The organism is Corynebacterium sp. HMSC14H10, assembly GCF_001807105.1.
GTDB lineage: Bacteria > Actinomycetota > Actinomycetes > Mycobacteriales > Mycobacteriaceae > Corynebacterium > Corynebacterium jeikeium_D.
On sequence record NZ_KV787414.1, the window covers coordinates 99,732 to 151,952 of the forward strand.

Below are 52,221 nucleotides of genomic sequence, written 5' to 3' on the forward strand. Positions count from 1 at the left end.
GGGGGGGGCAGCCGATAGTGAGGGCTACTGGAAGTCCTGAATGATTTCGTCGATAAGCGGTTGTGCGGCCTCGGCGCCAATATTCGCGAAAACGAACTCTTGGTAGATGCGGTTATCCTCGTCGATAACCATTACGAAAGGGGACCCCTTGTTGATGCCGCTAAATGCGTGCTTGCCGGGTAGCTCGTATGGTGCGTAGTTTTCGACGGACTCAGCCTTTTCGTTAATGCGCTCGACAGTGGCCGGGTCCTCGGCCGTACTGAGCATTGCGGTGCCACCGTCGCCAACTGCCATTACGCAGGTGAAGCCATGTACGCTCTCGCTGCCAAAAATGACGGGTTTAGAGTCATCCGACTCGACGCAGCTGCCAATCGCCTCCTTAATTGCATCAGGTGTGAAGTTTTGGATCGACTCAGGCAGTGCAGAGGCGCCCATGAAACCCGAGGTGCTTCCAGGGGCCTCCGGCGATTCCGTGGCAGGGGAAGTGGAGGGGACAGTCGGCGCTGGCGACGGTTCGGGGTTGCTTGAGCATGCGCCAATCAGGAAAAGCGAGCTGGCAGCAATAACAACGCCCGCAGTCTGCGCGGACTTCAACAGTGAATGCATGCCAGTTATCGTAGGGCAGCTCATCTTTGGGTGTAAATTTCTCGGAAGTGGCAGCGATCCGAGCGGCGCCCTCGTAGGTGGCGGGGTACAGCTAGCCGGTGGTTCCCTTCTGGGGCAGAGTAGACTCAACCAGCGTGATGAGTTTTCGACGCCGCCGCAAAGTAGTTCCTGCCCGCACCGAGGGAGAATTGGATGCGATGCAAGCGGCCGGCGAGATCGTCGGTCGTGCATTGCTAGCCTGCCGAGACGCCGCTAAGCCAGGGGTCACCACGGCAGATCTCAATGAGATTGCGCACCAGGTCATTATCGATGCTGGCGCAACGCCGTCCTTCCTTGGCTACGAAGGCTTCCCGGCATCTGTCTGCGCATCAGTGAACGAAGTGATTGTCCACGGCATTCCGTCTTCGTCTACGGTTCTCGCCGATGGTGATTTAGTCTCAATTGACTGTGGCGCAATCCTGGATGGCTGGCACGGCGATTCGGCACTTACTTTCGGCGTCGGAAAGCTGAGTGACGATGTCGAAAAGCTGAACATTGCGACATCAGAGGTCCTCGCCGAAGGTATTAAGGCCATGGTGCCGGGCGCTCGCCTCACCGATATTTCGTATGCGCTTGAAATGGCCACCCGTGAGGCTGAACTGCGCCACGATATTGAACTCGGCATCGTCGATGGATACGGCGGGCACGGCATTGGGCGCGAGATGCACATGGATCCCTTCCTTCCCAACGAAGGCAAAGCAGGAAAGGGGCCCCGCATCGTCGAAGGCTCCGTATTGGCCATTGAACCGATGCTCATTCTCGGCGGCGAGTGGGGTAGTGATGAGCTTGACGACGGCTGGACGGTCGTCAGCGCCGATAGAATGCCGGCCTCCCATTGGGAGCACACAGTTGCCGCCACGGCGGACGGCCCCCGTATTTTGACTCCTCGATATTAATAACTAGTGCGTGAGGGCCACGCGAAAGGTCAGAATGTTGCCATAAAGGCTGCGATGAATTCTGAGCGCGTGGAGCGAATCCGCCTGCCGTCGCTTGCAACCGGTCCCATAGTGGTCGTATTTGGTAAAAACGCAGGTCGCGTGTAAAGTTGGGCGATGGTGTGGGCGCAGTGTCGCTGCAGTGATGATTATCCCTGCACGGAACTGCTAAAACACCAGGCAGAGTAGAGATTTCCCAACTGGTGCCGGGATTGTCCCGGGTATCCGCCAGAGAGACGTGGAGGACATGGCTAAAAAGGAAGGCGCAATTGAGGTTGAGGGTCGCGTCGTCGAGCCCTTGCCGAACGCGATGTTCCGAGTGGAGCTGGACAACGGGCACAAGGTGCTCGCCCATATCAGTGGCAAGATGCGCCAGCACTACATCCGTATTCTCCCGGAAGACCGAGTCGTAGTGGAGCTTTCTCCGTACGATCTCGAGCGTGGGCGAATCGTCTACCGCTACAAGTAAATCGACCTGACCACTGTTGGTAGTGGTTATGGGCTTATTTACTAACTAGACAGAAACTCCACCGTCCTAGCTGCTTCTGGTGACGGCCGCGTGATGTTGAGACCGGGTGTCTCAGCAGATTAGCGCGGCGGTTCTTTATGAAAGCTTTTCCACAGAAGTAAGCGAGAATACCTCCGGCAACGGTGGCTGGAGCCTTTCTATAACACTTGCGCGACTCGGCGTCCGACCGAGTAAGCCGGGTCTGGGAAGGATGGCAGTGGAGTAAACCACCGCATCAACCGGAAGGAAATTGCCGTATGGCACGCCTTGCTGGAGTTGACCTGCCACGCAACAAGCGTATGGAGGTCGCTCTTACCTACATCTATGGCATCGGCCCCGCCCGTGCCAATGAGCTGCTGGAGAAGACCGGCATCTCTCCGGATCTGCGCACCGACGCTCTCACCGATGAGCAGGTTGCTGCGCTGCGTGACGTGATTGAAGCTACCTGGAAGGTCGAGGGTGACCTCCGCCGCCAGGTTCAGGCTGATATCCGCCGCAAGATTGAGATTGGTTCCTACCAGGGTCTGCGCCACCGTCGTGGCCTGCCAGTCCGTGGTCAGCGCACCAAGACCAACGCTCGTACGCGTAAGGGTCCGAAGAAGACGATCGCCGGAAAGAAGAAGTAAAACATGGCAGCTCCGAAGTCCGCACGCGGCCGTCGTACCGGCCGTCGCGTTGTAAAGAAGAACGTGGCTCAGGGCCACGCATACATCAAGTCCACCTTCAACAACACCATCGTGTCCATCACGGACCCGAAGGGCGCTGTTATCTCGTGGGCCTCCTCTGGTCACGTCGGTTTCAAGGGCTCTCGTAAGTCCACTCCGTTCGCTGCTCAGATGGCCGCCGAGAACGCTGCTCGTAAGGCCATGGAGCACGGTATGAAGAAGGTTGACGTTTTCGTTAAGGGTCCGGGTTCGGGCCGCGAAACCGCCATCCGTTCCCTCCAGGCCGCTGGCCTTGAGGTGTCCTCGATCTCGGATGTGACCCCTCAGCCGCACAACGGCTGCCGTCCGCCGAAGCGTCGTCGCGTCTAGGAATAGGGTAAGGAGAGAACAGAAATGGCCCGTTATACCGGTCCCGCAACCCGTAAGTCCCGTCGTCTCCGCGTCGACCTCGTCGGTGGCGACATGAACTTTGAGCGTCGTCCCTACCCTCCGGGGCAGGCTGGCCGCGCTCGTATCAAGGAGTCGGAGTACCTGCTCCAGCTCCAGGAGAAGCAGAAGGCACGTTTCACCTACGGCGTGATGGAGAAGCAGTTCCGTCGCTACTACGCCGAGGCTCACCGTCGTCCGGGCAAGACTGGCGATAACCTCGTCGTCCTGCTGGAGTCGCGTCTCGACAACGTTGTCTACCGCGCTGGTCTGGCTCGTACCCGTCGCCAGGCTCGTCAGCTGGTTTCCCACGGCCACTTCACCGTTAACGGTAAAAAGATCAACGTGCCGTCCTTCCAGGTAAGCCAGTACGACATCATCGACGTGCGCCCGAAGTCGCAGAAGATGATTTGGTTCGAAGAGGCACAGGAGAACCTGGTCGACGCTGTCGTCCCGGCATGGCTTCAGGTTGTTCCTGAGTCCCTGCGCATCCTCGTGCACCAGACCCCGGAACGCGCACAGATCGACATTCCGCTTCAGGAACAGCTGATCGTCGAGTTCTACTCGAAGTAATAACCAACTTCGCTTGCATCCATTCATTCCCTATGGCGTCATATAGCGGTCGCCACCTGGAGGATTTTCGAAAATGCTCATTTCCCAGCGCCCAACGCTGACCGAGGACTACATTGATTCCTCTCGCTCCCGGTTCGTTATCGAGCCGCTGGAGCCGGGTTTCGGTTACACCCTCGGTAACTCTCTTCGTCGTACGTTGCTGTCGTCCATTCCGGGCGCTGCAGTCACCAGCATCCGCATTGACGGTGTGCTGCACGAGTTCACCACTATCCCGGGCGTGAAGGAAGATGTCTCCGACATCATCCTGAACATCAAGGGTCTGGTGCTCTCGAGCGAGTTCGATGAGCCGGCTACCGTTTACCTGCGTCGCGAAGGTGCAGGCGCGGTGACCGCTGCAGACATTGAGTGCCCAGCAGGTGTGGAGATTCATAACCCGGATCACCACATTGCTACTCTCAATGATTCCGGTCGCTTGGATATTGAGATGATCGTTGAGCGTGGTCGTGGCTACGTGCCGGCGACCCCGAACTCCGGTGGCGAAATCGGCCGCATTCCGATGGACCAGATTTACTCGCCAGTTCTGAAGGTCAGCTACAAGGTGGAGGCTACTCGTGTTGAGCAGCGCACCGACTTTGACAAGCTGATCATCGATGTCGAGACCAAGAACTCGATCACCGCCCGCGACGCAATGGCGTCGGCAGGCAAGACTCTGGTTGAGCTGTTCGGTCTGGCACGTGAGCTGAACGAGGCTGCTGAGGGCATCGAGATTGGCCCGAGCCCGCGCGAGGCTGAGGATGTCGCTGCGTACCAGACTCCGATTGAGGATCTGGACTTCTCTATGCGCTCCTACAACTGCCTCAAGCGTGAGGAGATCCACACTGTCGGTGAGCTCGCTGCTCGTACCGAGTCGGATCTGCTGGATATCCGCAACTTCGGTGACAAGTCCATCAATGAGGTCAAGGAGAAGCTCGCTGAGCTTGGCCTCGCTCTGAAGGATTCCCCGAACAACTTCGACCCGGCTGCTGTCGCTGATTTGGACGCTGCCTCGGGCGATGACGCTGACTGGACTGATGGCGCAAGCGCTGGCTACGACGAGTAGTTCACCGACGCGACTTCATTAAAACGAGGAGATACCTATGCCTACCCCTAAGCAGGGTTCCCGTCTCGGCGGCTCCGCTTCGCACCAGAAGAAGATTCTGGCCAACCTCGCGAAGCAGCTCATCGAGCACGGCAAGATTAAGACCACCGACACCAAGGCCAAGCTGCTGCGTCCGTACGTTGAGAAGCTGATCACCAAGGCAAAGCGCGGCACTCTCGCAGATCGCCGCAACGTTGCAAAGCTGCTTAACGACAACTACGCAGTTAAGAAGCTGTTCGACGAGATCGGTCCGCAGTTCGCTGATCGCGACGGCGGCTACACCCGCATCATCAAGCTGGGTAACCGCAAGGGCGACAATGCCCCGATCTCTCTGATCGCTCTGGTTGAGGAAGAGACCGCAACTGCTGAGGCAACTCGCGCAACTCGCGCTGCTGCTTCCAAGCAGGCTGAAGAGGCAAAGGCCGAAGAGGCTGAGGCTACTGAGGCTGAGGCTGCAGAGGAGGAGTAATTCCCCTCGCCGACGGCTTCTGGCCTTCACAGCTTTGAACCCCCGTTGAGCAGTTCATATCTGAACGCTCTCCCGGGGGTTCTTTGTGCTTAACGACGGTGCATAGCGCCCGTCCCCAGTTCTGCCTCCGGTTACACCGACGGATTACGCACCAACATTGAGAGCTATACGGAGACCCTGCGGTGGAAACTGCTGATTCTCTAATCCGGGGTCCCGGCTACAATCTGTTAACCGTGACATCACTTACTCCAACGACTCCGGATACCCCGTGCGATTCTCCCGATCGTGCCGCTATGGGGAGCACCGACTCCGACCTGGTTCGGTTGCGTTTTGACATTGCCTATGACGGGACAGGTTTCCACGGTTGGGCTGCTCAGCGCGATAAGCCAACGGGAGAACCGGTGCGGACTGTGCAGGCGACGTTGGAATCCACTCTGGAGAAGGTGTTGCGCACTCCAGTGCAACTGACTGTGGCCGGTCGTACAGATGCTGGTGTCCATGCCTCCGGGCAGGTGGCTCACGCAGATGTTCCTGTCGCCTGTTTAGACACACGTTCTATCGCAGGGGATCCGGGTAATTTGGTTCGTCGTGTAGCGCGACTATTGCCCGCGGACGTGACGCTTAGAGGCACCTCGTTTGCGCCCCCGGGTTTCGATGCCCGTTTTTCCGCGTTACGTCGGCACTATGTCTACCGTGTCACTAGTTGCGTCAGTGGCCCGCTTCCTACCCGTGCTCGCGATACGGCCCACTGGCGGCGGTCAGTGGACATCAACCGCATGCAGGTGGCGGCTGATGCCCTACTGGGGCTCAATGACTTTGCCGCTTTTTGCCGACACAAGCCGCATGCGACGACCACTAGAGATTTACAGCAGTTCCAGTGGTTCGACGTATCTACGCGGGAAGAACCAGAGCTGTACGAGGCCCATGTGACTGCCGACGCGTTCTGCTGGTCTATGGTGCGCTCACTGGTTGGGGCCTGCCTTAGTGTCGGTGAGGGGCGACGTGCGGTTGGATTCACTGAACAGTTGTTGAGTGAAGAGAAGCGTTCCCCGTTGGTCCCGGTGGCAGAGGCGCGTGGGCTCAGCCTGGTAGGTGTTGATTACCCAGACGATGCTGATTTGGCGGCCAGGGCGGAGCAGACCCGCGAGCGTCGTGATGCCCGGACAGATGTGAACGAGGCTTAAATGTACAAGCTCTCGGTAATATTCCCTGAAGAAAGTGACCGTAGGAGGAGTGTTCGGTAGTGGTGTGGGCAATTGTTAGCTTGGTTGCGCTGCTCGTAATCCCCGGCGCTGTTGTAGTGCGAGCCAGCGGCGTTCGTACTCCGTGGGCGCTGGCCCTCGGTCCTGCGGTGACGTTTGGTATTGCAGGTACCGCAGGGTGGGCGCTCGGCGCTATCGATGTGCGCTTCACCTTGGTAAGTGCGTCTATCTGCTGGGCCGTGACACTACTTCTCGCGCTTTGCTGGAGTGGCGGCAGCGCTTTGATTCGGCGGCGGCGCGGTAGTGTCGATCGCTCAGTGTCGGCCGAGACGCAGCCGCCCGCCGCAAGTCGATGGCGCGAGTTGGGCTATGGGCTAATCGCAAGTATCGGAGTCATCATCGCAGCGGCGGTTCTCACGTGGACCGCTATCGGCCGCATCGCTTCAATGTCCGAGGGGATGGCGACCATCCAGCAAGGCTGGGACACACTCTGGCATGCAAGTGTGCTCCGTTCGATTACGGAAGACGGCATGGCCTCGGCCACTAGAATGGGCGAGATTCAGAATGTGGAAACTCAGGCGGTGTCCTACTATCCCGCCGCATGGCATGCGTTCGGTGCGCTTTGGATACTGATTGTCCGTCTACCAATCACCGAGGCAGTCAATTACCTCGGCATTATCATTCCGGCCGTGACCATACCCACGGCAGCTGCGGCGCTGACCTGGAGAATTATTGATCGCCGAAAGCTGTCCACCGCCGTTGCCGCGGGGGTTGCAGCGCTTGTTTCCGCAGCGCTTCCGGTATTGATGCCCGTCGGGGTCTTCGTGGGGGCCTGGCCGTACCAGGTCTCGATTGCACTAGCGATTACCGTTTTTGCCTTTGTTACGTCGCTCCCGCACGCACCTCAGCGCATCTTGAGCGCCGCGCTTTCGATAATCGGTATCGGAGAGCTCCATCCGGCATCGGTGCCTACAGTCGTTATGCTCGGTGCAATCTGGTGGTTGTGCTACCGCCTGCCGCGTCCCGCGCATCCTGAACTGGGTGCGGTTCGCGCCAGGCTTTACGACGTCGCGGTGATTGCAGCCGCCTTTGTGCCAGCAGTGGCAGTTCTCCTGCCGCAGTGGCTTACGGGAACTTCTCAGACCGAGGATGTGCGCGCGGTTAGCGCTGAAGTAGACGACCTCGATCGTTTCGATGCGTGGTATCGAGGTGCCACGATGTTGACTCGCCACACTGAGGAATTCCGGCCGTTCTGGCCAATCATCATCCTCGGTTTCATCGGGATGGCGTTTTTGGTTTTCGCAGGTACTTCGCGCCGACGGGTGTGGGTAGTACCGGCCTGGTTTGTTTCGGTGTTGATGACGACCCACGCGCTCAATCATTTTGGTGGCGTGCCGGGCGATATTCTCGCGCTGTATACGGATCTTCACTATTCGACGCCTCACCGGTTGGTGATGGTCACCGCGTATCTGTATTCCGCGTTTGCGGGTATCGCGGTGGCGTGGGGCTGCGCGTGGGCGGCTCGAATTAGTGAGTCAAAGGTGCCATCGACGGGGCGGGTTCTGGGGTTGAGCTTAGCGACGGTGAGCTCTGCTGTACTTGTGGTCTATGGAGTGGCGTCTAATGCTAGCGCTGCGGATTTCGCCTACAAGAGCCCTAGGGAATGGCAAATCATTTCCAAGGCTGACTTAAAGGCATTTGATTGGTTGGCCGAGCAGCCGGAGGCACATAAGTACCGCACGTTGACGAATCCGCCGGAGGGGTCCAGCTGGATGTACGCTCGCAATGACTTGCCGGTAGTGTTCCCGCACTATGATTGGCCAGTGGCGAATAAGTGGACTGCTACCTCAATGCTGTATTGGCACGCTGATTACCTCGGTTTTCCAGACCCCGATCGGCCGGATGGGGTGAACGATGTCGATCGCTCAGCCCGAAAGCTGAACGTGGGATTCATCTATTTGTCACCCCCGGGTATTTGGGATTCCAAGGAGGATTTAGAGTTTCCTGGTGAAGGGCTCTGGGTAGCTCCAGGGGTAACCCCTGTTTATCGAGATAGGGAAGTAACTATCTTCGCCTTCAATGATGTGATTACGCCAGAACGCATCGACGAGATGCGAGCTAGTTCTCCGGAAGTAATTCCTCCCTCGGCTACTAGGGGATGGAGCGATGGTCGGGTAGGTTAGGACACCATGCGGATGAATAAATTTATGGCAACGATCGCAGCCGGTGTGATGATGACTTTCGCGCTGGCCGGATGTGGAGACGACGAGCCGGCTAAGCCGGAAGTCTCGAATCGCTCCGTCAGTTCTTCCGCAAAGACTAAATCCTCGACTCCGCCGAAGCCGACTGAGGAGTCGACGACACCGACAGAATCAGAGACGCCGACGGAAACTCCTGCAATCACCCAGGTCAATGATGCGGATTACACCCCGGCGGACGGCCCAAATACTCGACTCTTTCAGTTGGAGGATGGCACGACACGTTGCTTCCTCAACGATTTGAGCGGTGACGCCTACTTGGCCTGCCAGGTGAATCTTGCCAATCCTCCGATGGTCGATGACGGCACGGGAAACAAGGTTCCCGCCAATGCTGTGTCCTGGAACCCGGGGGGAGTTACTTACGAGGTCCTGACGTTCCCGCCGGCGGGTGAGATGAAGACGCTGCCAGCGAATTCTCAGTTGAGCGCATTCGGTTACAACTGTGCCGCCTATGGCCCGTCGACTCTGGAGTGCTCGGGACCAGCGGGCGCTGCCACTATCGACAATGGCAATGTCACTGGTGCACAGATGCCGAAGGAGGATGTGCCTCCTGCAGCAGGCGGTCAGCCGGGTGACCAAGAAAATGGCGCTCCGAATGACCCAGCGGGGCAAGGTGAGCCTGACGGCTCCCAGGCGCCGGGCGGTCTGCCAGATTTGGGTGCGTTGATTCCGGGACTAAACCGCTAGTTGCCCGCATAGCTAGTGGCTGCAATTCATCGGTAGTGCGGGCGGTAGATAGCGTCCAGGTGAATTCGCCCATCGCCAGTCGAGGGCACGAAGCTGGCATTTCCGCTGCTGCTGCCGTGGGCGAACCTGTACGACTGACCTCGATGATTCTCGCGATTCCAGTACACAGGTCGGGCTCATACTCTTCGACAACAACCACATCGACGGTGTCGTCTCCAGCTCGAGCGAGAAGTACTGCGCCCAGATCAAGAGCCACAGTATAGAAATGTGGACGGGACGTGCGAATTCCGACTCGATAGCCGAGCGAGAGCATTCCGATGAGCAGCTCACAAATGTCCTGATTGCCGCAGTCGACCTCCAATCGGGGGACGTTCGCGGGACACATTGTGATGGTTTGTCCACTGCTCCCGGCTCCTATGACCTGCGCCGGACCATTAGTGATAGCGATGTCACGTTGTCGGCTTAACCACAGGTGCGGTTTGCGTCCCAACGCCGCCACATGATGAGAGCGTCCAGTGCGGCGCAGCTGCACGACCTCCGCAGAGCTCTCAGTCAGAGCACATTCCGGTGCCGTCAATCGCCGTGCGCGAATACCAAGGGTTCCCAGCCGGTGGATGAGGAAGCGTAGGGCTTTGTCAGCGGAGGTTTCCACCGGAAGAGTTGCCACCAGATGTGTCCAGGGCTCAGGGCTCGTGCCGGAGCGCTCGGCTGCTCGGAAGTAGCGGTGTGCATGCTCTCCGCGGACTTCCGGCGCAATGTGATAAAAGCACAGCGCATCCAAGGTCACTGGGCTGTCGTCGGCAAGCGAGACGATATCCGCAGCGCTTAGCTGGTTGCGCAGGCCTGGCGTGAGACGTAGCCCGATGAGTTGTCCTGGTTCGGTGCGTCGCAGGCGGTCGCGAAGGCTGCGGCCGCGCACAGGGACATGCGCGCCTGCAGTGATGGTTATTGCTGTAATGAGCAGCCACAATGACAATGGCATGTGAAAATCCCCCCAATATGTTCCCCACTAAAATTCCCCTGGTCGCACAGTAGCGCGGCCTGGCTTACTCTGCAGGGTAGAGATTATTTGGGGGAATAGTTTTGGGGGAAACTCATGCCACGTACGCCGACTACGCCTAGCCAGGTCAGCGGTCATCGATTCTTGATTCGTCGGATTGAGCATGCGCTTGTGCGTGCGGATTCGCGAATGCTGCACGACCCTTTGCGCACGCGAACGCGAGCACTGTTTATCGGCTGTGCGCTGGTGGTTTTACTGGCCGCCGGCACTGCGGTGCTGTCGTTGGTGCGGCCGCAGGGCGGTTCAAGCTCCAATGAGCAGTTGATAGTCGTGTCGGGGTCGGAGGGCCTGCATGTACGTGTCAATGGTCGATTGCATCCAGTCGCGAACCTCGCGTCGGCGCGGTTAATTTTGGGCAATCCTGTTGAGCCGAAACGGGTGCGCAGTAGTGAGTTGGACAAAGAGGACATCAGTTTTGCTGTTGGGATTGAGGGCGCACCAGCAGTTCCGGCCGCGCCGGCAGGCTCTGGTGCCTCGGGAGCTGCCAAGAAGGGCAGCGCAGGTGCGCCGGAGTTGGCACTGTCTCTGTGCGAGCGGACGGTCCAAGACCTCGGGCAGCCGTGGATTGTTGCAGAGTCACTTGCGCGTCTTGAAGAAGTCCGTGGGGAACCGCAGCAGCTTACCCGGACCCACTCGGACAGTGCCGTCGTTGCCGATGGCCAAAACCTCTGGCTGATTACGCAGGGCTACCGCTCACGGTTGGATGTCAACCACCCGGAGCACGCCGCTGTTTCTCGAGCGCTGGGGTTGGAACGCGCCGCAGTCCGGCCTGTCAGCCCTGCGTTGCTCAGAACGATTCCGGAGGTTCCGATTCTGGCCGCGCCAGCAATCCCGAACCGCGGCGCACCTACACACTTCGCCGCCCCATTCGACACAGTCGGCAATGTGGTTGAGGTCGGGCAGCGGCGCGTTATCGTGCTTGACGACGGTGCCGCGATTCTCTCCCCGGTGCTAGGAGAGCTATTAGCTGCGCATAGCCCAGTTCTGCAGGCCAGTGAGGGGCAGCTGGCTGCAGTTCCCGTTGCGAATGCACCAGCAGTCCCGGGGCTACCTGAAAAGCCGTTGACGTTTGCCGATGCTGATGGCTGGTTGTGTGCCGGCCGGATAGCAGGACGGCCGCAAGCTCTCGTGCAGTGGTCGCAGCATGCTCCGGAGGGACGGCACGTGGATTACCCGCATGCCGACGGTTCGGGTGCGGCCGTCGACGGTTTCGTGGATGGTCGCAGCCGTGAGCGCAGCTCGATTGCAGTAAGCGTAAATGGGGCCGTACACGTCATTTCGCCAGAGGGGATGCGCTTTGCTGTGCACGATCGCACGACGTTGGCTGCCCTCGGGTTTAATGCATCAACCAATGCCGATAGCGGTGGCACGCGACCAGTGGACTGGGAAGTGCTGGCCGCGTTGCGCGGAGGCCCTGAGCTGAGTAAGCAGGCGGCGCTAGGGCCGCTGTCTGGGGCGCGAGAGCAGCCAGGCACCTAGGCCCAGTGCGCATATCAGGAGCAGTCCAGTCGCCCGGAGCGGTGCATTGCGCTCCTGCGAAGAAAGCAGATCCGGTGGAGCCGGTGCGGCCGCGGGATTGGCGTCGTGCTGCGCGGCAGTGTCCACCGTGGTCCAAATCAGAGCGTCATAAGGTGCAATGATGCCGCGACCAAGGCCGAGCCCGGAACTAATTGGGCTCGCGGAATTAAGGATGATGTCGCGAACCTGTGCTGGGGAAAGCTCTGGGTTTCGTGCCAGCAGTAGGGCAGCTGTGCCCGACACGGCTGGTGTGGCAAAGCTGGTGCCGGCAATCTGTTGAGCTCGGGTGTTATCCCCGGACCCGAACACGTGGCGGTCTATGAGACCGGTAGGGGTGCGCGGATCGGGACCGAGTACGGGGCCGCCGGGAGCGGAGACATTGACCCATTGTCCCGTGATTGCATACTCCGCGGGTTGTGCTTGGCCGGCATCGTCGAACTGTACTGCTGATACTGCGATTACCTCCGGCAGAACTGCGGGCCACGCTACGGATCCGTCCTGACAACTATCGCCCTTATTGCCTGCCGCTGCGACCACTACTGCGCCCGAGATTTCCGCGCGAGCGACGCTTTCGGCAACATCCGTTGCACCTTGGGGCATTACACCTGCCGGGGCACACGATGTGAGCGAGATATTGATGACCCTCGCGCCCTCCGCGACGGCCTTGTCGATAGCTTGTGCCAGCGACTCCAAATTTCCTTCGCCATCGGCCGTTTGTCTTATCGACAACACGTGCGCGTCGGGCGCCAGTCCGGCGAAACCATCGGCACCGGGCCGGCCTGCAATAATGCCGGCTACTAGAGTTCCGTGACCGTCGCAGTCTACGAACCCGCTGTTGCCGTCGACAAAATCGCCACCGTCGAGAACCTCGCCCAGGCGCTCATTGGGTGAGACCCCGGTATCGATTACCGCCACCGTAATCCCCGCACCCGTCGTCAGTTGCCATGCTTGGCGAAACCGAAGAGCTTTTTCGATCACCGTCGGTTCATGCAGTGCGCTTTCCGACGACAGCATCGTGGCCACGCAGTCCTGGCTGTTCTGGGCAGCCGCTATTGGTGCGATGCCCGACGGTGCTACTGCGGTGGCCGCCGTCAACGTCGAGATAAGCACTGTGGAAAGTGCGGCCGTGGCGGTGAGACGAGTTTTTATGGCATTCATGAAAAGTGGGTTTTTCACTGGAAGAACCCACTTACGAACTCAGGGAATTCGGCAATGATGGCTGCAATGGGCAAAATAACGGCGATACTGCAGGCCTCGGTTAGCTCAGCTATGCGGCGCGTTGTAGGTGAGATGCGTGACGCGGGAAATGCGGCTAAGGCGGTGGCTGCAAGCATGGGGACGACCAGGCCAGCGGCGACTGGCCAATTGCCCTCGAACCACTGTTGAAAGGCGACGGCCACAATGACGGCAAGACCAGCTAAAGCAGTACAGGTGGAGGCTACTTTCCGGGCTTGGCCACGGGAGTGAATTGCACAAAAGACTATGACAGCAGCAGCCATGCCTAGAGGCCACCACTTGTTCGCATAGGCTCCGGAGAAAATTACCACCAGGGTGAAGATGCTGAGACTTCCGGTGCCACTGCAGAGGATGCCATCGAGAATCCACCCCGCTCGCTTAGGTGCGTTGTGGGATATTTCGGGAGTTTCGCTGTCATCGAAGCTCTCTCCGGCGGCAGGGACTTTGGGTACGCGAATACCGGCAGCCTTGATAGCGATGGAAGGTGCCAGCAGTATCAGGATGACTGCACTAGCAGCTGTGAGTGCTCCTGATTGAACCGAGTTGTGAAAAAGTGCGACAGCCGCAGCGTAAATACCGAAGTTAACTGCAGCACTGAGACTCGCCGCGCCCAGGGTAACGGTGATGCGGTTGTCGCCGTCGCCGGTGTTGGAAATGAGAAAAATCAAACCGATGACGGCAAGCGCGACACTAATCGCAGCAGTCGGCGGCCAGTCGGTGAGTATGCGGTGTAGGTCGAGGCCAACGAAGCAGAGCCCCGAAGAGGTGCCCAGAATGAGCACTTGCAGCTCCAGGGACATGACAATCGCCGGTTTTGCACGACGCAACAGAGCCAGGCGCAGTCCACCGGCTACTGCTAGTAGTGCGATGAAGCTGATTGCCGCGGCCAGTGTGGAATCGGTACTGCTCAAGCTCAATGAGGCAGCTGCGATTGAAGCTGTGGCCACGAGGGCTGCGGTACAGCCAACAACCAAATCAGCCGTCCCGATACCGTCGGTATAGGTGGTGTCGGTAATAGCATCGGCGGCATCGAAGAGCCGAGGTTTGGGCACGGGACCTGGGTCGTTGATAACAACCAGGCGTTCGCCTGGTGCAATACCGGCATCGTTCAGGGTGTCGTCGGCAAGCAAAATCGTGCCAGTGGCGGTCCGTAGCTGCCACTGTGCCAGCGGGAAGTCCGCAATGTCGATATCGAAAATTTGCAGGATATCCGGTACAAGTGCGGCGATTGCGACGTTGGTCGGTAACGCAAGGTCTGCGTGTGCTCGGTTGGTGTCTTCGGGCATGTGTGCGGCATCAATGCGCACGCGAATGAGTTCCCCCAGCATGTATTTCCCCCATGAATTCTGCATGCTTTAGTCCCTCTAGAGTGTCGTACAACTCGCTAGAGCGCTACTCGGAGTAGTAACTGCGCGTGCCCCCGCTATCAGTTTCGGTCATGCGCTGCGAGAATCCGGAGTGTGTTTTAAGCTATGCGTACACCGATTGGTCGGGGGATTGGCCGTCGAGTGAACACAAGGGGCGACACATAGCGGGGGGATTTTTGTGACTAGTGCACAGGCGGAGATTTCGGCTACCCGAAAAGCGGGGCCGCAGCCTATGACGGGCACAATCGCGCCGGATGCGCCTCCAGAAGCGCCCGAGCCACAGCCGGTGCCGCTGATGCGTGCACTCATGCCGTTAATCATGGTCGTGGCGGTGGTCGGCATGGTGGTGTTGATGTTTGTCTCTGGGATGGGACGTAACCCGATGTCGTTTATGTTTCCGCTGATGATGGTGTTTTCCACTGTGGGCATGATGGTGTCGGGCGGGGCGGGAAATAAGGACATGGCACCGGCGCGGAAGGACTATCAGAGGCATTTGTCCAGTATTCGCCGCGCGGTGGCGAAAGCAGCGAGGATGCAGCGTGAATCGGCGCAGTTTATCCACCCTCGGCCTGGAACTCTGTGGCAGCTGGGGGCGATGGGGCGGGCGTGCGAGCGTCGAAAGGGGGACTCGGATTTCTTGCAGCTGCGCATCGGGGTGGCAACGCAGCAGCCCGCAACGCCTGTAACACCACCGGCAATTCCGGCGCCCGAGAAACTGGATCCGGTTTCCGCCGTAGCACTGCGGGAAGTTATTCGATCGGCTCGTCAGGTTGAGGGAGTGCCCTTTGCCATAGATGTGTCAGCCTTTGAGATCATCGCGCTCACTGGAGATACCGCGGCGCAGGGGCTGGCTCGAGCAATGGTCGCCCAAGCTGCTGCGCTGCATCATCCGGAGGATTGCCTGATTGCAGTTGTGGGAGATGAGTGGGAATGGCTGAAATGGACGCCACACCACGGACACCCCGCAGTTACTGATGCCTGTGGCCCAGCGCGGTTGCGGGCGGCGACGTGTGCGCAGCTGACTGAGCTGCTCACGGCTATCGACACACTGCCAGCTGCAGTGCTGATTGTGCTGGCGGATTCGAACGGACAGCTCGATGTCACTGAACTGACACCGATTTTTGACGCGGCGGGGTCGGAGACCTCGGTAGTTCTGCTGACCGTCGTGGAGGCGCAGTCAACGTTGTGGGAGGCCGCGGTTAACCATGGCATCGCGCTGGTCGTTTCCACTACTGCTGTGCATGCGGAAACCGCGTCCGGAAGGCAGGAGATTGGTGTACCTGATCAGCTGAGTCCAGCAGAAGCGGAGGTTCTTGGGCGGAGCTTGGCGCGTTTTGAAGTGCCAACAAGCGCAGATGATTCTGTTAAGACCTCGGAAGATCCGGTTATGGAGGAGCTCGGGTTGTATCCGCCTCCGACAACTCTGCGCTACCGACCGCGCTCTGGCAGTGCTCGTCTGCGTATTCCCGTTGGGGCTGATGACGGCGGCGCGCCGGTCTATCTGGATTTTAAGGAGAGCGCCGAGGGCGGCATGGGGCCACACGGTCTGTGCGTTGGTGCCACAGGATCGGGTAAGTCGGAATTCCTCCGAACGACCGTGGTAGGGCTCGCAGCTACACACAGCCCGGATCAGTTGAACTTTGTGCTGGTGGACTTCAAAGGCGGGGCGACGTTTCTGGGATTGGATCAATTGCCTCATGTCTCGGCGGTGATTACCAACTTGGAGCAGGAGCTTATCCTGGTCAACCGCATGGAAGACGCACTGCGCGGTGAGATGACGCGGCGCCAAGAGCAGCTACGTGCTGCGGGGAATTTCGCCGGTGTCAGTGACTATGAACAGGCCCGGCGCTCTGGGCAGATAGATGCGCCACCTATGCCCGCGTTGCTGATTGTGGTGGATGAGTTTTCGGAGCTGCTCTCCGCACGCCCGGAGTTTGCCGAGCTTTTCGTTGCGATTGGTCGGTTGGGGCGCAGTTTGCACATGCATTTGCTGCTGGCCAGTCAGCGTCTGGAGGAAGGCCGCTTGCGCGGACTGGAAAGCCATCTTTCCTATCGTATTGGGTTGAAGACCTTTTCCGTCGCGGAGTCCCGCAGCGTGCTGGGGGTTCCGGACGCCTATCATCTGCCGGCCATCCCGGGCATTGGGTATATCAAATCTGCTGCCGCCGAGCCGGTGCGTTTTCGGTCGGCGTATGTTTCCGGCCCGGTGGTCCGTCCGCAGCCTGTTGACGGTGCGGCGGCTGGGGCAGAGCAGGGGCTGCAGGGCCAGGTCGCCGCTGTCGCTGAATTTACCGCTGAAAATTGGACGCGGGAGGCTTTCGGTGCGTCGTCAAGCGATGGTGGAATGGTGGATCCGCCTGCGCAGACATCGGAGCAGACGGTGCTCGGTGCCGTGGTGGCAGCGGTCTCGCACGTACCGACACGTGCGCATCGCGTGTGGCTGCCACCATTGCCGGAGGCCATCGAGCTCCAGCCCGACGAGCAGCTGCCGCGACAGCGGTTGACCGGTGTGATTGGACTGGTGGACAAGCCGCTGTTTCAGCGCCAAGACCCACTGCGGATTGACCTGCGCACAACCGGCGGGCACGTGGCAATCGTCGGAGCTCCGCGGTCAGGAAAGACCACTGCTGCACGCACAGCGGTCCTCGCGCTTGCCGACGGCATCAGCGCCCGTGACCTGCATTTTTATATCGTTGATTGTGGTGCGGGCGGTTTGAGCGACCTGGCTGAGTTGCCGCATGTCGCGTCGGTTGCACACCGCGGAGACGAGGAGCTTATTCGCCGTACGCTTGGTTTTTTACGTCGTGAGGTAAGCCGACGTGAACAGCTCTTTCGCACTAATGGATGGCTCTCGTCGGAAGCAGCACGGGCGGCAGGGCAGCCAGATTCGGTGTTGGTCATTGACGGCTGGGGTGCGTTCAAAACGGAGTTTCCGGCGCTGAGTGACGATGTGCAGGCGCTGGTTGCAGATGGATTGGCGGTGGGAATTCATGTCCTGCTCACGGCCTATCGCTGGACGGACATGAGACCTGCCGTTCGCGACCTGATTGGTACTCGGATTGAGCTGCGGCAGGCGGAGTCGATGGATTCAATGATTGACCGCAAGGCAGCGGAGCTGGTGCCGGAGAGCCCAGGACGCGGAGTCGCGCCGGGCGGGTTTGCGATGCTGGTAGCTCTCACCGGCGCTGCAGACACTAAGCGGATTGCAGAGACAGCGCCGCACGGTGAGCAGGCACCAAAGCTCCAGTTGTTGCCACGGCGGATTGATATTGCGCGTTTGCCGCGACCAGCGGCCGCTGCGAGAGGTGCGATTGCAGTGGGGCTCGAAGAAGCCGGTCTGGGCGCGGTGATATTCCACCCAGATAAGGATCGTCACCTACTGATATTCGGTTCGGCAGGCAGTGGCAGAACCGCCGCGTTGAGGGGCATCGTTCACCAGTTGCGGTACTCGCAGTCGGACTCGAAATTCGTCGTAATTGACTACCGCCGTGGGCTAATGGAGGCCGTGCCCCAAGAGCGGCTGGCCGGCTATGCGGGCTCGGCTGCGGTGGCGACACCCATGCTGGCAGAGCTGGCAGAGGTACTGAAGGCCCGTCTCCCGCAACCGGATATCACCCCAGCGCAGTTGAAGGCCCGAAATTGGTGGAGTGGTCCAACCATCAATGTCATCGTGGACGACTATGACCTCGTGGCCGGCTCGCGGGGTAACCCCTTGCAGCCGCTGGCAGAAGTCATCGCTCACGCCGCCGACATTGGGCTCAATATCTTTTTTGCCCGTCGAATCAGCGGGGCGTTGCGATCCCTCCACGACCCGGTCATGGGTGCGGTTAAGGACCAGGGTGCCAGCGTCTTTGTTATGGACGGCACACGCGACGACGGCCCCATCCTCGGCGTAAAGCCTTGCGAGCAGCCGCCGGGCCGTGGCTATTGGGTGGCGCACGGCCAGAGTCCGCAGATTGTGCAGTTGGGTTGGTTGGATACCGCTGGTGACCAGGAGGACAGTTGATGATTCGGGTCGAATCTTCTTCCACCACCCAGACCCCGACGCTGCGCCACGGCACCTGGCACCTGTGGGGACTCGCGGCACCTGCAGACACCGCAGAACTGGCGGTGCATGGCCCTAGACCGCTTCTCGAGAGCATGCAAACAGTCATTGTGCCCAGCTATTGGGGTGCTGTGCGACAGTGCCGGCTGGCCTCCGCGCTATTGGCTACCGAACTCAATCCGTACATCCTGACGCTTGCCGACGCCGTTGTGGAACTCGATGAGGCAACTGTGTCTCATAGCGTGTTGGTGGAAGTAGAGGAAACGCGTGTCTGTGTCACTCGTCTGAGCGGGGGCCACATTGCCAGTCGGATGACACATTTGGTCGGAGCGAACGACAGCGCACCATTGGTGGAAACAGTCATTGCGCTGGCTTATCAGCTGACCATGTATCCGGATGCGCCCCAGGGGATACCCGATGATGTGGAAGTTAGTGGTGGGCGCGGTATCACTGAGTATCCGCCCCGCTGGCAGGAGGATATTGAGTTCATCGTCGGCGAAGTTCCACCCGGGCTAGCGAACCCGCGGCGAGCTCTACTAGTCGATCGTCTGCGCGACCGTGGATTTTTAGTCATCGACTGCCCAGCATCGCGGCTCGGGGAGTGCGTAAATCCGGCCTGGTTGAAAAACATCGGCGACGCTGAAGCCGGTGAAGTGGAGCCGTCGGAGGATTTCGCGGGGCGGCGTCCTGCAGCCAGGGCAGAAGTCAGCTCAGCGTCGAATCAAAGCACAGTTGTGTCAGTAGCTGCCGTTGGTTTGTTGACGGTGGTGGTTCTGATTGTTGGGATTGCTGCATGGCTCATTAGTGGCGGCATAGTTAGGGAGAACGAAGGGAGACAGAAGCAGCGTGAGACATCGCACGCACAGGCTCCTCCTGTAACTACGTCTCCTGTAACGACGCCTCCATCCACATCGAAACCAGGTCCCGATTCTGCTCCCGTAGTCAAACTGACCAATGCGGGCGTGGAAGCTCGGTTTCCCGGCGGGTGGGAGCTTGACTCGGCAAGTCCGTTAGACCGTCTGATTGCGGTGGATGGCGGAGATATGCGCGTCTTGGTGCTCGCTAGCCCGCTTTCGCAGGACATGGCGCTTGAACATCTAGCCGCCGCTTTGAGCAGCTCCGTTGCCGGGGATGAGACAAAGTCCGCGCCGGAACGCAGACAAGTACTGGGCACCGATGTCGTAGTCGTAGAGGAGCGGCTGCCGTCAGGTAATTCGATAGTGCTCTGGCATCACAAAGTGATGGACGGAACTCAAGTCAGTGTGGGGTGCCAGTTCAGAGGAAGGACTATTGCGCCGGTACGACCCGTATGCGACCAGGCAGTAGTAAGCGCTCGGCCGGTGCCGTAACACGCAAGGGGCGTAGAGAAAGTGACTGGGGGATGGGCGGGGGTAGGCAGGGGTAAAGGTTGGAAAACCAAAATGGAACCGAATCGGGGTTTTTCGCGCCAAACAATATGACGGGTTTTTAACGCGGGAAGCTGGCTGGCTCGCGCGGGGAGGTAAAAATGCCGTCGTTAATCAGTCACTCAACACGAATAAGGGGGAAACAGTGGCAAACCTATTTGCAGCCGAATCAGATCAAATGACCACTACCGCGGGGGACGTCGATGGCGTCAACTCGGAAGTACAGGGCGAGCTGGGTCGCATTCGAGGCGTCGTGGACGGTCTGGCGGGGGAATGGAAGGGCCAGGCTAAAGACAGCTTCGATGATCTGATGCTTCGTTGGGATGACGCAGCTATGCGTCTATCCAATGCGCTGACGGATATCGCGGATAACATCCGCGCAAATTCCAGCAGCTTCGATGCGGGCGAGGACGAGGGGGCGTCGTCGTTCAAGCAGGTGGCAGCAGCGGGTGCGTCGTTGCTGAACCTCTAAACGTTTTATCGAATCGCACAACCACAACACTGAATCACACAACACACATCACCTTTTGGGGAAAGGGTTCTTAATGCAACCAATTAGGTACAGTTTTGGCGGCATCGACGGTGCTGCCGATGACATTCGGTCCACTTCTGGCACCATCAACGGGCTGCTCGGAGATTTGAAGAAGCGCATCGCGCCGATGGTCTCTACGTGGGAGGGTGACTCTTCGGATTCTTACCAGGAGGCTCAGCGTGAATGGGACACAGCAGCGGAGGAGCTCAATATGATTCTCACGACTATCGCGGATACGGTCAGCGCAGGTAGCCAGCGAATGGCGGATATTAACCGCCGCGCGGCAGCTAGCTGGGGATAGCTTGGTTCCTGCTTGAGGCACTTTTGATTGAGCTATGTAACCGGGGGAGGGGAGGACATTGCTCAATTGAGATCTTCAGTTAGGTATCTGCCTTTGAAGTATTCTTGCTAGCAGCACTCCAGGGGGGGGGAAAGGCCAGTCTCAGCAGTTTGCGGCTGAGACTGGCTTTGGCATTTTTTGTTCTAGTGCCATCTCAAGGTAGAGTAGTCAAACTGTGTGCGCACACGTGAATGTTGCCTCGGGTCTCCACCGGCCGCCGGGGAATAACAACAGTGTGCACGGTGGCTGGCAAATCTACACGGACCCTAAAAGGAGTCATGTTGTCTACTTTCCATCCGAAGGACGGTGACATCGAGCGCAAGTGGTACGTCATCGACGCTACCGACGTTGTTCTCGGCCGTCTGGCTACTCACGCCGCAGACTTGCTGCGCGGTAAGGGCAAGGCTTACTTCGCCCCTAACGTCGACTGCGGTGACCACGTCATCATCATCAACGCCGATAAGGTGCACGTCTCCTCGAACAAGCGGGAACGTGAGATGCGCTACCGCCACTCGGGCTTCCCGGGTGGCCTGAAGTCGATGACCCTGGGTCGTTCCCTCGAGGTTCACCCGGAGCGTGTTATCGCTGAGGCTATTGAGGGCATGATGCCGCACAACAAGCTTTCGCGTGCGTCCATCAAGAAGCTGCACGTCTTCGCCGGTTCCGAGCACCCGTTCGCCGGTCAGAAGCCTGAAAACTACGAGATCAAGGCGGTGGCACAGTGACCAACCCACAGGACGTCAATGAGAACCAGAACGTAGAGGCCACCGAGGCTTCCTACGATGATGTTCAGGCTGCCGCTGCTGCTGCCACTGAAGAGTTCACCTCTTCCATCGGCGACGCAGTTGCTACCGAGACCGAGGCTGAGGCTGCTCCGGCTGCACCGCTGACCCTGGATCGTCCGATTCAGACTGTCGGTCGTCGTAAGCGCGCTGTCGCCCGCGTCGTTCTGACCGCTGGTTCCGGCAAGATTGTCTGCAACGGCCGCGAGCTCGAGGATTACTTCCCGAACAAGCTGCACCAGCAGGAGATCAAGGATCCGCTGGTCCTGGTCGAGCGCGAGAGCCAGTTCGACATCAAGGCCAACATCAACGGTGGTGGCCCGTCCGGTCAGGCCGGTGCTCTGCGCCTGGCTATTGCTCGTGCCCTGAACGAGTTCAACCCGGAGGAGCGCAGCGTTCTCAAGAAGGCTGGCTTCCTCACCCGCGACGCTCGTGCTGTCGAGCGCAAGAAGGCTGGTCTGCACAAGGCCCGTCGCGCACCGCAGTACTCCAAGCGTTAAGCTTTACTGCTTCGAAAAGCACCTCAGTTTGCGTATTACACGCAAGCCGAGGTGCTTTTTTGGTTAAAGTCCGCAGTGACCAGGCATGGCTGCATTTTTGGGACAAGCCCCGTACGTTAGACTTTTATCCGTTAAAAACTGCCGCGAGAATCGTTTATCGCGGTGCGATTGCAGTGCGATGAAAGTGCGATTGCAGTGCGATGGGAAGAAGGAAACCGTATGGCGGTGAGCACCACAGCCACCAAGACCTCCGACGCGAAGAGCTCCTCTAGCTCGTCGTCGGTGGCGAAGCATCCCTTCCGCATTCGACGCGTACCAGGCATTGATGGGCTGCGCGGTCTGGCCGTTGCCACAGTGGTGATCTACCACTACTTCGATAATGTGCTGCCCGGTGGCTACATCGGTGTGGATATCTTCTTCGTGCTCTCCGGATTTCTTATCACCTCGCTTCTGGTGCGCGAACGCGCGGTCACTGGGCGCATCGATCTAAAGGACTTCTGGCTCCGTCGACTGCGCCGCATCGCTCCGGCTGCGATGTTCGTGTTGTTTATTTCCATCGCCGTCGCAGGTCTGGTCGGCGGGGATCCCGCTGTTGGCTTGTCGACGCAGTTTCTCGGCACGGTCTTTTTCGTCAATAACTGGACGCAGATTGCGGGTTCTCAGTCCTATTTCGCGGATTCCGGAGTGCAGCTGTTAGCGCACTACTGGTCACTGTCGGTGGAGGAGCAGTTCTACTTGCTCTGGCCATTGATCTTTGTGGCTCTTCTCGCCCTGAAGCTGGCATCTCGCAAGCTGGCAGCAGTGGCGGGCATTGGGGCGGTTGCTTCTTTCGTGTGGATGGTCTCGCTCTACGATCCGAAGGTCGACCCCACGAGGGTCTACTACGGTACCGATACTCACGCCTTTGGACTCCTGTTTGGCGCGGCCCTCGCATTGTGGTTGACATCGACGTCGTCACGCGCAGAGGCGGACTCCTGGCCACGCACAGAACCCCTGCTGCGGGACTTCTTTGGCAGTTCTGCCCAAGCTTTCGTAGTGGCCTCGCTGCCTCTGATCTTCCTTTCGTTGGTTCTGCTGATGATGTCGGATACTGCGTCGGCGACTTACCGCGGTGGGTTGGTGTTCGCCTCGTTGCTGTCGGTGGCGATTCTCTATCTTGTCGTTCGCGGTGTCTCACCCGTGCGTCAGATTTTTGAGTTCAAGCCACTGTGCTGGCTGGGAAAGATTTCCTTCTCGCTGTACCTGTGGCACTGGCCGGTCATCGTGCTCATCCGCGAACTGCTGGAGCGCAATGAGGCCATACAGTATGAGAACCTCGCTGCCTTCGCAGGCATCGCGCTATCGCTGCTTTTGGCGAACTGGTCGTACAAGAATGTGGAATCGCCAATTCGCCGGATGGGTTACCGCCGTTGGATGTTGCAGTTTTCGGGCACGCAGTTTGCCGGTTCCTGGAAGCCGCGCGTTGCAGCAGGGCTGGCGCTGGTCGTCGTGGTTGGTGCAGTTGTGGGAATGGCTACGGCGCCGAAGATGACGCGTTTGGAGGCACAGCTACAGGAGGCAGCTGAGCGCCGTGCACAGGCACAAAAGGCGGAGGAAGCCGAGTTGGCCAAGCGTGTTATGCCGCGTGGTGACCAGATCACCGCTATCGGCGACTCTGTGATGCTCGCCTCGGCGTCGGCGTTGGAAGAGAAGCTGCCCGGTATCTATATCGATGCGGCTGTTTCCCGTGGTTATCCGGCCGCCCCGGAGATCATCGCGAGTATGAAGGCGGCGGGTACGCTCGATCCATTCGTCGTGCTGGGTCTTGGTATCAATCAGTCGGCTGCGGCATCGGACGAACACCTGTTGGATGAGATCCTCGATTCGCTGGGTGAAGACCGCATCATTGTCCTAATCAACCCGTACGGTGATCGTGTGTGGATGCCGCAGTCGGAGAGGGAAGTCCTCGACGCGGCAAAGAAGCGCGACAATGTCTATGTGGCTGACTGGTGCCATGGTGTGCGTGATGATTTGTCCAAGCTGCGCGCGGACCTTATCCACCCGACCCCCGATGGCGCCGAGGTCTATGCCAATGCCGTGGTCGATGCTTTCCAGCAGTATGCGAAGAACAAGAAACGCATTCCGGACACCTGCGGAATCTAATAAAAATCTAGTTAGTAGTGTTTCCACGGTAAAGTAAGTGGCTGTGGCCAAACAAAAGTCTTCCTCCAGTCACCGTGGATTAAAGATTTTCCTCGGCATCGTCCTCGGTATCTTCGCGCTCTTCGGTGTGTTTTACGCTGTCGATTACGTGCTGAACAAGGACCATGTCCCGCGCGGGTCTACCGTTGCGGGTATTGACATCAGCACGCTGAGCGCGAATCACGCTGAGGCGAAGCTCGAAGAGCAGCTCGGTGATCTTTCCACTCATCCAGTGGCGTTTCGTGCCGGCGAACGCACGGCGGAGGTTCTGCCCGAGGAGGCGGGGCTGAGCATCGACTGGGAGAAGACGGTCGCGCAGGCGGGTAAGCAGACGGCGAACCCAGTTACCTGGGTGCGCAGTTTCTTTACTACCCGTGAGCTGGATTTGGTCAGCGATATCGATAGCTCTAAGTTCGAGCCGCAGGTCGACCGTCTCGTCGGCGAACTGACTATTGCTCCCGTCGATGGTGAGGTCAAGCTTGTCGACGGCCGCGTGGAAACAACTCCACCGGTCATCGGCCAAGATGTCGACCGCAATGCGGTCAGCGGGGATTTGGCCGCCAAGTGGTTGTCGCCGGAGGGTATCGATGTAGAGACCACCGCGCACGACCCGGCTATCGGTGAGGATCAGGTCCGTGAGGCAGCTGAGGGAGAGGCCGCCGATGCGGTGTCGGGCCCCATTGTTGCCAAGGGCCGTGATGGCAAAGATGGTGTAATTCCTCCGGAGCGCATGGCTGAAATCATCAGCTTTGTGCCGCGCGACGGTGGATTGGCCGCCGATATTAATGTCGACCGCGCACGCGAGATCCTCGAGGAGGGGCTGGCTGCTTCCGAGGTTGATAAGCGCAATGCGTCGATACGCTTCAGCGGTGGTTCGCGTGAAGTGGTCCCCTCGGTTGATGGCGTAGCCGTGAAGTGGGATGAAACTATGAAGGACTTCGCCGAGCGTGTGACTTCGACGGATAAGCGCGAGTTCGATGCGGTCTACGAGGACAAGCCCGCCACCTACACCACCGAACAAGCGGAAAGTGCCACCTTCGATGATGTCATTGGTGAGTTCACCACCGGTGGCTTCAGCTCGGCATCGGGAACAAACATTGCCCTGGTGTCGCAGATGGTCAACGGCGCATTCGTGGCGCCGGGCGATACATTCAGCCTGAACGGCTACACGGGTCCGCGCGGTACTGCGCAGGGTTTTGTCGAGTCGGGCATCATCCTCAACGGCCATGCGGATAAGGCTGTCGGCGGTGGCATTAGCCAGTTCGCTACCACTTTGTACAATGCTTCGTACTTTGCGGGCATGGAGGATGTCGCGCACACTCCGCACAGTTACTACATTTCGCGTTACCCGGCCGGCCGTGAGGCGACGGTGTACGAGGGCGCAATCGACCTAGCGTTTAAGAACAGTTCCGACACTCCGATTCTCATCGAGGCCGTTACTACTGGCTCCGACGTCACTGTGCGCATCAAGGGTGTGAAGAAGGTCAACGTCGAGTCCATCAATGGTGGCCGTTGGGCATACACGCAACCGCAGCGTATGCAGGTCAGTGGCAGCTCTTGCCAGCCGTCGTCGGGTGCGCAGGGCTTTACCACTTCCGACACACGCGTCATTCGGGACCTCTCGGGCGCGGAAATCTCGCGTGAAACTCAGACTACGGTTTATGACCCGCAGCCAATTGTGTCCTGTGGCTAGTCTGGATTCGCCTGCGCGACCGGCTAAAGTAATACAGCATTGACAATGCAATAGTCCGCGATACCAAAACTCATAAAACCCCCAAGGAGTGGTCTAGCAACAATGGCACGTCTTTTCGGAACTGATGGCGTCCGCGGTTTGGCGAATAAGACTCTGACCGCACCGCTGGCAATGCGGCTGGGCGCTGCTGCGGCCACTGTGCTGACTAGCGGCACGAATCCGTCGGGGCGTCGTCCCCTGGCCATTGTTGGCCGCGATCCGCGTGTCTCCGGTGAGATGCTCGCCGCAGCGCTGTCTGCCGGCATGGCTTCCCAGGGCGTCGACGTTTTGCGTGTCGGCGTGCTGCCCACTCCGGCTGTCGCTTTCCTCACCGACGACTACGGTGCCGACATGGGTGTGATGATTTCGGCTTCTCACAACCCCATGCCGGACAACGGCATCAAGTTCTTCGCCGCGGGCGGCACCAAGCTTGACGACGCGGTGGAGAAGGAAATCGAACACGCTCTCCACAACCTGCCGGAGACCGGCCCCACGGGCACCGGAGTGGGGCGTGTCATCGAGGAGGCCCCAGACGGGCTCGACCGCTACCTGTTCCACCTCTCCCGTGCGGTCAGCACCAAGCTCGACGGCATTCGCGTCGTAGTGGATTGTGCAAATGGTGCTGCTTCGCAGGCCGCCCCCATGGCGTACGCGGCCGCCGGTGCCGACGTCGTCGCTATTCATGACAAGCCGAACTCCTACAACATCAACGACAACTGCGGTTCCACCCACATTGAGGTTTTGCGCGCGGCAGTGCTGGAGCACGGCGCGGATCTGGGTCTGGCTCACGATGGCGATGCCGACCGCTGCCTGGCTGTGGACTCGCAGGGCAACATCGTCGATGGTGACCAAATCATGGCCATCCTGGCCGTCGCCATGAAGGAAGAGGGGCTACTGCACCACAACACGCTGGTGGCCACTGTGATGAGTAACCTCGGCCTCAAGCTGGCGATGGAGGAAAACGATATCGCCCTGCGTACCACCAAGGTCGGCGACCGCTACGTGCTGGCAGATTTGAACGCCGGCGGTTACTCGCTCGGCGGTGAGCAGTCGGGGCATGTGGTCATTCCGGATCACGCCACCACTGGTGACGGCACCCTCACCGGTCTGTACCTCATGGCGCGGATGGCACGCACCGGTAAGTCTCTGGCTGAGCTGGCCTCCGTAATGAAGGTGCTGCCGCAGACTCTTATCAACGTGCCGGTGTCCAACAAGGCCGCAATTCTGGAGTCTGATGAGGTCAAGGCCGCCATCGATGCAGCCGAGGAGAAGCTGGGTTCCACCGGTCGCGTGCTGTTGCGCCCGTCCGGCACCGAGGAGCTCTTCCGCGTCATGGTGGAGGCCGCCGATGCGGAATCGGCCCGCAAGATTGCCGGGGAGTTAGCTGCGGTTGTGGCCGCAGTCTAGAGTCAGGAGTGTGGAAATGAATGACGCGCCAGAGGACATTAAAGCCCGCTTTGCCCCGGGTGAAGCCGACATCCAGGTAGAGGTGGTCGATCGTGACGGTCGGGTTCTCGGTACCGTCGGCAAGCTTGAAGCACACGTTCCGCCGGGAATTTTGCACCGTGCTTTTTCTCTTTTCCTCTTCGATGAGCAGGGACGCATGCTGCTGCAGCGCCGTGCGGAGTCGAAGTATCACTCACCACTGCTACTGACGAATGCGACCTGCTCGCACCCACTGCCGGGGGAGCCGGTGGCCGATGCCGTTGAGCGTCGTGCGAAGGAAGAGCTCGGTGCGGATGTCTCCCAGTTGGAGGAAATCGGCATTGTTATCTACCAGGTCATCGATGATCGTTCGGGATTGGCAGAGCACGAGTACAACCACGTGTACGCCGGCATCGTCGATCCGAAGTCGGTGGATATCAACCCCGATGAGGTCGATGAAGTGGTGTACGTGACCCCGCAGGAGCTCGCAGAACGTCGCGCGAACGAACCGATGACGGAGTGGTTTAACCACGTCTGGGGTGTCGGGGCGGAGAAGTTCTCCAAGTACGGTTTCGACATTGCGGGTGTGCCGGGTATCCATGGCCCCGCAGAGGCGCAGGCTGCCGCACAGTCGGTTTCGGAAAAGGATGTGTAGCTTCGTGACCAGCGTAGAAAACGCCAGCGTCGACGACTTCGGCCTCGACAAGTCCGAGGAATTGGAGACCGGGGAGTTCTATGCCCTGGCCAATGAACAGGGTGCCGCATTCGGTGAAGGCCATGCCAAGTCGATTTTGTTGGGCGAGCACTCTGTCGTCTACGGCAAGCCGGCTATCGCACTGCCGGTGACGTCGCTGCGCACGATGGCGTGGATTGACCGCGTGGAGGATTCTCCAGTCCTGTTTTCCATGGACGGCGAGGTCATCGACATCGACGAGCTGCCGGAGCGCTTTGCCTCCATCGCCGCTGCACTCCGCGCTGGCCTGCGCACCTTCGGTATTCCCGAACGCGACCTGCTGGTTCGTCTCCGCTCTGGTATCCCGCCCGCCGCAGGGCTGGGTGGTTCTGCCGCAGTGGCACATGCGCTTATCGACGCAGTGCGTGACCTCGCCGATGGCACTCTGACCGAGCGTCAGCGCTTTGACCTGGTGCAGGAAGCTGAGCGTCTGGCGCACGGTAACCCCTCTGGCCTGGATGCCACGGTTGCCCGCACATCGCGTCCGGTTTACTTCAAGCAGGGTGAGTTCCATCCGCTGAAGGTGGCCAAGAAGATGTTGCTGGTGCTGGGGGATACCGGTGTGCGTGGTTCGACGTCGCTGGCCGTTGCCCGCGTGCGTGGTTTCGTCGATTCCCACCGAGTCCACGGCCAAGAGTTGTTGGACCACTTGGGGCAGCTGGCCGATGGCGCGGTGCACAACCTGGCCAAGGGCGATTTTGCCCGTCTGGGACATCGCATGGACTCGGCGCAGGAAGCGCTAGAGGAACTAGGTGTTGGGCATGAGTCCATTACCGATCTCGTCACTGCCGCCCGACTGGCAGGTGCCCACGGGGCAAAGCTCACTGGTGCCGGTTGCGGTGGCTGTGTGATGGCGCTGGCAGAGTCCGCCGATCACGCGGAACTGATTAGCCATGCCATGATGGGCGCCAATGCCGTTGCTACTTGGACTGTGGAGGTAAATCCCTCGTGACCACGACCGCTACCGCCGTCGCTCATCCCAACATCGCTCTGATTAAATACTGGGGCAAGCGCGATGAGGCCGTGCAGCTACCGGCCACAGGTTCGCTGTCCCTTACTCTGGGCATCGCTCCGACGACGACCACGGTGTCGCTTATCGACGATCCCAGCGTCACCGCCGACTCGGGCACTCTGAACGGCCAGGAGATGGTGGGCAAGGACCTCTCCCGTGTCCAGAAGTTTTTGGATTTGGTCCGCGAGCGTGCGGGCAGCACTAGCTTCGCAGAGGTGACCAGCACCAACGAGATTCCGACGGGTGCGGGTCTGGCTTCGTCCGCGTCGGGTTTTGGCGCTCTCGCGCTGGCCGCGGCGAAGGCCTACGGCCTGGACTACACCCCGGAACAGCTCTCGGCTCTGGCCCGTCGCGGTTCGGGCTCGGCCTGTCGCTCTATTTTCGGCGGCCTCGTTGAGTGGCTGCCCGGCGATGACGATGCTTCCAGCCACGCAGTGGCTCTGCCGGATTCCGGCCTGGATCTCTCCCTGGTCGTGGCGGTTTTGGCCCCGGGGCGCAAGAAGATTGACAGCCGTGCCGCCATGCGTCGCACGGTCGAGACATCACCGTTCTTCCCGGCCTGGGTGGAGCAGGTGCCTCGTGATATCGAGGACATGAAGGCCGCCATTGCCGCTGCGGACTTCACTGCGGTCGGCGAGCTTGCCGAGGCCAATGCCATGCGCATGCACGCCACTATGCTGGGGGCTCTTCCTCCGGTGCGGTACTGGAATCCGGATTCGGTGGCGGCTCTCGATCTCGTCGCTACGCTGCGTGACGAGGGCACCGAGTGCTACGCCACCATGGATGCCGGGCCGAACGTGAAGGTGCTGTGCCGCAGCGGCGATGCCGAGACCATCGCGGATCGTTTCCGCGCAGAGTTCGAGGATATTGACGTGCTGGTTTCCGGCTCCGGCCCCGGCGCTTACCTGGTGTAGCTGGGGGAGTAGTTGAGCAACGCTAAAGGCGGACCTATCGAAGGCGAGTCCATCGGCCGTGGCTGCGGCAAGCTGTACCTCACTGGTGAGTATGCGGTGATGGATGTCGAGGGGCTGGCCGTCATCGCAGGTGTCGACCGCTATGTGACAGTTCGGTGCCGCGATGCCGAACCATCGCAGCCGGTCTCTCGCGTGTACTCCAGCTATTACGGCCCGCAGGGGCGCGTCATTGATATCGATGCACCAGATGACATCGCTACCCATACGATTTCCCTGGTCTATCGCATTGCTGCGGGCGAGTTGGAAAACACCCCAGAGCGCCCCATAAATATCGTCATTGAATCAGACCTCGATGACGCCGACAGTGGTGCGAAGTATGGCCTGGGATCCTCCGGGGCTGTCGCTGTGGCTGTAACTCGTGCGCTGGGGACGCACCTGGGTCTGGAGCTGGATTCACTGGACGTGTACAAGATTGCGATGGTGGCCACGCTTCTGGCTGGTGCAGCTGGTTCCGGCGGCGATATCGCGTGCTCCGCGCACGGCGGGGTGGTGCTCTATCGCCGGCCGAATCCGACGGCGCTCGCAGAGCTCGTGGCGGCTGATCCTGTCGCTGCCGTGGCGGCACCGTGGCCGAATCTTCGCATTGACGCCCGCACCGACCTCGGTGGGCTACAACTGTTGGTCGGCTGGACGGGCAGTCCGGTGAAGACGGACTCGCAGTTGAAGAAGGCCGGTGGCGCAGACCGTGATTTTGTGCGCGGGGTCTCGTCGATAAGCGAAAGACTCTGGCAGGCGCTTGCCGACGGCGACCACACGGCGGCGTTTGCCTGCCTGCGTGAGAATCGGACGCTGCTGCAGGACTATGAGCGTGAGCGTGCTGTGTGCATCGAGACGGAGAAACTGAAAGCGCTCGCCGACATCGCCGATGGCGCGGGGGCCGCGGGCAAGAGCAGTGGCTCCGGTGGTGGTGACTGTGGAATCGCGCTGGTGGGAGTCTCAAAAGATGCCGATGCCGAGGAGACTGCCGCGGACATCACCGCGCGCTGGCAAACCGCTGGCATCCAGCCGTTGCCGCTGAAGCTGGCCGCTCAACTTTGACCACAGTTTTTTGACCGTAGAATTTAAGACAGCTGAAATTTACAGAAGCTGGGAACCGAAGCTGCATGCAGCTAGAAAGGGTCGCTTAGGACAATGGCTGAAAAGAGCTCGCACGACCTGGAATATGCACACGTACCGCTGAGCTGGATTGGTCCGGTGCGCATTAGTGGCAACGTCATGAATGACGAGGTGAAGATTCCGCTGGCGACTTACGAGACCCCGCTGTGGCCGTCGTGTGGTCGCGGTGCGAAGGTCTCCCGCATGATCGAAGGTGGCATTACCTGCACTTTCGTCGGTGAGAAGATGACCCGATCGGTGATTTTCACTCTCGACTCGGCAGCTGATGCCGTCATTGCGCGCGACAACATCCTGTCTCGTTATGACGAGCTGAAGAAGGTCGTGGAGTCCTCCTCGCGTTTTGCCAAGCTGGTAGATATTCACTTCCAGATCGCATCGCGTCTTCTCTTTGTCCGCTTTGACTTCTTCTCCGGTGACGCCTCGGGCCACAACATGGCCACGCTGGCGTCTGAGCGTTTGATGTCCTACCTGATGGAACAGATGCCAGAGTTGGGCTATGGCTCGATCTCGGGCAACTTCTGTACCGATAAGAAGACTTCCGCAGTCAATGGCATTCTGGGCCGCGGTAAGTACGTGATCGCCGAGGCCGTCATTCCGGAGCCGGTTGTCCGCGAGCGTCTGCGCACAACTGCCAAGCGCCTGGCTGAGCTCAACGAACGCAAGAACCTCGTCGGCTCCATCATGGCCGGTTCGCTGCGCAGCGGTAATGCGCACTACGCCAATATGCTGCTGGGCTTTTACCTCGCTACCGGTCAGGACGCTGCGAATATCGTCGAAGGCTCGCAGGGGCTGACGCAGGTAGAGGCGCTTGACGACGGCTCCGTGCGCTTTAGCTGCACCCTGCCACATTTGATCGTCGGTTCCGTGGGCAACGGCAAGGGCTTGGACTTCGTGGAGAAGAATCTCACGGCGCTGGGCTGCAAGGAGGACCGTGAGCCGGGCGAGAATGCCCGTCGTCTAGCAGCGTGCTGCGCGGCAATCGTCTGGTGTGGTGAGCTTTCCCTGCTCGCGGCACAGACGAATCCGGGTGAGCTGATGGAGGCGCACGTTTCTATCGAGCGTGCGAAGTAGCGGTTTGTGAATAGTCGTTTGCGACAATTCGCAAAACCTAAGACAAATCTCAGGTAAACGCGCTAGATTTCTGTAGTAGGCAATTAAAATTTTGTGGGCAAAATATCCCGTGGTCTGATGACTGCTCTGATGACATGGGGATGTTTCGTTGCCCGTTATTTCTTAAAAATCTGTAGAGGTAGTGAAGGCACGGTTTTGATGACAACAAGCAATGTGACCCCGATCGGTATTGATGACATCGCCTTTGCGACGGGTTCGTACTGCATTGACCTCGCCGATATTGCGCCCCGACTCGGAGCGGAACCGGCAAAGTACCACAAGGGCCTGGGGCAGGAACGCTCCAGCGTGGTTGCCTCTGATGAAGATCCGGTGACGATGGCCGCGGCCGCGGTGAAGAAGATCGTTGACCGCCACGGTATCGACGGCGTGCGCACCATCATGTTCGCCACTGAGACCGGTATCGACCAGTCGAAGGCCGCTGCTGTCTATGTCCACGAGCTGGTCGGTCTTGACCCGCACGCGCGATCTGTCGAGCTGAAGCAGGCTTGCTACTCCGGTACCGCGGCGCTGCAGTTCGCGTGCGCTCTGGTGGCCCGCAATCCGGAGGAGAAGGTCATCGTTGTCGCCTCCGACATTGCCCGCTATGACCTGGACTCCGCTGCGGAGCCGACCCAGGGCGCAGGTGCTGTAGCCATGCTGGTGACCGCTAATCCGCGCATCCTGGCTATCGATGCGGCTTCGGGCGTCTTTACCCGCGAAGTTATGGACTTCTGGCGGCCGAACCACCGCAGCCAGGCGTTGGTGGAGGGCAAGCTCTCTATTAGTGCTTACATCGACGCTGTTCAGGGTGCTTACGAGGACTACCGTGCCCGCGGCGGTGTGGACTTCAGCGAGATTGACTACTTCAGCTACCACCAGCCGTTTACCAAGATGGCCTACAAGGCGCACCGGCAGCTTTCGGCCAATAACGGTGTGGAGCTCACCGCGGAGGACGAGGCCCGCCAGCTCGGCCCAACCACCGAGTACAACCGCATCATCGGTAACTCCTACACCGCATCGGCCTACTTCGGCCTGCTCTCGCTGCTGGATACCGAGAAGGACCTGGCTGGTAAGAAGGTCGCTGTTGTCTCCTACGGTTCCGGCTCGGTTGCTGAGTTCCTCACCGGCAATGTGGTCGAGGGCTACGAGTCCCAGTTACGCGCCGCAGATAATGCGCGTGAACTGGCTGAACGCGTGAAGCTCGATGATCCGACCTACTACCGCCACGCTCAGGTGACGCATGAAGATCCGGGTGAGTACTCCAACCTGGGAGACGACGCCCTGATTGGCACCGGCCCATTCAGCTTCACCGGTGTTGAGGGGTGTAAGCGCATCTACCGCGCTCGTTAGCCCCCGGGGGCACCCGCGCTAGTACTTAGACGGAACCGAATCCTCTTTTTTCGCGCCTAACAGTAATAAGAACTGTTTTTCGCGGGGAAGGGGATTTTTCGTGTCCGCACGTTTTACTGGAGGCAGTGGCGGAGGCTTGCTGCACTTTTCGGAAGATGCAGTGACAGCGGCTGCCCGAGAGATCGAGCAGCGCGGCCGTGAAGGCCATGAGCGGTGGGGAAGCGCTCCTGATATTTCCGCAGCAGATTGTGGCCAGGGTTTTGCCGCCCAGGGGCGCCGTCTGCAGCAGGCGGCAGCGAGGCTGCGTGAGCACGGGCAATCGATGTACGCGGGACTTGGCAATCATGCTCCGGCAGTGCGGGAACAGTGGCGTGTCTTTGCAGGCTGTGACAGCGCCGGGAGCGCCGACCTCGGTGGAATTGAGGTAGTGGACTGATGCCATGGGTTGCTCGAATTCTTCCGATATTGGTGCGTGTTATTGGCCGTGGAAGCCGTATTGGAGCCAAGCGCGGGGTTGGCGGCATCGGCAAGAATCTGCCCAAAGTCTTGGATAAGGTGCGACGCGCTGACGGCTGGAAGGGCAGCGCCCTGTCCAAGTTCTCTAACTCCGTGGGGTTGATAGCCTCCGCGATAACTATTGCTATGGCTTTCGATTGGGGCGGTTTGAAAGGCGATGCCGCCGACGCCGCCAAGGAGCGCTGCGATAAAGCTGCGCAGGACTGTGCGAATCAGGATGAGCAGTCCGCCAATGGCGCGCAGAGCGTCGGCGAGTGCGGCAAGAAAGTCGACGAGGTCCTTGAGGATTGCGAGAAGCAGGCCGAAGATATGGCTGAGCAAACCGACGGCATCCTCTCTCAGTGCGAAGCGCTTGTCGACGATCCGGAGGTCGGCGCCGAAGCCGCACAAGTGGCCCAGCAGGTGTGTAACAGTCTCGTCGACTCCACTGGTCAGCTCTACGATGCGCGTAATAGTTGCATCGAGCAGTGTCTTGAGCAGGCAGCGTGTGACACTGAGGCCGCGGTGGTCGCCACCCCGCCGCAGCCTCCTACTGTTCCAGCCAGTTCGGGTGCTACCTCGGCGGCCTGTGCAGAGGTGGCTGAGTCTGGGAGTGGCGAAGGAGCTACTGTAACCGGTGGCAACGGTGCTACCGCTGGTGGAATTGGGGTCGTTGCCAACGTTGATATTGGGATAGAGGCAGGCGTTGCTGCTGGAATATCCGTTGGAGGTGCCATTGGCGCTGCCGGGGCGGCCAGTATCGCTGGAATTGCGGGAGCTGTCGGGGTTGCAGGCAGTGTCGCGTCCTCACTGCTCAACTTAGACATGTGCACGGAGACGGAAGAGCCAGTGTGCGAACAGGCACCTGCGCCAGCACCAGCACCAGCACCAGCTCCTGCGCCGGAGGACTGTGTGCCGGAACCCGAACCAGAACCCAAGCCCGAACCTGAACCCAAGCCCGAACCTGAACCCGAGCCCGAACCTGAAAATGTTCCTGAACCGCCTCCTCCAGCTGAGAAACTAAAGCACTTGGGAATCGAGCTGCCACAGGAGACGCAAGCAGAACAGCGAGCGGAACCGCAGCCAGAACCACAAGCAGAGCCGCAGCCAGCACCAGCCCAGGATTCGGCAGCATCAGTGCAGGAATCTGCTTCAGCTGTGCCCGAGCCCCCTGAGCAGCCCAACGCCCAGGAGCTTGTGGGCGCGGTCAATTCGCCAACGGCAGGTGAGTGGTAATGGGGAGTAAGCATGCCGCGAAATATGACCGGATTGGGCAGGCCTATTACGACGCTGCTGCAATGACTAGGCAGGAGTTCGATACGGCGGTACAGAGGGCACAGAAAGAATTGCAGGGTTTGGAGGAGCGTCGTAAAGCACGCGAAATTAAGGAGAGGGAGGTGGCGGCGGGCGTCGAAAAGCAACAAAAAACCGCCCGACCGAAGGGAACCGTTACGCGGTTGTTCGGGCGGGCGGGGAAAGGGACGCCGACGGTGAAGTCGATTCGGGGCGTGTCCTGAAGCGTGGCCTAGTGACTACTTGCCGGGAATCAGCGAGTGCTCCGGGTTTTCCGGCAGCTCCTTGATGAGCCACTCCATGTCGCGGTTAGTTGTGCCCTTGATAGTGGCGGTCGGGTCTGCGAAATCTGAGTACTTCTTGTCGTCACCGACCGTGGCCAGCAGGAAGCCTGTGAGTGCGGCGCGCGCGACCTCCTGGTACTTCACCTTGGAGGAAGAGAAGCCCGCTAGACGACGGAGAAGAGTTGTTTCCGAGAAGCTGCCCTGGTCAGCCTTGTCTACTTCGCGGTAAACGACATCGCCCTTCCACTGAACAGCCAGGCGAGCCGGGTTGCCGCGATCGAGCCACTGATCCTCGCCAGGGGCCAGGACGAGGCCCGGAGCCGAGACATTAGTTGCAGCGGCGCTGGAGGAAGGCGCGGTAGTTGCGGGGAAGACGCAGCCAACGCCGGAGATGAGGTCGTGACCAGCGGCGGCGAGGACGGCTACGCCAGCGCCCATGCCGTGGCCGGCAACGCCGAGTTTCTTCGGGTGGACGACGACCTTGCCCTCTCCGAGGCGGACACCAGCGAGAATCTGGAGCGCTGTCTCCAAATCGTTGGCGAGACCACGGTGATCTGCCACGATGCCATTTTCGGTGTCCGGAGCAGCGACCGCGATGCCCCACGAAGCTAGGTGACGCAGCGTGGCGTGGTACTCCTCAATCGGTGTGCGCCAATCGTGTGCGAAGGCGATACCGGGGATGCCATTGCCCTCGGCAGGCGTGTAGACCTTTCCCGGCAGGCCAGTAAAAGCGAGATCACCGACCATGACGCGGTGCGGTCCACGCTTGGAAAGATTAGATGTCAGAGTCTTCAAGTTGTCAGCCACAGTGAATAGCTTAACTATAAGGTGCATACCTTTGCTGAAAAAGTGCCAGGATGAGCGAGAATGTCTATTTCGTTATGACGATTTTCCGCTTCGCGGGTTATTCTGTAGGACATGTGTGGAATCGTTGGATATGTGGGCCATCAGCCCGCCCTGGATATTGCTGTCGATGCGCTACGACGCATGGAATACCGTGGCTATGACTCCGCGGGGGTTGCCATTGTCGACGATCAGGGGCATATCACTGTAGAGAAGAAGGCCGGTAAACTCGCCAACCTCGAGGCTGCCCTTGATGCGGATGGGCGCGACAAAATCACTGGAACCACCGGAATTGGGCACACCCGCTGGGCTACCCACGGTCGCCCAATTGATGAGAATGCCCACCCACACCAGTCCTATGACGGCAAGGTGGCTATCGTCCACAACGGCATTATCGAGAACTTTGCTCCGCTACGTCAGGAGCTGGAGGATGCCGGCATTGAGCTGAAGTCCGAAACCGACTCCGAGGTCGCCGCGCACATGCTCGCCCGTGCCCTGGACGGTTCCGACGGCGGATCTACCGCTGGTGATTTCGAGGCCTCTGCGCTGTCCGTGCTCAACCGCCTCGAGGGTGCTTTCACGCTGCTGTTTACTCATGCAGACCACCCGGATCGCATCATCGCTGCTCGTCGCTCCACTCCGCTGATTGTCGGGGTGGGCGAAAACGAAATGTTCCTCGGCTCCGATGTTGCGGCTTTCATCGCGCACACCCGCGAGGCCGTGGAGCTGGGGCAGGACAACGTCGTCATCATCACCGCAGATGACTACCGCATTCTGGATTTCGCCGGCAATGAGCAGCAGGGTCGACCATTCACCATCGACTGGGATCTCGCCGCAGCCGAAAAGGGTGGCTATGACTCCTTCATGATGAAGGAAATCCACGAGCAGGCTGCCGCCGTCCGCGATACGTTGGCCGGTCACCTCGTTGACGGCCGCATCGTTCTCGACGAGTCCCGCCTGAGTGACCAAGATCTGCGTGACATCGAGAAGGTCTTCGTCGTCGCCTGTGGTACCGCATACCACTCTGGTTTGTTGGCCAAGTACGCCATTGAGCACTGGGTTCGTATCCCGGTCGAGATTGAGGTCGCTTCCGAGTTCCGCTACCGCGATCCGGTGCTGGACCGCCAGACGCTGGTGGTCGCTATTTCGCAGTCGGGTGAGACTGCGGACACCCTTGAGGCCGTGCGACACGCAAAGAGCCAGGGCGCCCGCGTGCTGGCTGTCTGTAACACCAACGGTGCACAGATTCCGCGTGAGTCTGACGCCGTGCTCTACACGCACGCCGGCCCGGAGATTGGTGTTGCTGCAACCAAGTCGTTCCTGGCGCAGGTAGCCGCAAACTACCTGGTCGGATTGGCTCTTGCCCAGGCACGCGGCACTAAGTACCCGGATGAGGTCACTCGCGAGTTTGAAGAGCTGGAGACCATCCCGGCACTGATTGACAAGGTCGTCGCTAAGGGCGATGAGTTCATCGACATGGCCAAGGAAATCGGTGCTATCCCGACGATGCTCTTCCTCGGCCGACACGTTGGCTTCCCAGTCGCACTTGAAGGTGCGCTGAAGCTCAAGGAGCTTGCCTACATTCACGCAGAGGGGTTCCCGGCAGGCGAGCTCAAGCATGGCCCAATTGCACTCATCGAGGATGATCTTCCGGTCGTCGTCGTAGTGCCATCGCCGAAGGGGCGCGCCGTGCTGCACTCCAAGATTGTCTCCAACATCCAGGAGATTCGTGCCCGTGGCGCTAAGACCATCGTGATTGCCGAAGAAGGGGATCAGTCGGTGGTTCCGTTTGCGAACTACCTGATTGAGATCCCGGAGACCTCCACGCTGCTCCAGCCGCTGTTGTCTACGATTCCGATGCAGTTCCTGGCAGCTGAGATTGCTCGCCAGTGCGGTAACGAGGACATCGATAAGCCGCGCAACCTGGCTAAGTCAGTCACCGTCGAGTAGTTCGTCCTGCTTTCGTCGGTACTGCTCAATCTCCGCATCGAGTTCTTCATCCGTGAGGGACTCGATGCGTTTTTCTTCCTCCTCTGTTAGCTCCCAGACCTCGTCAGGTACGTCGCAAAATGACAACATCCAATCGAGGTTGCGTTTCTGAATCGTCTTCATCTTCCGTGTCACACGCTGATGAAAAGTTTGCTTGCCGACGTTCTTTAGCGGCCCAACCGGAACGCTAGTCGCGGTGTCTCCATCACGGGAAGTCCACACTTCTGTTCCATCAGGGAACCGATCGATGTCCCAGCCCCCGTGCGTTTTTAGGTTGTGGTGTCGGCGGCAGAGACAGTGCAGATTCTCCGTGTCAGTAGGCCCGCCCTGCTTGGGATTGTCGTGGTTGTACGGCTGAATATGGTCCAGGTCGCACTTGGCTGCCGGGACGTCGCAGCCGGGGAAGCGGCAGGTACCGTCACGCCCACGGACGCGAGCCACCTGGCTCTCGGTGGGGCGGTAACCATCCACCTTGCTATCGGCGGAGATACGGATGTGAGTTGCGCGAGCAATCCATTCTTCGGTGGCTACCTCGCTCAACCAGCCGATGCCATCAATCCATGCTGGCCCACCGCCGACCTCGCGGTAGACATTGATGACAATCTCGGCATTGGTCGAATTCTGTGCCAGCTGTAGTAGCGCTTCCGCCTGCGTGCACTGTTCACCGCGATTGATTGCGGTGTTGCGAATCCCCTGGATTCTTGCCATGAGCTCGGTCGCGCGGTCGTTTTCAAGGATTGCTGTGACCTTTTTGTGCTTGCCATCGCCCGTGTCGGCGAGTGCGACCGCTTCGCCTTCTGGCACCCGTTGGGTGCCGTCGTTGCGGGCGCAGTCGTTGTACTCAGAAACCAAGTCGCCGATTAGACGAGACAGCGTGTAGACACCAACCATTGCTTGTCGAGGTCGCGTCGGAGTGAGCATTTCCAAAAGATGGGGCTCTACCGTGTCGAACTGATCTGGTGACAGCCCGGCAACGCCATTGGCGATGGCGCGGAGATGGGCTAACGAGAAACAGAAGGTGGATTCGATGAGAGCCCGGACTTTTGGTAGGCGTTCGAACATCAGCGCAATTTCGCACAGCGTAGAACACTTGCCGCGGCTAAGGCCGGTTCGAATGCTTATGCGGGCAAGATGGTGATTGACATCGACCTCGTCGCCGGGAGCGCAGATATCGATGAGTTGAAGGTCTGCGGCGTTGATGGCACGGGCCGCGATGCTAATCGGGTCGTCGGATTGCTGGTTGGCCCATGAGGGCTTTTGACCTGGTGCTGGAAGTTCTGTGGGCGGCGATGACATTGGTTATCCCCCTGATTACTACGTGTCCGCCGGAGAATTGAAGATTGTGTTCTGTGGTGGAGAGAAGCGTGGTGGAGGCTGTTTCAACCAGTCCCGCCGACTTCTGTGCACCAGACAAAGAACTTTCGCTTACAAATTTTCCCTACAACCCAAATCGTACACCTGTTTGAAAAACTGTCAATAGAATTCTGGAAATACGTTCTAAAATTCTGTGCTGAATTAGATCCGGTCCCTCCGTCCGAGACCCCACCGCCCGAGACTCCGCCGCCCGAGACCTGTCGGCAGAGCGCCGTACATAGGCAGGACTCGCTGTCGCGGATGATGCGGGACATCACCAGCTTCAGCGCCATCCAGTTCCTCCAAGAACTCGTGAATGCGTTCGAGCGTATTGGGGGAGTAGAGCAGTGCGAGGTGATCAGACCAGTCGCCACCGCCAGTGGCATTGTTGACGTTCGTAATGTGGTGCCCCTCTTGTTCGGGCAAAAAGGCGCCGGTCCACGGGCGAACCACGGTGTCAAAAGGAGTGCCGATATTCAGGTAGTGCGGACCGCGTCGGGTAATGCCACGCGCTGCGCGGTTCAGAGTCGCAATGTAGTCAGAGTCCAGCAGCTGTTGAATGCAGGCACGGCCGACAAGGCGGTCGACGAGTTTGTGCATCGGTAGGCCGCATCGCTCAAGGGCACTGAGCCTTCGGCGCATGCCCCACGCAGTAGTGCCTCGGTGGTTTCCCGCAAGCGAGATCACTGCCCGCACGGGGCTGTTGTCGGAGGCGTACTGCTCGGCTTCTTCTTCGTTGAGGCCATGGTTGAGGGCGTCGTCGTAAAGCGAATCGATGCTCGCGTTGGCGTAACTGCGACAGTGCAGACCGCCCTGGGAATGACCGATGAGGTCGATGCGGGGAAGGGAGAGTTGGGCTCGGAAGCGGTCGAGAAGGTCGGTGACTTCGGCGAGCGCATCGCTTAAATCGGTGGTGGCTTTGACGCTACGGAGACGGCTGACCAGCGCGGCGGGGTCGGAGCCGTAATCGAGTGAGAATACGGGGCGATTCCGGGCGAGGAACGGCCCCAACATGGCGAAGGAGTTGAACGAGTTCATCCAGGTGCCGTGAACCAGGACAATTGGTATGCGACCGTTGTATCTGTCCAGGTCGGGAGTGATTTTGCCGTCGAGGATTTCGCGAACGTCCTGCACGCCGTGGGGGATCCATTCGGGATGACGCAACGAGCGCAGGTATGCCTGGGGAAAGGCGCGCAGTAGAGGGCCGAAAACTCGCGTGCTCGGGGAGTAGTCATCCATAGGGGCTAATCGTAGGCTGGGTTTATGACGTACTGCTACACAGCTGCCGAAATTCGCGCCGCGGAACAGCCCTATCTGGACGCACAAACGCGTGACGACGAACTCATGCGCCACGCAGCCGCCGCTGTGTCGGAGGTGGCGGAGCGGATGCTCTCAGAGGCATCTCCGGAGCCTGGTCGCGGTCGCGTGCTGCTGTTGGTTGGATCGGGAGGCAATGGTGGCGATGCACTCTATGCTGGCCGAAACTTGTCCTCGGATGGGCATGGCGTGGATGCGGTTTTGCTGGGCTCGAAGCCACACGAGCGGGCACTGAAAGCTTTTGAACTCGCAGGTGGGCGGGTGCTGCCGTTGGGGTGTGACCGGGAGACGGATTTATCGAAGATTCTGTGGTCGATTAGTGAAGACTACGCACTGATCATCGACGGCATCGTGGGGCTCGGAGGTCACGGCGCGCTGCGTGAAGAGGCCGCGTGGTTGGTGCGCGAAGCGCGGTTGGGCAAAGTTCCCATTCTCGCGGTTGATGTGCCGAGCGGCGTAGAAACCGATACTGGGCGTGCTTTTGACCCGCCTGCCCAGACCATCAATCCAGACCCTGATTTGGAGGAGAGACAGAACCCGTACTTGCCATCTCACGTGGAGGCCACGACAACGGTGACTTTCGGCGGTCTGCGCTACGCGCACTCGCTGTCCGAATCCTGTGGCACCGTCGAATTACACGAAATTGCGCTCGATGCCTTCTCCCTCGAACTTCCAGGACTGGGGCAGACGCTCTATGAAAACGGTACCTACAATGCCGTCCACCACCAGACTCCGACCGTGGAGTTCTACGAAGCCCTAGGCGGGAGCTTTCCGGCACCACTTGGCGCGATGACCCCGCTCGAACCCGGTGCAGCTGACCACAAGTACTCCACTGGAGTTACAGGAATCGCTGCCGGAAGCGAAGCGTATCCGGGCGCAGGTCAGCTGTGCGCCACCGCTGCCGTGCATGCGACCAGTCCCGCGGTCATCTATGTCGGCGACGCGGCCGCACGCAACCGCATCACCGCAGCCTTGCCGACGGTCATTGCGCAGCAGGACTCGGTGGATCGCAAAGAGGTACGCGTCGATGCCTGGGTCGTCGGTCCCGGTCGGGGCACTGATGAGAAAGCCGCCGAGGAACTGCGAGACATTCTGACCACTGACAAACCAGTGGTCATCGACGCTGACGCACTGACACTGCTGTCGAAGCATGAGGACATCCGACAGCTCGTTCGTGAGCGCGGCCAGGAGCGCAACCTGCGCACTGTTCTCACGCCGCACGCCGGTGAATTCGAGCGCCTGACCGGGCACGAGGTCACTAACCCCATCGCAGATGCGCGTGAACTTGCCGAGCAGTTCTCCTCCGAAGTGTTGCTCAAGGGACGCCGCACTGTGATGGTCAATCCGACAACGCAGCGCACAGTCGTGGTTGACGCGGGTAGCTCCTGGGCAGCCACGCCGGGCTCTGGCGATGTACTGTCCGGGCTCCTCGGCGCCTGGGTAGCGCGTGGCGAAGCCCTCTATCTACCAGCAATTATTCATGCGCGCGCCGCATTTTTGGCCGCGCAGACAGAGTTCGGACCAGCACCCTGCAGCGCCCAGGACATCGCCGAATCCATCCGAGATGCCACCGCATGGTTCACCAACGAAGGCAGCAGTGGCAAAATACGGCTATGACTTCCTCGGCACCAGCCATCCTGACCCATACCGTTAATCTCGACGCGATCACCCACAATGTGAAGACCGTCAAGGCCATCGCAGGGGTGTCGGAATTCATGGCCGTCGTCAAGGCGGACGGCTACTCGCAGGGTGCGCTGCAGACCGCGCGTGCCGCGCTGGCCGGCGGGGCAACGCAGCTCGGTGTCGCAACAATCGACGAGGCGCTCTCCCTCCGCGAGGAACTCCGCGCCACGCTTGACGACGGCCACGCCATCCCCATCCTTGCCTGGATCTGGGACGCAGCGGCCACCTCGTTGGTGCAGCGAGCTGTGGCTGCAGATATTGACCTCGGTCTGCCGTCGATGGTTCATGCGCTGGTCGTGGCCAATGCCGGGCGGGCGCTGTCGGTGACACCACGTGTGACGGTGATGGTCGATACGGGCTTGGGGCGCTCGGGATTCTCTATGGCCAATGGGGACTTTGAGCATGCGGTCGCTCAGCTGGTTGAGCTGCACAAGACCGGTGCTCTGAACGTCACCGGTGCTTTCACGCACTTTGCGTGCGCGGATGAGCCGGGCCACGAGAGCGTCGATAAGCAGGCACAGAATTTCTGTGCTGCGATTGCGGCACTGCGTGAGGCGGGGCTGGACGAGCTGATTAACCATGCGGCGAATTCGCCGGCATCGTTGTCACGTCCTGACCTGGCCTTCGATATGGTGCGTCCAGGGCTGGCGATTTATGGTGGCGAGCCAATTGTGGGGATCACCCATGGATTGCGTCCGGCGATGAGGTGGGAAGCGTCGGTCATATTGGTCAAGAAGCTGCCGGCGGGGCAGTCGGTGTCCTACGGACAGACGTGGACAGCTGACCGCGATACCACCATCGGCATCGTGCCCTGTGGCTACGCCGACGGTATGATGCGCTCGGCCTCCGGGCATTTCGAGGTCAGCATCAATGGCACGCGCTATCCGCAGGTAGGGCGCGTGTGTATGGATCAATTCGTCGTCGACCTGGGGCCCGACACCGAAGTCGAGGCCGGCGACACTGCGGTTATCGTCGGTGATCGCACGCTGGGGGAGCCCGGTCTCGATGACCTCGCGGAGGCATCCGGCACCATTAACTATGAAATCCTCACCGCGCCGAAGGGACGCAGCGAGCGAAAGTGGGTGCGCAGCCGGCTCGTGCCAACCGCAGAGGACATGCGTGACCTCGGCGAGGAGATTGGCCGGGAGTTGGCAGCTGGGGATCTGGTGATTCTCGATGGCCCACTCGGCGCGGGCAAAACGACCCTCACGCAGGGCATCGCCCGTGGCATGAACGTGCGCGGTCGCGTGACGTCGCCGACGTTCACCATCGCCCGCGAGCACCGTCCGCTTGCAACCGACGGCGTCACCCTCATCCACGTCGACGCCTATAGACTCTTCGGCGAAGAGGGCCCCGGCTCCGATGGCGAGGCCTTCGATGCGCTGGACTCGCTCGATCTGGATACCGACCTTGAGGACAGCGTCGTGGTCGCCGAGTGGGGAATGGGGCTCGCCGAGGTGCTCTCCGAGCGCTATCTGCAGGTGAGCATCGATCGTTCGCGTGACGACGATGCCCGCGTCGTCACCTGGAAGTGGAGCAAGTAGCTTCAAGTCGGTTCAAGTAGGTTACTGAGTATGAACATTTTGGCCGTTGACACATCGACTCCACAGGTCACCGCGGGAATTGTCCGCGATGGTGAAACCGTGGCCGAGCAGCTGCACCTGGATGCCCGCGCGCACAACGAGGTGCTGGTACCACTGATTCAGCAGTGCCTCGCCGACAGTGGCGTGGCCGCGACCGAACTAGACGCCGTGGTTGTCGGCTGTGGTCCGGGGCCGTTTACGGGCTTGCGCGTTGGTATGGCCACCGCAGCCTCCTTCGCCGACGCTCTGGGAATTCCCTGCTACGGCATCTGCAGCCTGGATGTGCTCGCGGGTGGTGTTGGCGATGAACTGGTCGTCACCGATGCCCGCCGCCGCGAGGTGTACTTCGCCGCCTACCGCGATGGCCAGCGGGTTTTCGGTCCGGCAGTGGCCAAGCCAGCCGACGTCATGGAGCTGCTCAAGGAAGAACTTGTAGCAGAAGTCGACGATTTCGCGCCGAGCCAGGCCCGCGGCAGCCTCAGCCACATCGAGCAAATTGCCGGGCTTGAGGTTGCTGCCGAACAAGTCTTTCCCACTCCGACAGCCATGGTTGAAGCGGTCGACTTTGACTCCGCGCCGGGCCCACTGGTGCCGCTGTACTTGCGCCGTCCGGATGCCGTTGTCCCGAAGGCTATGAGATGAGCGTCGTCAAGCTAGTGCGTCTCGGACCTCCTGCGGCCAAGGCGTGTGCGGCGATTGAGGCGGAGCTATTTGCCGGCGACGATCCCTGGTCGGAATCGGCCTTTATGGCCGAGCTGGCCGCGCCGAACAATTTCTACGTCGGGCTGATTGCAGATGTGGACGAGGACGAAGAACTGTGCGGCTATGCGGGGATTACCAAGCTGGGGCCTGCGGGTGCCGCCGAGTACGAGATTCACACCATCGGGGTGGGGAAGAAGTGGCAGCGCCGGGGCTTTGGGACGCAGCTGATGGACGCGCTGATAGCAGCTGTGGCGGAGGATCCGGGCCCGGTGTTTTTGGAAGTTCGCACAGATAACGAACCCGCAATCGCCATGTATCGGCGCTATGACTTCGAGAATATGGGGCTGCGAAAGAACTATTATCCGGGCTCTGGGGCGGATGCGTACACGATGTGTCGGCCTGAGTTGGCCAGCTAGATGTTGACGTATTGACTAATCTGCGTTAAACCAGGCACATGGCTAAAACCTTTGCAAAACAGCTCGTAGAAACCCTAGAGAAGCAGGGTGTCAAGCGAATCTTCGGACTCGTTGGAGATAGTTTGAACCCCATTGTCGACGCTGTGCGCGAGTCCTCCATTGAGTGGGTGCACGTTCGCAACGAAGAGGCTGCCGCCTTCGCCGCCGGCGCGGAGTCCCTGGTCACCGGCGAATTAGCAGTGTGTGCGGCCTCCTGTGGCCCGGGTAATACCCACCTCATTCAGGGCCTGTATGACTCCCACCGCAACGGCGCAAAGGTGCTGGCGCTGGCATCGCACATTCCTTCCCGCCAGATTGGCTCGAACTTCTTCCAGGAGACCCATCCGGAGTTCATCTTCAACGAGTGCTCCGGTTACTGCGAGATGGTCAACTCCGCTGAGCAGGGTGGCGTCGTTTTGCATCACGCTATCCAGTCGACCATGACTGGCCACGGTGTTTCCGTGCTGGTTCTGCCGGGCGACATTACAACACATGAAGTGGAAAATGATGAGTTCGTCACCTCCACAATCAGCAGCGGTCGCCCAGTCGTATTCCCTGACGCCGGCCAGGCCGCCGCGCTTGCCGACGCAATCAACGAGGCTAAAACCGTCACGCTTTTCTGTGGCGCAGGTGTGAAGGACGCCCGCGAACAGGTGCTCAAGCTTGCGGAGAAGATTAAGTCGCCGGTGGGGCATGCACTGGGCGGCAAGATGTACATCCAGTACGACAACCCCTATGACGTCGGCATGTCCGGCCTGTTGGGCTACGGCGCCTGCCACGATGCCTCCAACGATGCTGATCTGTTGATTCTGCTCGGTACTGACTTTCCGTACAACGACTTCCTGCCGACTAAGAACGTCGCACAGGTCGATATCGATGGTCGTGCCATCGGTCGTCGTACCACGGTGAAGTACCCAGTCGTCGGCGATGTGGCTGCCACAATTGAAACCATCCTTCCGCACCTGGATGAAAAGACTGACCGTTCCTTCCTGGACAAGCAGCTGCGGAACCACGAGCGCCTGCTCAGCCACGTCATCGAGGCATACACCCACGACGTTGAGAACATGCGCCCGATTCACCCGGAGTATGTAGCCGACCTGATTGATAAGTACGCCGATGACGATGCCGTCTTCACCGTGGATACCGGCATGGGCAATGTCTGGGCTGCACGCTACGTCACGCCGAATGGCAAGCGAGAGCAGATTGGTTCTTTCCGTCACGGCACCATGGCCAATGCACTGTCGCAGGCCATTGGTGTGCAGGCTGCTGACCGGGACCGTCAGGTCATTACCTTCAACGGTGACGGTGGCCTGTCAATGCTGCTCGGTGAGCTCATCACCGTGAAGCAGGAGCAGCTGCCCATCAAGATGTTTGTGTTCAATAACTCCTCGCTCGGCATGGTCAAGCTGGAAATGCTGGTTCAGGGGCTGCCGGAGCACGAGACCGACCACGACGCAGTGGACTACGCCGGAGTCGCAGAGTCGTTGGGTATCAAGGCCATCCGAATTGAAGATCCGGCCGATGCGCCTCGCCTGATTCAAGAGGCGCTGGCATACGACGGCCCGGTGCTGGTGGATATGATCACCGACCCGAATGCCCTGTCCATCCCGGCAAACATCACCTGGGACATGCTGATGGGATTCTCCAAGGCCGCTACTCGCACCGTCTTCGGCGGCGGCGTTGGTCAGATGATCAACATGGCACGGTCGAACCTCCGCAACATCCCGCGGCCATAGTGGGGGTAGCGCTCTCGAGATGCGGGAGTGGGTGCGGTGCGGTACCTCTGTTTCCATGATTAAAGGTTTTCTGGTGAACCCTGACCTGACGCATCGCATCGTCGAATTTGAGTTGGAGGCCGCTGCTACATTCCTCGGCGGAGTTTCCTCCGACCGTGTTTCGGTGGCATTCCAAGAAGACGGCGCCGATTACGCCGCTCTCTACAACCCGACGGCCAAGGCTGAGGGCGCTGAACCGAATCCGGTCGCGTCCCTCGGCCGCAATGAGGCTGCTACGGGCAACTCGGCTTTCTTTACCGACCCCACCACCGCAATTTGCGGAACGGTCGTATTTGTCGACGCCGAGGGCAAGGATATCGGCGACGAGGAAATCGAGCGTATTAAGCACGGTATGCGCGCCGTGCGTCACTACCGCGATGACTACCCAGAGGAATACGCTCTCTGGCGTGCCGCTGTGCGGAACCTCGGTCGCCTCGAAATTTAAACTCGGTCGCTGGTAAGTGACCCGGTGGTGCGCTAGTACCATGACTGCTATGACCGAGTTGACCCTGCTGGCAATCGAGAGTTCCTGCGATGAGACTGGCGCTGCAGTGATGCGTGTGCGCTACGACGACACCGACACCAGCACCCCCGCCATTCCCGAGGTGGAAGTGCTTGCCGACGTCGTCGCATCCTCCATGGAACAGCACGCCCGCTTCGGTGGTGTGGTCCCGGAGATTGCTTCCCGCGCTCATTTGGAAGCCCTGCAGCCAGTAGTCTCCGAGGCGCGCGCGCAAGCAGCTGCCAAGCTCGGTATCGATACTTTTATCCCAGATGCCGTCGCCGCTACCGTGGGACCCGGTCTCGCTGGTGCGCTGCTGGTCGGTTCGGCAGGCGCGAAGGCTTATGCCGCCGCCTGGGGTGTGCCTTTCTACGGCATTAATCACCTTGGTGGCCACGTTGCTGTCGGAGCTCTCGACGGCGCGGATTTGTCCAACGCAGTGGCGCTCTTGGTTTCCGGCGGGCACACGCAGCTGCTGCGCGTACAGGGGGTTGGTCGTCCGATGGAGGAGCTCGGATCGACGCTTGACGACGCAGCCGGAGAGGCATACGACAAGGTTTCGAGGCTGCTTGGGTTGGGTTACCCGGGCGGCCCGATTATCGATAAGTTGGCTAAGCAGGGAAATCGCAAGGCCATCGCGTTTCCTCGCGCCATGATGCGCCAGCAGGATGCGCGCCATGACTTCTCCTTCTCCGGCTTGAAAACCGCCGTGGCTCGCTATGTCGAGGCGGCAGAGAAGGAAGGTCGTGAATACTCCGTAGAGGACGTCTGTGCTTCCTTCCAGGAGGCGGTCTGCGATGTATTGACCAAGAAGGCCGTTCGCGCAGCTCAGGATGTGGGGGCCACTACGCTGCTGCTCGGTGGTGGTGTGGCTGCGAACTCGAGGTTGCGTGAACTTGCAGCGGCGCGAGCTACCTCGGCGGGAATTACGCTGCACGTGCCACCGATTAAGTTGTGCACCGACAACGGTGTCATGATTGGCGCAGCTGCCGCCTACCTCATTGCCGCGGGGGTCAAGCCCTCTGGCTACGCCTGCCCGACCGACCCATCGATGCCAGTGGAAGATCCTGTAATGCAATAAGCAGTGATTGCCCCTCGGATCCATGTTAAATTTCGTTAACTGACTTTGACTTGTTTCTCTGGCATGGATCGCAGGACAATTACAGGAAAGCGCTTGCCCAAAAATGAGTAAAGACTACAGCGAGTGGGAACTTCAGCCATCCGATAATTCGCATAATCAGACTGAGCTGTTTGCACCGCAGGGTGAACTGCAAACAACGCAAGCACCGCAAACACCGCAAGTTGAACATCAGCGCGGTCGTGGTCGGGGAGTGTTATGGGCAGTCGTCGCGCTGTTGCTTGTGGTGATCGTCGCTGTGGCAGCGGTGCTTTACCTAGTTGCGAGTGGTCGGGGTGAGCAATGGTTTGGTGCAGGTGCAAAGGATGAAGTAGCGCCAAAGCTCACTGTTACTGCGACTGCGACGGAGACCGTGAAGGTGAAGTCGCCGGAGAAAGTGGAGAAGGAAACTACGAGTAAGGCTACGCCCGATTATCCGATTAGTGGGGATTGCGAGGCGTCGGCGTTCCCGACTACGGAAGAAAACTTTACGATCGTCGCCTGTGACGGATGGTGGGCGCTGGGTGGGCGCGCAAACAGTGGTGGACTTGCGGTTTACCAATGGGACGAAGGTGCCTGGCAAAGGAGGGAGCCAGACAGTCGTTACACAACCGGTTCTGGTGGTCCCTGCTTTAGCGATGAGTACATCAAGGAACACGGAATGACGGTTACTGCGTTCGGTCGTATGGCGTGTAACCCCGACAAGCTGACCAATTAGCATTAGCGCTCACTATTGTTGAGTGTTAGCACTTGCAAAGGTAGAGTGCTAACGAAGGTTGTTTGACACACAGTTGTTCACCCGCGACGACGGCTGTGCACGGCAGACCAACCGGCACAAGAACATCACATCACCGCATGTATGGAGGAATTCATCGTGGCGAACGTCAACATCAAGCCGCTGGAGGACCGCGTCCTCGTCCAGATCAACGAAGCAGAGACCACCACGGCTTCTGGCCTGGTTATCCCGGACTCCGCTAAGGAGAAGCCGCAGGAGGCTACCGTTATCGCAGTTGGTCCGGGTCGTTGGGCCGATGACGATGACCGCATTCCTATGGACGTCAAGGAGGGTGACATCGTCATCTTCTCCAAGTACGGCGGCACTGAGCTGAAGTACCAGGGCGAAGAGTACCTGCTGCTGTCGCAGCGTGACATCCTGGCTGTTATCGAGAACTAAAGGGAGGACGTACCCACACATGGCGAAGCTTATTGCTTTTAACGAAGAGGCTCGCGAAGGCCTCAAGCGCGGTGTGGACACGCTTGCCGACGCAGTCAAGGTCACGCTTGGCCCGAAGGGTCGCAACGTTGTCCTGGACAAGGCCTTCGGCGGTCCGCTGGTCACCAATGATGGTGTGACCATCGCCCGCGACATCGACGTTGAGGATCCGTTTGAGAACCTCGGCGCGCAGTTGGTTAAGTCCGTTGCGGTCAAGACCAATGACGTTGCCGGTGACGGTACTACTACCGCAACGCTGCTGGCACAGGCGCTGGTCCGCGAGGGTCTGCGCAACGTTGCAGCCGGCGCAAACCCGATTTCGCTGAACCGCGGTATTCACGCTGCATCCGACAAGGCGGTTGAGCTGCTGAAGCAGCGCGCCACCCCGGTCAGCAGCTCTGCTGCCATCGCACAGGTGGCAACCGTTTCCTCGCGCGACACTGAAATTGGTGACCTGGTTGCAGGTGCCATGGACAAGGTTGGCAAGGACGGCGTCGTCTCTGTGGAGGAGTCGCAGTCGATTGCCACCGAGCTGTCCGTGACCGAGGGCGTGTCTTTCAACAAGGGCTTCCTCTCGCCGTACTTCATTACCGACGTTGAGGCTCAGCAGGCAATTCTCGACGGTGCACAGGTGCTGCTGGTCCGCGAGAAGATTTCCTCCCTGCCAGAGTTCCTGCCGATTCTGGAGAAGATTGCCGAGTCCGGCAAGCCGACTCTGATTATGGCTGAGGATATCGAGGGCGAGGCTCTGTCCGCACTGGTCATCAACGCTATGCGCAAGACCTTGAAGGTTGCCGCAGTGAAGGCACCGTACTTCGGTGACCGTCGTAAGGCGTTCATGGATGACCTGGCAGTTGTCACCGGTGCAACCGTCGTTACGGCTGACACTGGCATGCAGCTGAAGGACGTTGGACTTGAGGTGCTGGGTAACGCACGCCGTATCACCATTACCAAGGACGAGACCGTTCTGGTTGACGGTGCCGGCACCGCTGAGGCTGTGGAAGAGCGTCGTAACCAGATTCGTGCCGAGATTGAGCGCACTGACTCTGACTGGGATCGCGAGAAGCTGGAAGAGCGTCTGGCGAAGCTCTCTGGCGGCGTGGCTGTCATTAAGGTCGGCGCTGCTACCGAGACCGAGGTCAACGAGCGCAAGCTGCGCGTCGAGGACGCCATTAACGCTGCTCGTGCGGCAGCTCAGGAAGGCGTCATCGCCGGTGGCGGTTCCGTACTGGTGCAGATCTCCCGTGAACTCGAGGCATTCGCTGACGAGTTCGAGGGCGACGAGGCAGTCGGTGTCCGTGCAGTTGCCAAGGCTCTGACCCGTCCGGCTTTCTGGATTGCTGAGAATGCTGGTAAGGACGGCGCTGTCGTTGTCTACCACATTGGTGAGCTGGAGAACGGCAACGGCTACAACGCTGCTGCTGACACTTACGAGAACCTGATTGAGTCCGGCGTCATTGACCCGGTCAAGGTCACTCACTCCGCAGTCGTCAACGCAACCTCCGTGGCGCGTATGCTGCTGACCACCGAGGCTTCTGTTGTGGACAAGCCGGAGGAAGAGCCGCAGCACGATCACGCTCACTAATTGTCAGTGAGCTAGTGCCCGGGCCTTTGGCACGTAAAATGCTCCCCACCTTTCAATCTGAGGGTGGGGAGCATTTTGGGTTAAGTGACAAAAAGTGTGTCTGATTT

Annotated in this window: 46 protein-coding genes; 39 read left to right on the forward strand and 7 right to left on the reverse strand. The window is 59.7% G+C overall.

The genetic code is table 11. The features are described 5' to 3' along the window. Positions 1–24: 24 nt before the first annotated feature. Positions 25–606, reverse strand: coding sequence for a hypothetical protein (locus tag HMPREF3135_RS03780; RefSeq protein WP_070438098.1), 582 nt, complete (start codon positions 604–606; stop codon positions 25–27). Between the two features lie 137 nt (positions 607–743). Here HMPREF3135_RS03780 and map point away from each other — a divergent pair, with 137 nt between their 5' ends. The 9 genes from map to HMPREF3135_RS03825 all read left to right on the forward strand — a co-directional run bounded on the left by map (position 744) and on the right by HMPREF3135_RS03825 (position 8,744). Next, the gene (map, locus tag HMPREF3135_RS03785) at positions 744–1,541 is read left to right on the forward strand and encodes a type I methionyl aminopeptidase (RefSeq protein ID WP_070438101.1); all 798 of its coding nucleotides are present in this window, start codon (positions 744–746) and stop codon (positions 1,539–1,541) included. A 286-nt stretch (positions 1,542–1,827) separates the two neighbouring features. After that, on the forward strand, positions 1,828–2,049 hold the full coding sequence (gene infA / locus HMPREF3135_RS03790; RefSeq protein ID WP_016422077.1) for a translation initiation factor IF-1: 222 nt from the start codon (positions 1,828–1,830) through the stop codon (positions 2,047–2,049). Positions 2,050–2,345: 296 nt separating this feature from the next. Then, on the forward strand, positions 2,346–2,714 hold the full coding sequence (gene rpsM, locus HMPREF3135_RS03795) for a 30S ribosomal protein S13 (RefSeq protein ID WP_005509836.1): 369 nt from the start codon (positions 2,346–2,348) through the stop codon (positions 2,712–2,714). Positions 2,715–2,717: 3 nt separating this feature from the next. After that, positions 2,718–3,122: a 30S ribosomal protein S11 gene (rpsK, locus tag HMPREF3135_RS03800; RefSeq protein ID WP_016422078.1), complete on the forward strand. Its 405-nt coding sequence runs from the start codon at positions 2,718–2,720 to the stop codon at positions 3,120–3,122. A gap of 24 nt (positions 3,123–3,146) precedes the next feature. After that, positions 3,147–3,752 (forward strand): 30S ribosomal protein S4, encoded by a 606-nt coding sequence (rpsD, locus tag HMPREF3135_RS03805; RefSeq protein WP_005509964.1) that lies wholly within the window; start codon positions 3,147–3,149, stop codon positions 3,750–3,752. A gap of 73 nt (positions 3,753–3,825) precedes the next feature. Further along, entirely contained in the window at positions 3,826–4,851 is a 1,026-nt protein-coding gene (locus HMPREF3135_RS03810) for a DNA-directed RNA polymerase subunit alpha (protein ID WP_016422079.1), read from the forward strand. A gap of 37 nt (positions 4,852–4,888) precedes the next feature. Further along, positions 4,889–5,359: a 50S ribosomal protein L17 gene (gene rplQ, locus HMPREF3135_RS03815; protein WP_016422080.1), complete on the forward strand. Its 471-nt coding sequence runs from the start codon at positions 4,889–4,891 to the stop codon at positions 5,357–5,359. A gap of 293 nt (positions 5,360–5,652) precedes the next feature. Further along, on the forward strand, positions 5,653–6,543 hold the full coding sequence (locus HMPREF3135_RS03820; RefSeq protein WP_069359398.1) for a tRNA pseudouridine synthase A: 891 nt from the start codon (positions 5,653–5,655) through the stop codon (positions 6,541–6,543). Between the two features lie 59 nt (positions 6,544–6,602). Further along, positions 6,603–8,744 carry a DUF6541 family protein gene (locus HMPREF3135_RS03825; RefSeq protein ID WP_070438104.1) on the forward strand — a complete coding sequence of 714 codons (2,142 nt, stop codon included), beginning with the start codon at positions 6,603–6,605 and terminating at the stop codon, positions 8,742–8,744. A 589-nt stretch (positions 8,745–9,333) separates the two neighbouring features. On the opposite strand, the gene HMPREF3135_RS11110 is transcribed toward HMPREF3135_RS03825, so the two are convergent. Beyond that, positions 9,334–10,488, reverse strand: coding sequence for a hypothetical protein (locus HMPREF3135_RS11110; protein WP_083280607.1), 1,155 nt, complete (start codon positions 10,486–10,488; stop codon positions 9,334–9,336). 114 nt (positions 10,489–10,602) lie between these two features. Between HMPREF3135_RS11110 and eccB the strand changes: the two genes are divergently transcribed. Further along, positions 10,603–12,045 carry a type VII secretion protein EccB gene (eccB, locus tag HMPREF3135_RS03835; RefSeq protein ID WP_070438110.1) on the forward strand — a complete coding sequence of 481 codons (1,443 nt, stop codon included), beginning with the start codon at positions 10,603–10,605 and terminating at the stop codon, positions 12,043–12,045. Here eccB and mycP read toward each other — a convergent pair. Beyond that, positions 12,004–13,242, reverse strand: a complete 1,239-nt coding sequence (mycP, locus tag HMPREF3135_RS03840; protein ID WP_246818305.1) for a type VII secretion-associated serine protease mycosin — start codon at positions 13,240–13,242, stop codon at positions 12,004–12,006. The genes eccB and mycP overlap by 42 nt on opposite strands. Before the next feature lie 14 nt (positions 13,243–13,256). Then, on the reverse strand, positions 13,257–14,672 hold the full coding sequence (gene eccD, locus HMPREF3135_RS03845) for a type VII secretion integral membrane protein EccD (protein ID WP_246818306.1): 1,416 nt from the start codon (positions 14,670–14,672) through the stop codon (positions 13,257–13,259). A gap of 193 nt (positions 14,673–14,865) precedes the next feature. Here eccD and eccCa point away from each other — a divergent pair, with 193 nt between their 5' ends. From eccCa to HMPREF3135_RS03935, 18 genes are all read left to right on the forward strand, one after another. After that, positions 14,866–18,693 (forward strand): type VII secretion protein EccCa, encoded by a 3,828-nt coding sequence (eccCa, locus tag HMPREF3135_RS03850; protein WP_141739574.1) that lies wholly within the window; start codon positions 14,866–14,868, stop codon positions 18,691–18,693. Further along, the gene (locus tag HMPREF3135_RS03855) at positions 18,693–20,081 is read left to right on the forward strand and encodes a type VII secretion-associated protein (protein ID WP_070438123.1); all 1,389 of its coding nucleotides are present in this window, start codon (positions 18,693–18,695) and stop codon (positions 20,079–20,081) included. The genes eccCa and HMPREF3135_RS03855 overlap by 1 nt, the downstream gene beginning before the upstream one ends. A 202-nt stretch (positions 20,082–20,283) precedes the next feature. Further along, complete coding sequence (locus HMPREF3135_RS03860) at positions 20,284–20,610, forward strand: WXG100 family type VII secretion target (protein WP_005510029.1); 327 nt, start codon at positions 20,284–20,286, stop codon at positions 20,608–20,610. Between the two features lie 73 nt (positions 20,611–20,683). Further along, positions 20,684–20,971, forward strand: coding sequence for a WXG100 family type VII secretion target (locus HMPREF3135_RS03865; RefSeq protein WP_016422090.1), 288 nt, complete (start codon positions 20,684–20,686; stop codon positions 20,969–20,971). Between the two features lie 320 nt (positions 20,972–21,291). Then, positions 21,292–21,735: a 50S ribosomal protein L13 gene (rplM, locus tag HMPREF3135_RS03870; RefSeq protein ID WP_005509852.1), complete on the forward strand. Its 444-nt coding sequence runs from the start codon at positions 21,292–21,294 to the stop codon at positions 21,733–21,735. Then, positions 21,732–22,292, forward strand: a complete 561-nt coding sequence (rpsI, locus tag HMPREF3135_RS03875) for a 30S ribosomal protein S9 (RefSeq protein ID WP_016422091.1) — start codon at positions 21,732–21,734, stop codon at positions 22,290–22,292. Before rplM ends, rpsI begins: the two co-directional genes overlap by 4 nt. A gap of 219 nt (positions 22,293–22,511) precedes the next feature. Next, positions 22,512–24,434 carry an acyltransferase family protein gene (locus HMPREF3135_RS03880; protein WP_070438126.1) on the forward strand — a complete coding sequence of 641 codons (1,923 nt, stop codon included), beginning with the start codon at positions 22,512–22,514 and terminating at the stop codon, positions 24,432–24,434. A gap of 43 nt (positions 24,435–24,477) precedes the next feature. Beyond that, positions 24,478–26,166 carry a VanW family protein gene (locus tag HMPREF3135_RS03885; RefSeq protein ID WP_070438199.1) on the forward strand — a complete coding sequence of 563 codons (1,689 nt, stop codon included), beginning with the start codon at positions 24,478–24,480 and terminating at the stop codon, positions 26,164–26,166. Between the two features lie 102 nt (positions 26,167–26,268). Then, positions 26,269–27,612 (forward strand): phosphoglucosamine mutase, encoded by a 1,344-nt coding sequence (glmM, locus tag HMPREF3135_RS03890; protein ID WP_016422094.1) that lies wholly within the window; start codon positions 26,269–26,271, stop codon positions 27,610–27,612. A 16-nt stretch (positions 27,613–27,628) separates the two neighbouring features. Beyond that, entirely contained in the window at positions 27,629–28,285 is a 657-nt protein-coding gene (idi, locus tag HMPREF3135_RS03895) for an isopentenyl-diphosphate Delta-isomerase (protein WP_016422095.1), read from the forward strand. Between the two features lie 4 nt (positions 28,286–28,289). Continuing rightward, positions 28,290–29,315: a mevalonate kinase gene (gene mvk / locus HMPREF3135_RS03900; protein ID WP_246818307.1), complete on the forward strand. Its 1,026-nt coding sequence runs from the start codon at positions 28,290–28,292 to the stop codon at positions 29,313–29,315. Next, positions 29,312–30,289: a diphosphomevalonate decarboxylase gene (gene mvaD, locus HMPREF3135_RS03905; protein ID WP_048731502.1), complete on the forward strand. Its 978-nt coding sequence runs from the start codon at positions 29,312–29,314 to the stop codon at positions 30,287–30,289. Before mvk ends, mvaD begins: the two co-directional genes overlap by 4 nt. 12 nt (positions 30,290–30,301) lie before the next feature. Continuing rightward, positions 30,302–31,387, forward strand: a complete 1,086-nt coding sequence (locus HMPREF3135_RS03910; RefSeq protein ID WP_070438132.1) for a phosphomevalonate kinase — start codon at positions 30,302–30,304, stop codon at positions 31,385–31,387. Positions 31,388–31,480: 93 nt separating this feature from the next. Next, positions 31,481–32,536, forward strand: a complete 1,056-nt coding sequence (locus HMPREF3135_RS03915; protein WP_049190384.1) for a hydroxymethylglutaryl-CoA reductase — start codon at positions 31,481–31,483, stop codon at positions 32,534–32,536. Between the two features lie 198 nt (positions 32,537–32,734). Then, positions 32,735–33,925: a hydroxymethylglutaryl-CoA synthase gene (locus tag HMPREF3135_RS03920; protein WP_070429831.1), complete on the forward strand. Its 1,191-nt coding sequence runs from the start codon at positions 32,735–32,737 to the stop codon at positions 33,923–33,925. A 100-nt stretch (positions 33,926–34,025) separates the two neighbouring features. Continuing rightward, positions 34,026–34,361, forward strand: a complete 336-nt coding sequence (locus HMPREF3135_RS03925) for a hypothetical protein (RefSeq protein ID WP_049169972.1) — start codon at positions 34,026–34,028, stop codon at positions 34,359–34,361. A gap of 32 nt (positions 34,362–34,393) precedes the next feature. After that, on the forward strand, positions 34,394–35,656 hold the full coding sequence (locus tag HMPREF3135_RS03930) for a procyclic acidic repetitive family protein (RefSeq protein ID WP_246816256.1): 1,263 nt from the start codon (positions 34,394–34,396) through the stop codon (positions 35,654–35,656). Beyond that, on the forward strand, positions 35,656–35,937 hold the full coding sequence (locus HMPREF3135_RS03935) for a hypothetical protein (RefSeq protein WP_049190377.1): 282 nt from the start codon (positions 35,656–35,658) through the stop codon (positions 35,935–35,937). Before HMPREF3135_RS03930 ends, HMPREF3135_RS03935 begins: the two co-directional genes overlap by 1 nt. A 15-nt stretch (positions 35,938–35,952) precedes the next feature. Here HMPREF3135_RS03935 and HMPREF3135_RS03940 read toward each other — a convergent pair whose 3' ends face one another. Further along, positions 35,953–36,804 carry a dienelactone hydrolase family protein gene (locus tag HMPREF3135_RS03940; RefSeq protein ID WP_049169967.1) on the reverse strand — a complete coding sequence of 284 codons (852 nt, stop codon included), beginning with the start codon at positions 36,802–36,804 and terminating at the stop codon, positions 35,953–35,955. 111 nt (positions 36,805–36,915) lie between these two features. On the opposite strand from HMPREF3135_RS03940, the gene glmS reads away from it, so the two are divergent. After that, positions 36,916–38,790 (forward strand): glutamine--fructose-6-phosphate transaminase (isomerizing), encoded by a 1,875-nt coding sequence (glmS, locus tag HMPREF3135_RS03945; RefSeq protein WP_049190374.1) that lies wholly within the window; start codon positions 36,916–36,918, stop codon positions 38,788–38,790. On the opposite strand, the gene HMPREF3135_RS03950 is transcribed toward glmS, so the two are convergent. Next, positions 38,773–40,125 carry an HNH endonuclease signature motif containing protein gene (locus HMPREF3135_RS03950; protein ID WP_070438138.1) on the reverse strand — a complete coding sequence of 451 codons (1,353 nt, stop codon included), beginning with the start codon at positions 40,123–40,125 and terminating at the stop codon, positions 38,773–38,775. The two genes, glmS and HMPREF3135_RS03950, sit on opposite strands and share 18 nt — an antisense overlap. 219 nt (positions 40,126–40,344) lie before the next feature. Then, positions 40,345–41,421 carry an esterase/lipase family protein gene (locus tag HMPREF3135_RS11115; RefSeq protein WP_083280608.1) on the reverse strand — a complete coding sequence of 359 codons (1,077 nt, stop codon included), beginning with the start codon at positions 41,419–41,421 and terminating at the stop codon, positions 40,345–40,347. Between the two features lie 24 nt (positions 41,422–41,445). On the opposite strand from HMPREF3135_RS11115, the gene HMPREF3135_RS03965 reads away from it, so the two are divergent. From HMPREF3135_RS03965 to groL, 10 genes are all read left to right on the forward strand, one after another. Further along, entirely contained in the window at positions 41,446–43,116 is a 1,671-nt protein-coding gene (locus HMPREF3135_RS03965) for an NAD(P)H-hydrate dehydratase (RefSeq protein ID WP_070438147.1), read from the forward strand. Continuing rightward, a complete protein-coding gene (gene alr / locus HMPREF3135_RS03970) occupies positions 43,113–44,726 on the forward strand; it encodes an alanine racemase (RefSeq protein ID WP_070438150.1) in 1,614 nt (537 codons plus the stop codon). Before HMPREF3135_RS03965 ends, alr begins: the two co-directional genes overlap by 4 nt. Positions 44,727–44,756: 30 nt before the next feature. Continuing rightward, complete coding sequence (tsaB, locus tag HMPREF3135_RS03975) at positions 44,757–45,407, forward strand: tRNA (adenosine(37)-N6)-threonylcarbamoyltransferase complex dimerization subunit type 1 TsaB (RefSeq protein WP_070438153.1); 651 nt, start codon at positions 44,757–44,759, stop codon at positions 45,405–45,407. Next, positions 45,404–45,883, forward strand: coding sequence for a ribosomal protein S18-alanine N-acetyltransferase (gene rimI, locus HMPREF3135_RS03980; RefSeq protein WP_070438156.1), 480 nt, complete (start codon positions 45,404–45,406; stop codon positions 45,881–45,883). Before tsaB ends, rimI begins: the two co-directional genes overlap by 4 nt. 38 nt (positions 45,884–45,921) lie before the next feature. After that, the gene (locus tag HMPREF3135_RS03985; RefSeq protein ID WP_016422112.1) at positions 45,922–47,658 is read left to right on the forward strand and encodes a pyruvate dehydrogenase; all 1,737 of its coding nucleotides are present in this window, start codon (positions 45,922–45,924) and stop codon (positions 47,656–47,658) included. 55 nt (positions 47,659–47,713) lie between these two features. Continuing rightward, entirely contained in the window at positions 47,714–48,142 is a 429-nt protein-coding gene (locus HMPREF3135_RS03990) for a hypothetical protein (RefSeq protein ID WP_042388422.1), read from the forward strand. 58 nt (positions 48,143–48,200) lie between these two features. Then, positions 48,201–49,280 carry a tRNA (adenosine(37)-N6)-threonylcarbamoyltransferase complex transferase subunit TsaD gene (gene tsaD / locus HMPREF3135_RS03995; RefSeq protein WP_070438201.1) on the forward strand — a complete coding sequence of 360 codons (1,080 nt, stop codon included), beginning with the start codon at positions 48,201–48,203 and terminating at the stop codon, positions 49,278–49,280. A gap of 103 nt (positions 49,281–49,383) precedes the next feature. After that, complete coding sequence (locus tag HMPREF3135_RS04000; protein ID WP_070438159.1) at positions 49,384–50,034, forward strand: hypothetical protein; 651 nt, start codon at positions 49,384–49,386, stop codon at positions 50,032–50,034. Positions 50,035–50,190: 156 nt separating this feature from the next. Further along, entirely contained in the window at positions 50,191–50,490 is a 300-nt protein-coding gene (gene groES, locus HMPREF3135_RS04005) for a co-chaperone GroES (RefSeq protein WP_005510054.1), read from the forward strand. A 19-nt stretch (positions 50,491–50,509) separates the two neighbouring features. Next, entirely contained in the window at positions 50,510–52,114 is a 1,605-nt protein-coding gene (gene groL, locus HMPREF3135_RS04010; protein ID WP_070438162.1) for a chaperonin GroEL, read from the forward strand. Positions 52,115–52,221: the final 107 nt, after the last annotated feature.

Coding starts and splice junctions, on each gene's coding strand:
- rpsM (WP_005509836.1), top strand. CDS start 2,346: ATGGCACGCCTTGCTGGAGTTGACCTGCCACGCAACAAGCGTATGGAG.
- rimI (WP_070438156.1), top strand. CDS start 45,404: ATGAGCGTCGTCAAGCTAGTGCGTCTCGGACCTCCTGCGGCCAAGGCG.
- rpsK (WP_016422078.1), top strand. CDS start 2,718: ATGGCAGCTCCGAAGTCCGCACGCGGCCGTCGTACCGGCCGTCGCGTT.
- HMPREF3135_RS03950 (WP_070438138.1), bottom strand. CDS start 40,125: ATGTCATCGCCGCCCACAGAACTTCCAGCACCAGGTCAAAAGCCCTCA.
- HMPREF3135_RS03935 (WP_049190377.1), top strand. CDS start 35,656: ATGGGGAGTAAGCATGCCGCGAAATATGACCGGATTGGGCAGGCCTAT.
- alr (WP_070438150.1), top strand. CDS start 43,113: ATGACTTCCTCGGCACCAGCCATCCTGACCCATACCGTTAATCTCGAC.
- HMPREF3135_RS03965 (WP_070438147.1), top strand. CDS start 41,446: ATGACGTACTGCTACACAGCTGCCGAAATTCGCGCCGCGGAACAGCCC.
- HMPREF3135_RS03865 (WP_016422090.1), top strand. CDS start 20,684: ATGCAACCAATTAGGTACAGTTTTGGCGGCATCGACGGTGCTGCCGAT.
- rplQ (WP_016422080.1), top strand. CDS start 4,889: ATGCCTACCCCTAAGCAGGGTTCCCGTCTCGGCGGCTCCGCTTCGCAC.
- HMPREF3135_RS03880 (WP_070438126.1), top strand. CDS start 22,512: ATGGCGGTGAGCACCACAGCCACCAAGACCTCCGACGCGAAGAGCTCC.
- HMPREF3135_RS11110 (WP_083280607.1), bottom strand. CDS start 10,488: ATGCCATTGTCATTGTGGCTGCTCATTACAGCAATAACCATCACTGCA.
- HMPREF3135_RS03915 (WP_049190384.1), top strand. CDS start 31,481: ATGGCTGAAAAGAGCTCGCACGACCTGGAATATGCACACGTACCGCTG.
- rpsD (WP_005509964.1), top strand. CDS start 3,147: ATGGCCCGTTATACCGGTCCCGCAACCCGTAAGTCCCGTCGTCTCCGC.
- HMPREF3135_RS03810 (WP_016422079.1), top strand. CDS start 3,826: ATGCTCATTTCCCAGCGCCCAACGCTGACCGAGGACTACATTGATTCC.
- eccD (WP_246818306.1), bottom strand. CDS start 14,672: ATGCAGAATTCATGGGGGAAATACATGCTGGGGGAACTCATTCGCGTG.
- glmM (WP_016422094.1), top strand. CDS start 26,269: ATGGCACGTCTTTTCGGAACTGATGGCGTCCGCGGTTTGGCGAATAAG.
- HMPREF3135_RS03820 (WP_069359398.1), top strand. CDS start 5,653: ATGGGGAGCACCGACTCCGACCTGGTTCGGTTGCGTTTTGACATTGCC.
- groL (WP_070438162.1), top strand. CDS start 50,510: ATGGCGAAGCTTATTGCTTTTAACGAAGAGGCTCGCGAAGGCCTCAAG.
- HMPREF3135_RS03920 (WP_070429831.1), top strand. CDS start 32,735: ATGACAACAAGCAATGTGACCCCGATCGGTATTGATGACATCGCCTTT.
- idi (WP_016422095.1), top strand. CDS start 27,629: ATGAATGACGCGCCAGAGGACATTAAAGCCCGCTTTGCCCCGGGTGAA.
- HMPREF3135_RS04000 (WP_070438159.1), top strand. CDS start 49,384: ATGAGTAAAGACTACAGCGAGTGGGAACTTCAGCCATCCGATAATTCG.
- HMPREF3135_RS03855 (WP_070438123.1), top strand. CDS start 18,693: ATGATTCGGGTCGAATCTTCTTCCACCACCCAGACCCCGACGCTGCGC.
- mycP (WP_246818305.1), bottom strand. CDS start 13,242: ATGAATGCCATAAAAACTCGTCTCACCGCCACGGCCGCACTTTCCACA.
- HMPREF3135_RS03985 (WP_016422112.1), top strand. CDS start 45,922: ATGGCTAAAACCTTTGCAAAACAGCTCGTAGAAACCCTAGAGAAGCAG.
- infA (WP_016422077.1), top strand. CDS start 1,828: ATGGCTAAAAAGGAAGGCGCAATTGAGGTTGAGGGTCGCGTCGTCGAG.
- map (WP_070438101.1), top strand. CDS start 744: ATGAGTTTTCGACGCCGCCGCAAAGTAGTTCCTGCCCGCACCGAGGGA.
- HMPREF3135_RS03990 (WP_042388422.1), top strand. CDS start 47,714: ATGATTAAAGGTTTTCTGGTGAACCCTGACCTGACGCATCGCATCGTC.
- glmS (WP_049190374.1), top strand. CDS start 36,916: ATGTGTGGAATCGTTGGATATGTGGGCCATCAGCCCGCCCTGGATATT.
- tsaB (WP_070438153.1), top strand. CDS start 44,757: ATGAACATTTTGGCCGTTGACACATCGACTCCACAGGTCACCGCGGGA.
- eccB (WP_070438110.1), top strand. CDS start 10,603: ATGCCACGTACGCCGACTACGCCTAGCCAGGTCAGCGGTCATCGATTC.
- HMPREF3135_RS03780 (WP_070438098.1), bottom strand. CDS start 606: ATGCATTCACTGTTGAAGTCCGCGCAGACTGCGGGCGTTGTTATTGCT.
- HMPREF3135_RS11115 (WP_083280608.1), bottom strand. CDS start 41,421: ATGGATGACTACTCCCCGAGCACGCGAGTTTTCGGCCCTCTACTGCGC.